The sequence below is a fragment of the Vibrio sp. 9-16B-A1 genome (assembly GCF_056726165.1).
In genome coordinates this window covers 57,672-115,342 of record NZ_JBSDZD010000007.1, presented here as the reverse complement: position 1 = coordinate 115,342, position 57,671 = coordinate 57,672, and the positions used below count along the sequence as shown (strand labels likewise).

The following is a 57,671-nucleotide window of genomic DNA, read 5'->3' as shown; positions in this document are numbered from 1 at the left end:
CGAACGTGACAGCTGGCCAACGACCATTGCCGACAATATATGGCAGCTGATCACCAGTGACAAGCACAGCTGTAATGCTACGTTGCCTGCTCACCGCGACTGCCCGCTGCAAAAAGCGCGCAACCAGATTGAAAAAAGTGATGTGATTATTGCCAACCACAGCCTGGTGATGTCCGATGCCGAGCTGGGCGGCGGTATTATCCTGCCGGAGCCAGAAAACAGCATCTATATCTTTGACGAAGCGCACCACCTGCCGCTGGTTGCCCGTGACCACGCTTCGGCCTCTGCCAGCCTGAAAGGTGCAGCGGCCTGGCTTGAGGCACTCAACCAGTCCACTACAAAGCTGGCAAACCTTGCCGATGAAAAGCGCGTCCAGCGCTTCAGAAATGAGCTTCAGGATGCCATCCAGATGCTGGTACCTGGCCTTGGCCAGCTGGCTAAACAGTTTGACCCGGCCGCATTCAAAGAAGGCGTGTATCGTTTTGAGCACGGTGAGCTGCCGGAATGGCTGAGTAACGAATCTGCCGAACTAAAGAGCGCCAGCAGTAAAGGCGCTCAGGCGATCGCCAAAATTGCAGACCTGATCAGTGAAAGGATAAAAGAGGGGCAAATCGCCGCCCGACTGGCAGAGCCCGCGCTCGCGGAAGCAGGCTTTTTCATCCAACGCTTTGAGAACCTCGCCAAAGTATGGGAGCTGATGGCCCAGCCAAATCGTGACAAAGGTGCCCCGCTCGCCCGTTGGATCGCCACCAACCCGGACCGCGAGGGCGACTTTATTGTTTCCGTCTCGCCGCTTGAAGTCGGCTGGCAGCTCGACCAGCAGCTGTGGAGCCGCTGCTGCGGCGCCGTTATGGTTTCAGCGACTATGCGCGCCCTCAACTCATTCAGCTTTTTCTGTCGTCAGGTCGGCCTGAGTGACAGACCTGAAGACGGTGTTAAGTTCCTGGCTCTGGCATCGCCATTCGACTACGCCGGTCAGGCCGAACTCTATGTTCCAAGACTGCAGTACGAACCGACCGCCAAACCTTTTACCGGCGAGCTGGCCAAAACACTGCCTTCATTAATAAAAGAGGGCAAAGCCAACCTGGTGCTGTTTGCTTCATACTGGCAAATGCGCGAAGTGGCCGAACAACTGACAGGTACTGCGGCCAAATCTGGCTGGAACCTGCAGCTTCAGGGTGAGACTTCGCGCACAGAAATCCTAAAAAAACATAAATCCCTGTGTAAAAAAGGCGACACCAGTGTGCTTTTTGGAACCGGCAGCTTTTCTGAAGGACTCGATTTGCCGGGCAATCTGCTGGAGAACCTGGTGATCACCAAAATTCCGTTTGCAGTGCCGACTTCACCGGTAGAAGAAGCGCATGCTGAGTATGTGGAAAGCCGGGGTGGTAATCCTTTTATGCAGATCACCGTGCCCGAAGCGAGCAAAAAGCTGATACAGTCTGTCGGACGGTTGCTGCGTAAAGAAGAGGATTCTGGTAGAGTCGTGCTCTTAGACCGTCGGATTATCACCAAACGTTATGGGAAGGCGCTGCTCGATGCCCTGCCTCCTTTCAAACGCAACATCGAATATTAAAAGAATATGGAATTTATCGAACCGGCCATGCTGATTGTTCTGGCACTGGTCGCTTTTGCTGCCGGATTTATTGACGCGGTTGCCGGTGGCGGCGGGATGCTGACCGTCCCTGCACTGCTCTCCCTTGGCCTGCCTCCTCATATTGCTCTAGGCACCAATAAACTGGCCGCGACGTTCGCCTCTTCAACGGCGGCCTTTACCTACTATAAAAAGCGCCTGTTTCAGCCTGCCTTCTGGTACCGCTGTTTCTTTGCCACTCTGACGGGGGCGATTCTGGGTACCCTGGCGGTCGATGCCATCAGCACCGACTGGCTGGAAAAAGTCCTGCCTCTGGTGATCCTGCTGGCTGCGGTTTATACCCTGTTCAACAAGGCACCTGCAGACCAGGGGCATGAGATCGAAACCGACTGCCCACGCTTTCCTAAAAAACAGTGGCTGCAGGGCCTGAGCCTGGGTTTTTATGATGGTGTAGCCGGCCCCGGCACCGGCGCATTCTGGACCGTCAGCAGCATGGTGCTTTACCGGGTGAACATCCTGCTGGCCTCCGGTCTTGCCAAAGCGATGAACTTCACCAGTAACCTGACCTCACTGGTTACCTTTGCCATACTGGGACATATTAACTGGGTACTTGGCCTGACCATGGGGGTATGCCTGATGGCTGGCGCTTTTGTTGGTGCTCACTCTGCAATCAGATTTGGTGCCAAATTTATCCGTCCGGTGTTTGTCACAGTGGTGATGATCCTGGCCGTCAAACTGGCGTATGATGCCTGGATAGTGAACCTATGAAATCTCTTTCAAGCGTATCTTCCAAACTCGAGCAACTGGCGCACCAGGCCGCCCAGCTTGACCGGCAGCGCGGGGAGCACCACCAGCCTCTGTTTGATGAGCGGCTGTTTCATTGCCGGGCAAGACTGTTGGTTCCCTGCGTAGAAGAAGCCAAAGCTACCCTGAGCTCTATAGAACGTGAGCAGCAAAGCGGCAGACTGACCGCTCCCCGGGCAGAGCACCTGACGTCACTGCTGCTGGCCCAGCTCGAAGCGCTGTCACGCGAGCTTTCAACGGCCAAAATCAGAAAGAATGAGATTAAGCACAGCAGTCACTTTCGCAAGCCGATTAATCAGCTCTATCAGGAACTGGCTCAGCACAATGAATGGGAAAGACGACTGAGAGAGTTGGTGCACGAAAAACAGGTGGCGCTCGATAATGCCCCACCACACATGAAAGCCCAGGCGCAACAGGCTTTGCTGGCGACGGAACAGCGCCTCAGCCGATGCCAGCAGGCAAGAACAAAAATTGAAAACCAGATCCACTACCGGGAAAGAAATCAATGAGCAACGACCAGTCTCCTTTAGACCAGGCACCAGAAGATGTAAAACTGGCGGTAGACCTCATCTACCTGCTGGAGAGCAATGAGATTGACCCAAAAGTCGCATTGAGCGCCCTGAAAATAGTCGAAGCCGATCTCCGGCGCAAACTGCCAGAGGCCAACTAGTCCGAACCCGCCTCCGGCTTTTGGAAAAACAGCGTCAGCTCTGCTACCTCCACACCAAACTTGGTGATGGAAGTACGGTTAAACAGGTGGCGCTCATCCACCCGGTAAAGCCAGTCGTCAAAATGCACTTTAGTGGTGCCATCGCCATACGGCAGTTCAAAATCATAGCGCCAGCGAAGTGCGTTCCCCTGCTCCTCTCCTTCGGCTATCCCGATGATATCTTCCGCCCGTCCGCTGTAACGGTTGTTTCCTGAACGGGTGATCACCCACACCCGGCGCGTCTTCTCGCCGTCGTCAAATACAAAATCTTCTTCCAGAGTGAGCACGTTCCCCTCAATCCGCCCATTGAGCGCAACCTCAAAACGGCGCTGAAGCTGACCACTGCGGTCCTGGATCATGCCCCAGGCCATAGTTTCGCCGGTAAAATACCCGAACAAATCAAATTCTGGATCCGTCTGACGGTAATCACTGATATCGGCAGAGCACCCAATCACCAGGCTTGCCACCAGCAGAGTAAAGTAACGTATCACCGACTCAGCCCTAACAGTTGCGCCCGGTGCGCCGGATACTCAGTAGACGGTGAGAGCCAGATGGAAATAAACGCATCATTCATCTTCTCATCACTGATCACCCCGATCACCTGCGAGCGGTCATCATTGCCATAGTAGATAAACTGACCAGTCAGGCCATCGGTCACATACACCAGGCTCTCGCCTTTCTGCACATCCGGATAAATTGCTGCCAGCTTCTCTGTCCAGGCGTCCTGCTGCTCTTTGCTGTATCCCAGGTGAGCCCACTGATCTTTGGTCGCTTCAAGCAGCTTCTGTTTGGGGATGTCACGAAGGTAACGAATAGAAAGTGCCATCGGATGGGGCGTTACATCATTCGACTGCAGATAATCGCCATCAGGCGTTCTGAGTTCGGACTGGTAAATATCAAAAAACAGCCAGCTGAGAACGGAAGTGCCCACAGTCGGCCAGCCATTCCAGTTCTGGTTATCCTGAGAACTTGGTGTCGATGCCATCGCCTGTGTTGCCAGCAGCAAACCTGCCAGTATTCCGGTCACTTTCATCTTCATCATCATTGCCCCCGCTGATTTTTCAGGATTGAAGTCACACCTGATGACAGCAAGAACCATTCCAGCGCGAGAACCATCATGGTAATTTGCACGCCCCATGGCCACTCCACCGCCTGCAGACGAAAACCGGCAAAGTAGCTGACAGGCCCGCCAACTGTCGCAGCAGCGATGATAAGCGAGGATGAAAAACGACCCAGCCAGTCGCGCACTGAAAACAGATACCAGACAAACGCGACCCAGAGCATGGCAAGCCACAGCGGCAGATGCGAAGTTGGGAACGCCAGAATACCGGCCCACTGATTAAGCGAGTCCATCGCGATCCCCGCCACCAGAACCAGCAACAGGGGTTTAACCGGGAGGGAGAACTTCCTCCAGGTCAGTACAAGTGTGGCACTGAGCAACAGACAAAGCCCCCACAGAGTCGCCTCACGCCCAATGACCGCCAGCAACCAGAGCCCCTGAAACCAAAGGGATACAAGAAGGATATTCATACGCCCCCCGGCTTTTCAAACGTGAGCTGGACAGTGCTGATGGTCTTGGCCTGAAAGCCGCCTTCACAGTAACTCAGGTAATAACGCCACATGCGGCAGAAGCGTTCGTCATAACCCAGACTGTGGACTCTCTCAGCGGCCAGATTAAACCGCTTATGCCAGATGGCTAAAGTTTGGGCATAATCTTGCCCCATGTCATGTAAGTCCCTCAAAACTAAGTCTGTATGACAGGTCGCGTGCTTAAGCAGTTGGGTGACAGATGGCAAAAAGCCGCCGGGGAAGATGTACTTCTGAATAAAATCGACCCCTTTACTGTATCTGTCGTAACGCTGATCGGTAATGGTGATCGCCTGAATCGCCATTTTTCCGCCAGGTTTGAGCAGTGACTGGCACTTGGTCAGATACGAAGTGAGGTACTCCTTGCCCACAGCCTCAATCATCTCTATCGACACCAGTTTGTCGAACTGGCCCAGCAGATCCCGGTAGTCTTCTTTGAGCAGGGTAACGCGATCTGTCAGACCAAGCTGTTCCAGCTTCTTCGAAACATAAGCGTGCTGCTCAGTAGAAATAGTGGTCGTGGTCACCCGACAGCCGTACTCAGTGGCCATATAGATCGCCATGGCGCCCCAGCCTGTTCCAATCTCCACTACGTGGTCGTCTGAACTGATCTCCAGCTCCTGACAAAGACGATCCATTTTGTTGAGCTGAGCCTTTTCGAGACCGTCATGTTCAGAAGTAAACAAGGCCGATGAGTAGAGCATGCGCTTATCCAGAAACGTCTCATAAAGATCGTTTCCGAGATCATAGTGGGCGGCTATGTTCTTTTTCGCCTGACTCCGGCTGTTACGGTTTCGCCAGTGACCGGCCAGGGTAACTGTCGAGCTCAGCCAGCCGATTTTGCTTTCCAGCTTATCCAGCACATCCAGATTGGCCGCCATCAGCCGGGTCAGCGCGGTTAAATCATGGCTGTCCCAATGCCCGTCTATATAGGCTTCTGCCGCACCAATACTGCCGCCTTTGAGTACCCGCAGATAGACGGAAGGAGAATGAAGCTCCACGACTGCTGTCAGGCTGTCGTCTTTATCACCAAAGCTGTAGCTTGCGCCAAAGTCTTCCACCAGAACCAGATGTCCTTTGCTCAGCTGAGTCAGCACCTTCAATACTGCGCTGCGGGCCAGCCTCTCTGCTGTACTGAAACGGCCGGTAATGGTTAACGAATCACTGTTTAACATGCGATTGCTCCTTGTCCGATGGATGTGAATAAAAAGGCGCGCCTTTGAGCCACAGCTTCAGTGCATGCCAGTAGATCCCCCACAGGATCTTTGCCGCAACCAGCGGGGTTTTAAAAAAGTAGCGAACCAGACTCCAGCGACTGAGTGGCACTGCCTTCATCGAAAGCCCGGCTGTAAACTCTTTTTGCTCCCGGCAGACATCCAGCCTGAGGGACAGCGATTCTCCGGGCTCCCTGAGATGCCATTTGTACTGCTGATCCAGTGGATTGAACGGCGAAACGTGAAACGCTTTTGAGTGCGCCCAGTTCTTCCCGTTCTCCCCCGGCTCTGCAGCTACTGCGTAATAGTGACGCTCATTCCAGGGGGTATTGCTTACCTCAGCGAGCAGCCAGCTGAACCGGCCCTGATCGTCATAGAGGTAGTAAAAGTTCACCGGGCTGAAATAAAAGCCAAAGTAGCGCAGCTGGCAAAGCGCCTTTACTTTGCCCTGCGGCCTTTCGCCGGTCAGCTCGAATACTTTGTCCTGCACTGCATGCTTCAGCGAACCGCTGCCCAGATAATCACTGCGCTTGAAGCGCGCCCAGTGCCAGAAACGGCGGCCAAAGCCCCATACACTGCGTTCCATCTCATCCAGTTCGTCGAGATCTATCAGCGGCATAAACAGCTGATACTCCAGGTAATGCCAGACCGGCGAGATCCTCTGATGGATCACCTTACCGTCCATCATGCAACTGTTCATGCTGCCCCCCTGTGGCTGGTCACCGGCAACGCACTGATCCCGCTCACCACGTCAAGTGCACTGCGTACGCCATCTTCGTGAAAACCGTTGTACCAATAAGCGCCGCAAAACCAGAGGCGGTCAACGCCATTGATACTCCCGCGCTGCTGCTGCGCGGTGACCGTATCGCGGGTAAATACCGGATGGTGGTAACAAAACTCCCGCAGAATCTTGCTATCCTCTATCTGTTCACGGCTGTTGAGGCTGACACAAAATGTATGCTCACCCTGAATATGCTGCAGAATGTTCATGTTATAGGTCAGGGTTGGCTTAATGGTGTCGTTGCCAGGCTGCGCGCCCAGGTAGTAATTCCAGGAAGCCCACGCCGCCCTGTTTTTCGGCAGCATTGATGTATCTGTGTGCAGGATCACCTCATTGGCCTGATACTCCAGCTTGCTCAGAACCCTTCTTTCCTGCTCCGCCGGACTGCTTATCATCGCCAGCGCCTGGTCGCTGTGGCAGGCAAGGATCACCTGATCAAACAGTTCACTGTCGACGGCCGTTTTCACCCTCACCCCATCCGGGCAACGTTCAACCGACTCAACCGGGCTGTTTAAGCGTATCCTGTCATGGAAATAGCGGGTCAGAGCCGGAATATAGGCGCCTGAACCGCCATTAATCACATACCACTGAGGGCGGTTCGCCACATCAAGCAGGCCATGGTTAAGGAAGAAACGCAGGAAGAAGCCCAGTGGAAAGGCGCGCATATCCGCAATGGTCGAAGACCAGATAGCCGCGCCCATAGGCAGTATGTAGTTCTGACAGAACTCATCGCTGAAACCATTTTGGTTCAGGAACTCACCAAGCGTCTGGTGAGTGGTATCACCCGAAGCGGCAGTGGCTTTGGCCATGCGGTTAAATCGCAGAATTTCCCAGATAAAGTGATAGAAACCCGGGTTCACAAGATTACGCTTTTGAGCAAACAGGGTGGAAAGTGAATGGCCGTTATATTCAAGGCCACTTGCATCGTTACGGACACTGAAGCTCATTTCTGTTTTCCGGCCTGAAATTCCAATCTCTTCCATCAGGGCGATGAACTCCGGGTAGGTGCGGTCGTTGTAAACGATAAATCCGGTGTCTACCTGGTAGTCTTCGCCATCCAGTGAGACATCCACTGTCGCAGTGTGGCCGCCAACGTAGTCGTTCGCTTCATAGACAGTGATATCATGCTCGCGGCTCAGGTGATAGCCACAGGTCAGTCCGGAAATCCCGGTGCCAATAATTGCGATTTTCATATCCTTACTCCCTGATAAGCTTTGAACACAACCGCTGTTGCCAGCCGGCCGGTAATAACGCGATAAAACGAATAACCGAAGTGAACAGCCGCGGGAAATAGATACTCCGCTTCCCCGCCTGAACACCTTTACGAATCGCCTCTGACGCCTGCTCAACGCTGACCATTTGTGGCATGGCAAAATCGTTTCTGGCCGTCAGCGGCGTTTCAACAAAACCCGGGTACACCACAGTGACCGCGATCCCGGCAGGCTCCAGCTGAAGGGCCATGGATTTGGCCAGGTAGCTGACAGCCGCTTTCGACGCACCATAAGCCTCTGCTCGTGGCAACGGCAGCTCTCCGGCAATGGAGCTGACGATTACGATGCGATCCCCGGCGTTAAGCCGTGGCTGCGCCGCTTCAATGCAATGACACAGGCCCTGAAAATTGGTTGCTGACACCCGATGCATCAATGCAGAGTCAATCTGACCTTTCTCTATGTACTCACAGTCTCCTGCGTTAAAAATCCAGATGTCAGGGCTGAGCTCCAGACCGGCCAATGCTTCTTTGCAGGCTTCAAGATCCGTAATATCGAAACGGCATGAATGGGTACCATACTGAGATCTGAGACCTTCAAGCCTGACTTCATTCCTGCCACAGGCTACGACTTCCCAGCCCTGCATCGCATAGTCCACGGCCAGCTGTCTGCCTATTCCGGATGTGGCACCGGTTATCAGCACGCACGGTTTGTTACTCATTGTCCCAGCCCCGCTTTGATTCGTTTAATAAGGCTGCCAAGCAACGGCAACTGCTCGTAAAGCATTTCACCGAGATCAAAGTAGTCACGGTGATAAACCACTTTATCTTCAAGAATGCGGATATGAGTACAACCGGAAACCGTGACCATTTCGCCGCGATTGAGTTTTGGGTGGACAAGGTGCATCTGCCAGGTCAGAAATCCGCTGTCGCCGCTTTGCTGGGTTTCGGTGATCACAAAGCGGCAGCTCTTCACGTTACGGTAAAGCTGCTCGAAATAGGCAAGCAGCATTTCTCGGCCACACAGCTGGTGCGCAGGGTCTGAGAACACCACTTTTGGGTGGTAGATCTTCTCCAGAGTGCCCAGAGTTTCCGGGCTTAGCTGCTGATAAAAGTCGGCAACCTGTTCAATGTCCATCGCGAAACCTTGTACAAAATTATTTGCTGTACAGTTAATCTAGATCAAGTCTTGTGGTTGTACAAATATTTTTTTGTATAACCATAGAGAGTGTAATGAGATTGGTTATCGGGAAATGAGAGACGAGAGACGAGAGACGAGAAAGAGAAGAAAATAACTTGCCGAAAGAAAAAAGGCCTGACTCCAAAAGGGCCAGGCCGTTGTGATTCAGATTCTTCGGTTATGCGTCACGCAGTGCCTGGATACGTTTTTCCAGCGGCGGGTGAGTCATCAGCAGTTCGGTCATGGTACGGTGACCATTGATACCAAAGGCCATCATAGAACCTTCCAGCTGAGGTTCGTGGCTGACTTTCAGGCGCTCAAGCGCGGCAATCATCTTATGTTTGCCCACCAGCTGAGCGGCACCGGCATCAGCGTAGTATTCACGGCGACGGCTGTACCATTTGGTAATAAAGCTCGCCAGAATACCAAACACCAGCTCCAGCACCATAGACACAGCAAAATACACCATCATGCTGCTGCCCTGGCCCTCTTCATCGTCATTGCTGGCCACGATGTTGGCGATAAAGCGAGACAGGAAGATAACAAAGGTGTTCACCACACCCTGAAGCAGGGTCATGGTCACCATGTCACCGTTAGCGATATGGCTGACTTCGTGCGCCAGTACCGCTTCTGCTTCATCACGGGTCATGTTATGCAGAAGACCGGTAGATACAGCAACCAGCGAGTCATCACGCTTGGCGCCGGTTGCAAATGCGTTGATATCCGGCGCATCATAAATCGCTACGGTTGGCATACCAATGCCCACCTGCTCAGACTGACGACGTACGGTTTCCACCAGCCAGTGTTCAGTTTCATTGCGCGGGCTGTCAATAACCTGACCACCCACTGAGCGCAGTGCCATGCCTTTCGACATCATTAGTGAGATAAAGGCACCACCAAAACCAAACAGACCCGCCATCACGATCAGGCCATTCAGGCTGCCCGGTTGCAGGCCGGTAAAGGCATATACAAGGTTAAGTACTATGCCAAGCACCACCATAACGGCCAGGTTGGTTGCGATAAACAGCATTGCACGCTTCATTTACATTCTCCAGAGTAAGGAATTTGGATTATACATCGGGGCTTATACTCTGCCCCTGTGCCGCTTAGCGGCCGACTATTACTTGTTATATATAGTCTAAGATTTTGAAAACAAGGTTAAGCGGCAAATTGCAACATTTTGTTTTTGTTGTTGTACCCGCTCCCGGTCAGAAGCAGCTGAGCAAACACGCATAAACCCATCCATGGGGCTTCACCGCGCCTTCCCTGGCGCGAAGAGTTTGCTCAACTGCTTCTGACCGGTACTAATGACACAGGTTTAGCCATGGCACAAAGCTTAAACTGGTTATTAGACCTTAGTCGAATTGCATCCCCTGTAACACAGGGTTAATGTGCGCTATGTAACGGATGGAATACCGAACGGAGTGAAGATGATGACGGATGATACTAACTACCGTATGGCAATTGATATGCTGTGCTGCCACCTGGGGCTGACAGAAGATGAAGCCAAAGAGCAGCTTGGTTTGGCGGGCAGCGGGATCCCGGGAGAGAGATTTACAGAAACTCAGACCGCGCTGATGGGGCTGAGCCAGGAGCAGTAAAAGAAAAGGGCTGATTCAATCAGCCCTTTTTAATCAGCGAATATCCTTCAGTGGCGAAATATCCATATACTTGCCGATATCCTTTTTCTTCACACTTGGTACATACGGGATCATACCCAGCTTAGGCGCCGGAATGTTCTCTTCCAGTGTTTCGATGATCTCTGCATAGTGCTCGGTGCCCGGGTTAATGCGGTTGGCCACCCAGCCCACCAGATTAAGACCATCGTTTTTGATCGCCTGTGCAGTCAAAATCGCGTGACTCAGACAGCCAAGCTTGATCCCCACAACCAGTACTACCGGCAGGTTCTCTTTTTTAACCCAGGTCGCCAGTTGGTCGTTGTCCGTAACCGGTACATACCAGCCACCGGCGCCTTCAACCAGTACTACATCGGCGTCTTTCTTATGCTGTGCCAGCTTGTCGCTCAGCACATCGTAGTCGATCTCCACGCCATCGTGCTTCGCTGCGATATGCGGAGACGTAGGCAGAGACAACGCATAAGGGTTTACGTCATCGTATTCAATATCCAGTGTTGCCGCAGCCTGCAGGTGCAGTGCGTCTGAGTTCCGGTATCCCTGCTCAGTCAGTTTGCTTCCCGCGGCAACCGGCTTGTAACCGATTGTGGAATAGCCCTGGGCAGCAATCGCTTGCAAGATCGCTTTGGATGCGACGGTTTTCCCCACTTCGGTGTCCGTACCGGCAATAAAAAATGCATCAATCATGCTGTAATCACTCCAAAACAAACTTGGTAAGTTGCAGGTAATAGACCCTGATGGTTTTCATATTTCTGATATTCCCGCTCTACACCTGATAATGCGCTTCTGGTCATCATGCCGCCGGAGCGGCCGGCAACGTGATTTGCACCAATACCTTTCAGGTCGCGCATCAGCGCCAGTGCAGAGGGGTACCATACGGTCATAGCAGCAAAGTCTATGTGATGACTACGGGCGCCAGATTGCGCTAACGCAAGTTTTACCTGCTTTGGGCTGATAAACTCATTCACATGTTGATGCGAATCAATTTTATTCCAGGCATTCTTTAACTCTATCAGTGAGCCATCGAGCAGGGTTGAAAAGAAAACCTGACCTCCGGCCCTGCATACCCGGCGCATTTCACGCAGGGGTACTGACAGGTCGTCACACCACTGAAGTGCCAGACTTGTAACCACCAAATCAAACTCTCCGGTGACAAATGGCAGTTGCTCGGCATCAGCCACAACATACTCAGCGACATGATCTGCGCAGCGTTTTTGGCACTCGGCCAGCATCTCAGGCGAAAGATCCGCAGCAGTCACTGCCGCGCCCCGCTCTGCCAGCGCAAGTGTGACATAACCGGTGCCGCACCCAAGGTCGAGTACTTTCAGCCCGTTCAGAGACTCAGGAAGACCTGCCAAAAGCCTGTCAGCGACCTGACGCTGAAACTCTGCATGCCGGTCATAACTGGCTGCCGCCCGGCCAAAAGCCATCGCCACTGCCTGCTTGCTGTCGCTCTGCCACTGTAGATGAGCTAACTCTGACAACATGTCACTCTCTCCATGATTTGAGTTAAATCTTCTGCCAGCGCCCCTATCTGGCTTTCTGTGTGACTGGCCGTAAGGGTGATCCTGAGCCTGGCCGTACCCGCCGGTACCGTTGGAGGCCGGATAGCACTGACCCAGTGGCCTTTTTCACGAAGCTGCTGCGCAACACTCACCGCCACCTCACTCTCTCCGATTACAAAAGGTTTAATCGGAGTATCTGTCCTGACGTAACCCGGGCAACCTGAAAGGCTGTGATGATAAACCTGCTGCAACTCGTCCAGCCTGTCACGCCGCCACTGCTCACTTCTCAGCATCCTGGCTGCGGTTGTCAGGGCATGGGCCTGTGAAGGAGGAATTGCCGTGGAATAAACATGATGGCGGGCAAACTGTACCAGGTAATCAGAAAGATGGTGACTGCACAGAACCGCTGCGCCAGAAAGCCCAAAAGCCTTACCAAAAGTCACGACCAGCAGTTCTGGTTTGATGTTCGCCCGGGCGCAACTTCCTTTTCCCTCTGGTCCTGTCACACCCACGCCATGGGCATCGTCCACCATCATCAGCGTTCCCTTGCTGTCGCAAACCTCACGCAACTGCTCAAGTGGTGCCCGATCTCCGTCCATGCTGAACACCCCTTCGGTCACCAGCAGAGACGGCAGTTCCGTTTCCAGCAGCTTCGCTGCATGTTCGACGTCGTTATGGCGAAAACGCTTCATCTGCGCCGGAGACAAACTGCCCGCCTCCATAAGCGAGGCATGATTGAGCCGGTCCTGGACCAGCAGGTCACCTTTCTCTGCCAGGGTAAACAGCACCGCCTGATTTGCGGAAAACCCAGAACCGAACAATACCGCCGAGTCAAAGTTCAGCCAGTCACACAGCTCATCGCACAGTGCCTGGTGAGCCGGGCTGTAGCCGGTCACCAGGGGTGATGCAGCACTCCCGGCACCATACAGGTCGATGCCCTGCTGCCAGCTTTGGCCCAGCTCCGGAGCGGTGGCCAGTCCCAGATAATCATTACCGGAGAAGTTGCAGTATTCGCGGCTCTGATGAGAAAAGCGTACCTGGTTTGAACCACTTAACGGCATGAGACTGCGCTTCAGTCCGTTTTCCTGTCTGGCTTTCAGTCTGTTGACTATTCGCTGGTTAAACGCTGGCATCGTAAAACAGGTCGTCTTTTCCTGGTCTGGCTGCTACGCGTTCAACCACCTGCTCTAGCAGTTCATTTTCCTGGATTTGGTCTGGTTTCTGCGCCACCTGCTCACTGTTGATCCCGAGCTTGTCAAACAACTGCATGTCGCTGTCTTCATCCGGGTTTGGTGTGGTCAGCAGCTTGCAGCCGTAGAAAATGGAATTTGCACCGGCCATAAAACAAAGCGCCTGCATCTGCTCATTCATGTTTTCCCGCCCGGCAGACAGACGTACTGCCGACTGCGGCATCATAATCCGCGCTGCTGCGATAAGGCGAATGAAGTCAAATGGCTCGACCTCTTCTGCTTCTTCCAGCGGGGTACCTTTTACTTTAACCAGCATATTTATTGGCACACTCTCAGGATGAACCGGCAGGTTCGCCAGCTCTGCCAGCAGCCCGGCCCGGTCAGAGACTTTTTCACCCATTCCGATAATGCCACCCGAGCAGATCTTCATCCCGGCATCACGAACATGAGACAGCGTATCGAGGCGATCCTGATATGTGCGGGTCGTGATGATATTGCTGTAGTACTCAGGAGAGGTATCCAGATTGTGGTTGTAATAATCAAGTCCGGCCTGAGCCAGTTCACCGGCCTGCTCAGGAGTCAGCATCCCCAGCGTCATACAGGTTTCCAGCCCCATAGACTTCACCCCCTGAATCATCTCTTTCAGGTACGGCATATCACGCTCTTTGGGATTCTTCCACGCAGCGCCCATACAAAAACGGGTTGAGCCGGCATTTTTGGCTTTCTGAGCGGCATCGAGTACCCGCTCCACTTCCATCAGGCGTTCTTTGTCCACGTCAGTACGATAGTGCGCACTCTGCGGACAGTACTTACAGTCTTCGGGGCAGGCGCCGGTTTTGATCGATAGCAGGGTGCTGACCTGAACCTGATTTGACTGATGATGAGCGCGGTGAACCTGCTGGGCTTCAAAAAGCAGATCCATAAATGGTTTATCCAGCAGAGCCTGTACCTGCTGCACTGTCCAGTTGTGACGTACTTCCACGGGTGGTTCCTTTATCTTTGTTTCGACATTGTTTTTTGTCATTGCTGCTTGGCTAGTCTACGTAGCCGCGATAAACTGTCAACACAAAAACAAAGCCAGAGTTTACGCTTGGTTGATTTTTAACCTTTTAATTTGGAATTTTTCGGAATGGATCTGAATTTCGACCGCCAGCATATCTGGCACCCCTACACGTCTGTACTCACTCCCCTGACCTGCTATCCGGTCACTTCCGCTAAAGGTGTGATGCTGGAGCTTGAAGACGGAGCAGAGCTGATTGACGGTATGTCATCATGGTGGTCTGCCATCCACGGCTATAATCATCCGGTGCTCAATGAGGCCGCTAAAGCTCAGCTGGATAAGATGTCTCACGTGATGTTCGGCGGTATAACTCACCAGCCAGCGATAGATGTCTGTAAGCGCCTGCTTACCCTGGCACCCGACAACCTGAAACAGGTATTTCTGGCCGACTCCGGCTCAGTCGCAGTTGAAGTCAGCCTGAAGATGGCGCTGCAATACTGGCATGCCAAAGGAGAGCGACGTCCTAAATTCCTCACCCTCCGCCACGGCTACCACGGCGATACTTTTGCCGCCATGTCGGTGACTGACCCGGATAACTCCATGCACAGCCTCTACAAAGGCTTTCTGCCGGAGCATATTTTTGCCGATTCCCCGGCCTGCGGATATTTCGATGAGTGGGATCCGGCCGATATCAGCGATTTCCGCGAGAAAGTTGAAAAACATCATAAGGACATTGCTGCTGTTATTCTGGAGCCAATCGTCCAGGGTGCCGGAGGGATGCGCATCTATCACCCACAGTTCCTGCGCGAAGTGCGCTCGCTGTGCGACGAACACGGCTTACTTCTGATCCTGGATGAAATCGCCACCGGCTTTGGCCGCACCGGTAAGCTCTTTGCCTGTGAGCACGCAGATATCCAGCCCGATATTCTTTGTTTGGGTAAAGCCCTGACCGGCGGGTATATGACCCTGTCCGCCACCCTGACCAGCAAAACGGTGGCAGAAACCATCTGCAGTGGTGAAGCCGGTTGCTTCATGCACGGCCCAACCTTTATGGGCAACCCACTGGCCTGCGCCACCGCCAGTGCAAGCCTGGCGCTGATTGAACAGGGTGGCTGGAAAGCCCAGACCGGGGCCATTGAAGCGCAGTTTGCAAAGCTTCTTCCTCCCCTGGCAGAACATCCTCGGGTTAAAGAGGTTCGCTGGCTGGGCGCGATAGGCGTAGTGGAAACCCACCAGCCGGTAAACATGGAAGCGATCCAGAAACACTTTGTCGACAGTGGCGTCTGGATCCGTCCGTTTGGCAGGCTGATTTATGTGATGCCACCTTATATCAGTAAGCCAGAGCATATTAAGGCGCTGGTTAAAGCCATCACGACGGTAATGGAAAAAGACAGCTGTTTCAGCACTTAAGGCATAAAAAAACCGACGCAATCGCGTCGGTTTTCTCATTGAGCCGGTAATTAACCGATATGGGTTTGACCACCCATGTATTTCTGCAGTGCCGTTGGGATACGGATGCGGCCGTCGGCTTCCTGGTTGTTTTCCATGATAGCAACCATGGTACGACCAACTGCCAGGCCAGAACCGTTCAGGGTGTGTAGCAGCTCAGGCTTCTTCTCGCCTTTACGACGGAAGCGAGCCTGCATGCGGCGCGCCTGGAAGTCCCACATGTTTGAGCACGATGAGATCTCACGGTAAGTGTTTTGAGCAGGAACCCAAACTTCCAGGTCGTAAGTCTTACGTGCGCCGAAGCCCATGTCACCGGTACACAACAGAACTTTACGGTATGGCAGTTCCAGGATCTGAAGCACTTTCTCAGCGTGTGCAGTCAGCTCTTCCAGAGCATCCATCGAATCTTCCGGACGGGTGATCTGTACCAGCTCAACTTTATCAAACTGGTGCATACGGATAAGACCACGGGTGTCACGGCCGTAAGAACCGGCTTCAGAACGGAAACAAGGTGTATGAGCCGTCATCTTCAGTGGCAGATCTGCCTCTTCAGTGATGGTGTCACGAACCATGTTGGTTACCGGTACTTCTGCAGTCGGGATCAGAGACAGTTTACGTGGCTCTTCATCGTTTACTTTTTCAGTCAGTGGCTCAGTGTGGAACAGATCTTTACCAAATTTTGGCAGCTGACCGGTACCGAACAGGCTGTCAGAGTTCACCAGGTACGGCATGTACATTTCTGTGTAGCCGTGCTCTTCAGTGTGCAGGTCCAGCATGAACTGAGCCAGTGCACGGTGAAGACGGGCAAACTGACCTTTCATCACGATGAAACGTGCGCCGGTGATCTTAGTTGCGCTTGCAAAGTCCAGACCGTCACCCAGCTCACCCAGGTCAACGTGGTCTTTCACTTCAAAATCGTAAGACGCAGGTTCGCCCCAGCGTGAGATCTCAAGGTTGTCGTCTTCGTCTTTACCTTCCGGAACTTCGTCCGCTGGCAGGTTTGGAATAGACAGGGTGATCTCTTCCAGCTTAGCCTGAACCTCGTTCAGCTCAACTTTCTTAGCTTCCAGCTCTGCGCCCAGGTTTGCGATCTGTGCTTTGATCTCTTCAGCGCCTTCTTTGTCGCCGGCCGCCATTTTCTGGCCGATCAGCTTGGAACTGGAGTTACGCGTGGATTGTAAATTTTCAACTTCTACCTGAATGGACTTGCGTTGTTCTTCAAGTTGACGAATGGTCTCAACGTCGAGGGTAAAGCCGCGACGCGCCAGTTTTGCAGCTGTTTCATCCAGCTCTGTGCGAAGTAATTTAGAATCCAGCATTGCTAATCCTATGCCTTATTTTAGTTTGTGAAAGCGGCAGCGTCCGCGCCGCTCGGAGAAAAGGTGTTACCAAGTAAGGTTATCCAAAAAGCACTAGTTTTCATAGCGCTTTCGGGGGCTTTTTGCGTTCAAATTGGCCAGATAATCTAACTTCTCGCCAATTTTGGTCTCCAAACCGCGGTTTGTTGGAAAATAGTAACGGGTTTGTGCCATTTCGGGAGGGAAATAGACCTCTCCCGCCGCATACGCGCCTGGTTCATCGTGGGCGTAACGGTACTCCTGACCGTAACCGAGATCTTTCATCAGCGAAGTCGGCGCGTTACGCAGGTGTACCGGTACTTCGTATTCCGGGTGATTGTGCGCATCAGAGAGCGCCTGCTTCCAGGCGGTGTACACGGCATTGCTCTTTGGCGCGCAGGCAAGATAGACAATCGCCTGGGCAATAGCGCGTTCACCTTCTGCCGGGCCAACCCGGGTAAAGCAGTCCCAGGCAGACAGCGCTACCTGCATCGCTCTGGGGTCCGCATTGCCGACATCTTCTGAAGCGATAGCCAACAGACGGCGGGCAATATAGAGCGGGTCACAGCCTGCTGCGATCATCCTCGCCGCCCAGTAGAGCGCCGCATCCGGATCTGAGCCGCGGATAGATTTGTGCACCGCGGAAATCAGGTCATACCAAATATCGCCTTTTTTATCGAAACGGCTGACTTTCTCGCCCGCTACTTCGGCAAGCAGCGCCAGGGAAATCTGTTTTTCCCCCTCATCACTCTCCTGCGCCATATCAAACAGCAGCTCCAGGTAGTTGAGTGACATGCGTGCATCGCCATTGACCAGCTCAGACAGCCGCTCCAGCACCCCTTCTTCGAAATGAGCACTCTGGTTACCCAGCCCCCGCTCGCTGTCTTCCAGCGCCTGAGTGAGCACCGTCATAATGTCCTGCTGATTAAGCGAGGTCAGCTTGTACACCCGTGCCCGGGAAAGCAGCGCGTTGTTGAGTTCGAATGACGGGTTTTCGGTAGTCGCACCGATAAACGTCACTGTGCCATCTTCAATGTGTGGCAGAAAAGCATCCTGCTGGCTTTTGTTGAAGCGATGTACCTCATCAACAAACAATATGGTCCGGCGACCCGCCAGCTTATTCTCGCGCGCTTTATCGATAGCCGCGCGGATATCTTTCACCCCGGATGTGACGGCCGATACCCGCTCAACTTCCGCATTCGCGTAGTTAGCTGCGACTTCCGCAAGTGTGGTTTTGCCCGTACCCGGTGGCCCCCACAGGATCATCGAATGGATCTGACCGGCTTCCAGAGCGCGGCGCAGGGGCTTACCCTCGCCCAGAATATGCTGCTGACCGATATACTGCTGAACCGTCTGCGGCCGCATTCTGGCCGCAAGAGGACGGAAATCTTCGTCTGACGCGAAGTCGAGGGTATAGTTGCTCACGGAATCAGTCCTGGTTGCGCTCGTCGTTCACTTCAGTCCCGGCCGGAACCACAAAGGTGAACCGCTTGTCTGCTGGTTTACCCGCTTCCAGATCGCTGAACACGAAGCGGCTCGCCTGACCATCCTGTTCGATCACCGCAAAGCCTTTCACCACGCCTTTGGCGTCGATATCGACTTTGAACGTACCCTGAGTAGCAGACTGGCTGACCGGAGTCAGGGTAAAGGAGTCTTTTTCCTGAGCCACATTGTAGTGCTCCCAGTCACTTGCTTTGTTGCGGGTCAACAGTACAAACGGCGTTTGCTCGGTAGCCGCTGCCTGATCATAAATACTGACCTGCTCGATAAACGGGTCGTAGTACCACAGCGACTGGCCATCAGATACCAGCAGCGTCTCTTCCGGCATTACGGTCTGCCAGCGAAAACGGTTCGGGCGCGAGATCTCTACTTTGCCATTCGCCTGCTGGATCACGTCACCTTCAGGAGAGGTAACGGTCTGGGCAAATTCGGCGCTGAAACCGGCGTTCAGTGACAAACGCTGATTCAGCTCTTCTTTTGCGCCGGCCCATACAGTGCTGCTCACCAGAGCCAGTGCGGTAATCCAATATTTCATCTGTTCTCTCGATATTCAGTTTTTCAGTTTGGACAACCAAAATGGCCTTGTTATCCAAACGCTGTTCTTATCCGGTTACTCTTTAACCGGAGGCGGAGCGAGTACTTCGCGGTTGCCGTTGTGGCCCGGCGCACTGACAATACCCTGCGCTTCCAGTTGCTCAACAATCCTCGCAGCCCGGTTGTAACCTATTTTAAATCTGCGCTGCACGCCTGATACTGAGCCACGGCGGCTTTCTACAACGTGTGCGACCACCTGATCAAACAGGGGATCCACATCCTCGTCTCCTTCGGCACTCTCGCCTGGCAGCAGAGCCTCTGGCCCCTGGTCGCCGTTGGTGATCTCATCGATATATACCGGCTTGCCACGCGCTTTCCAGTCATTCACAACAGCATGCACATCATCATCTGAAGCAAACGCGCCGTGAACGCGGGTAGTATGGCTTGAGCCCGGTGGCAGGTAGAGCATATCACCCATACCCAGCAGCGATTCTGCGCCGCCCTGGTCCAGGATGGTACGCGAGTCCGTCTTGGTCGATACGGTAAATGCCACCCGGGTCGGGATGTTCGCTTTGATTAGACCGGTAATAACGTCTACTGACGGACGCTGGGTCGCCAGGATAAGGTGAATACCGGCGGCACGCGCTTTCTGGGCAAGTCGGGCGATCAGCTCTTCAACTTTTTTACCCACCACCATCATAAGATCGGCAAACTCATCGACGATCACCACAATGTACGGCAGTTTTTCCAGCAGCGGTGCCGTCTCATCCATACTGTCGCCTGGCTGCCATAACGGATCGTGAATAGGATGACCTGCGTCTGCGGCCATCTTAAGCTTCTCGTTGTAGCCTTTGATATTACGCACGCCCAGAGCAGACATCAGTTTATAGCGTCGTTCCATCTCACCCACACACCAGCGCAGTGCGTTGGAGGCGTCTTTCATATCGGTCACAACTTCAGACAACAGGTGAGGAATGCCTTCATACACCGACAGTTCGAGCATTTTCGGGTCGATCATGATAAATCGCACGTCTTCCGGCGTGGATTTATACAGCATACTGAGGATCATTACGTTCACCCCGACCGATTTACCCGAACCTGTGGTACCGGCTACCAGCACGTGTGGCATCTTGGCCAAATCGGCCACCACGGCTTCTCCGGCAATGTCCTGACCAAGCACCACCGTCGTCGGCGATTTCGCCTCTATGAACTGAGGGCTGCTGACCACGTCAGACAAAAATACCGTCTGACGACTCATATTCGGCAACTCAAGCCCTACATAAGGCTTACCTGGGATCACTTCAACCACGCGCACCGCCATCGCAGAGAGCGAACGGGCCAGGTCCATGGAGAGGCCGGAAATACGGCTGACTTTTACGCCTGGTGCAAGGTCGAGCTCGAAACGGGTGATCACCGGCCCAGGGAAGATATCTACCACTTGGGCTTTGATCTTATAATCCGCCAGCTTGGATTCCACCAGCCGGGCGATCTCTTCCAGAGCCTGGCGGTCAATCAGGTTCTCACGCTTTTCAGGGTGATACAGCAGCTCCAGCGTCGGCATAGGGCTGGTTGGCTTAGGCAAATTAGGTTCGCTCTGTACCAGGAACGGGTTCTGACTGGCGGCGGCGTTTTTCTGCGCCTGAGAAACAATCTCCTGAAATGCGGCCACATCCGGGTCTTCCTGCGAATCCGCTTCTGCCTCCTGCTGAGGTGTCGCAGGCTGCTCTTCACGAGCCTCTTCCGGTTGTATTGGCTCAGGCTGACTTTCAGGTTCGGCCATCGTGACCTGCTCTGGCACCTGTTCCGTTGTTTCAACCACTGGAGGCGCTGCAAATGCCGGCTCTTCCGGCTCAAGCTCTGCATCTACCGCGGCCATGTCAATGTGAGGGGCGGCCTTATCAGCTTCGTCGATTTCCACATCAAAAGAGGCTGTCACCGGCACCTGCTCAGCGTAATCGTCTGCCTGTTGCGCGGCTTCTGTCAGCTCTTCTATTGTCGCACCAAGCTGGCGGGTGCGCTCTGGTTGTGGCTCTTCATTCCACACCGGTGCAATATACTCCGGCTCCTGAACCGCTTCCGTCTCTGCAACCAATGATGGTGCCGGTTCCGCTTCAGGCGCAGGTTCACTGCCAGCCGGGAAGTGAATATTGTAGTGGGATGGCTCTGCCTGTGTTTCTGCCTGCAATACCGGCTCGTCTGATATCGCATCTGCCACAGCGACCGGCATATCTTCTGCCTGCAGCATAGGCTCAGGCCCAAGCTGAGGTTCCAGTTGCTCTTTCCCATTACCGCGGATCTTATTCGCCGCCCACGCAGAACCTTTCAGGGCACTTTCTCCCAGCCACTCAACAATCGCCAGCCAAGAGATACCTGTCAGCAGGGTAAAACCTGCTCCCCACAGGAAAAGCAGCACCAGGGTGGTACCAAGCAGATTAAACGTTGGCAGGGAAAGGCTGGTCAGCACATCGCCGATCACGCCACCGGAAGAGAAATACCATATATCATCGAAGTTAATATCGGCCAGGCCACAGCTGCTGAGCAGCAGCACGAAAAAGCCCAGCAAACGGGTGCCCCACAACATGTAGTCCACCCTTTCATACTGGCCGCGTTTACGAAACAGTACCCAGTTGGCAGTAACAAGGGCAACCGGCACAACATAAGCGATAACGCCAAACACAAAAAACAGGCTGTCAGCCACCCTGGCACCAAAATAACCACCAAGGTTGTTCACTTCTGTCCCCCAGGCGGTCTGGGACCAGGACGGATCGGCCGGATCAAAAGAAAGCAGTGCGACGGTGATCAGTATGCTAATCAGGAACCCTACTATAAAACAGCAGTCTCTCAGGCGCTGAAAGCCGTTAAGACGCGCAGGTGCTTCCTCTTCATGAGTCTTGATTATGGTCTCAACCTGTTGTTTGTTCTGCTTGAACATCATTTCTCTGTACTGTTGCGTATGAAAGCATTTACGGGCATCTGCTGACAGTGTAACCGAATCTGTTACCGGGGAATGTCAGTTTTATTCCAGATACTTATGCAGATGGGACTTATCCGGATTACAGCCGGAGCCCGAAACGTATCGAGCGGCCAAAGCCGCCCGATAGTTGAGTGTAACGCTATCTAAAACAGAAATCCTGAGAATTATCCCGTATGCGGGACTCGTTGCTCAAGATTAACGCGTTTTGATAACCAGTTGGTTGGTTTGCTTAACTTCTTCCATCACCACGTAAGTACGGGTGTCATTAACCCCAGGAAGACGCAGCAGCGTATCACCCAGCAGTTTACGGTACGCACTCATGTCCGATACGCGGGTCTTCAACAGGTAGTCGAAATCACCGGAAACCAGATGACACTCCTGAATATCGTCCAGCTTCTGAACAGCATGGTTAAACTGTTCAAACACATCCGGCGCACCACGATTAAGCGTGATTTCAACAAAGACCAGCAGCGATGCATCCAGATACTGTGGATTAAGCAACGCGGTATAGCCGGTAATGTAACCCTGACGCTCCAGACGACGTACACGCTCCAGACACGGCGTTGGAGAGAGGCCTACACGTTTTGAGAGCTCTACGTTCGAAATACGACCGTCTTTTTGCAGCTCGTTAAGAATATTGCGATCAATTCGATCTAGTTCCTTGGACGGTTTTTTATAGTTATCCACCATGTTTTATTCCACCTTATTACTTCCTTGCAAACATATATACTACATTTTCTTAATATTCAGTATCAAAATCTTCACTCACCCCTCTATACTGGTTGTTAATTCGAGAGAATTACCCTACACATAGATAATACAACCAAAATAACACGAGGAGTCAGGATGATAATTGGCGTCCCTAAGGAAATCAAAAACCACGAATACCGCGTGGGTATGATCCCATCCAACGTGAGAGAACTTATCTCACATGGTCACCAGGTCATTGTCGAGACCCAGGCCGGTTCAGGCATAGGTTTTAGCGACGAAGACTACATTGCCGCAGGCGCATCCATTCTTCCCACTGCTGCTGACGTTTTCGCCCAAGCAGAAATGATTGTCAAGGTAAAAGAACCTCAGACTGTCGAGCGTGCCATGCTCCGTGAAGGGCAAATATTGTTCACATATCTGCACCTTGCACCAGATTTTCCACAAACAGATGAGCTGATCAAGAGCAAAGCCGTCTGTATTGCCTATGAGACTGTAACAGATAATAAGGGTCATCTGCCACTTTTAGCACCAATGTCTGAAGTTGCAGGCCGAATGTCGATTCAGGCTGGTGCCCAAACTCTTGAAAAATCCCATGGTGGACGCGGCCTCTTGCTCGGTGGCGTTCCTGGCGTAGAGCCAGCTAAAGTGGTCGTCATTGGCGGCGGCGTGGTAGGCTCCAATGCCGCGCGTATGGCAGTAGGCCTGCGGGCAGACGTAACCATTCTTGATCGCAATATCAACACTTTACGTGAACTTGATGAAGAGTTCCAGGGCCGGGCCAAAGTCGTCTACTCCACCGCTGATGCACTGGAAAGACATATACTGGAAGCCGACCTGGTGATTGGCGCAGTACTCATTCCTGGCGCCGCAGCACCAAAACTGGTGACCAAAGAGCACATTAAACGTATGAAACCTGGCGCCGCGGTGGTTGACGTGGCTATCGATCAGGGTGGCTGCTTTGAGACCTCTCACGCGACTACACACGCCGAGCCAACTTATATTGTCGATGACGTAGTTCATTACTGTGTGGCCAATATGCCGGGCGCAGTTGCCCGCACTTCCACCTTTGCGCTGAACAACGCAACCCTGCCATACATTATTAAACTGGCGAACAAGGGCTACCGTGAAGCGCTGCTGGAAGATAACGGCTTCCTTGAAGGACTGAACGTGATCCACGGCAAGGTGACCTGTAAAGAAGTCGCTGAAGCCTTTGGTCTGGAGTATGTTGAGCCGGAAACTGCAATCGCCATGTTCAACTGATCCGTTCAGATTGTCAGAGCCCGCGACTTACGCGGGCTTTTTTTTCGCCTGAATCAGCAAATTGCGAGGCGTATCAAAATAGTCACAAAATGTACGCACACTGACCTCATAACCCTGCTCTCTCAAAAAGAGCGCGCGGTCCAGTATCAGCCATAATTCCAGTGGGCGCTGAAACAGCTGCTGCGCCAGACTCAGCCTCTCCATTTCAATAAAGCGCTTTTCGCCGTATTCCAGCCAAAAGGCAAAATCCATCCCGACGAGCTCAAAGCCCTTTTTCTCCGCAGCCCAGCCACAGAAATATTCAAATCCTTTATCCAGTTCCGACTTTTTAATACTCGGTACACTCCGATACTCACTGCACTGCTGACGCAGAAAACCATCAAGGCCCAGCCGGTACTGCATCTCAAGCTGACGGTGACGCTTCACCCGCTCGCCGCCGGTGACCGTCGCCTGAAGCGGGATCCGAAGCTCGGCTCTGGTCAGACTCAGTTCACTCCCCTTTGCGGCTGATGACATCGGCTGATAAAGCTCATCTGCAGTAAGGTGATAACAGCAGGGCGCGACGGAAAGCGCACGGGTACCTGCACTGGCAGCAAAACGAAGTAAATTGGTATGCAGATCGCCACAGGCGTGCAGGGCCACCGCGTGCTGTTCGGGCTCAAGGCGTGCACCCGCAGCGGGAGATAACGCATCCCCCTGAACAAAGTGCATCTTCAATCCCTGCACATCCGCCTCTGCCTGACCTTTGTCACACAGAGCCTGCTGCCACTCAAAACTGACAACCGGTACCTCTGAGCTGCGGGCCAGAATCTGACCCAAAAAGCCTTTCCCACTGCACCACTCCAGCCATTCAGCACTGGCGTCATGCGCCACGCAGGCCGAGCCCATCGCCAGGATCTGGTTCAGTTTTCTGCCAGGGATGCCACTGTCTGCCCCTTTGGGCAAATGAACCGGCTCGCTGCTATCAGCCTCCGGCGTGAAAACACTCAGTAAAGGAGCCAGTACCGGCTCGGCCTCAACCGCTTCCCGGGTAAGCAGCTCCGGCGTGGACTTATACTCTTCAATCTGAGCCAGGCTAAGCTGTTCAAGCCAGGCAGTCAGGCCCGACCAGGCGTCTTTCCAGGGAAATCCCGCACTCAGGCTCGCCTGAAACGGTTCAAAACGCCATAAAGACTGGTGCTGGCACAGCAGCGTATTAATGTGATGAAATTCTGTTTGCATGACTCCCCCTGAGGTGGGGAGATTGTAGGAGGATTTGGCGGGTATTCAAGCACTATATGAGCTCCCCGGCCCCTGAAGAGCCGGGAAAACCATAAATTACCGAACCGGCAGGTCGATGTCGCGAAACATCTCTTCAATTTCTGCGTTATTTTTCAGTGAAATCGCCTGTTCAACAACCGGACGGGTCAGGTGCGGCGCGAAACGCTCAACAAAATCGTACATGTACGAACGCAGGAACGTCCCCTTTCTGAAACCAATACTGGTGGTACTGGCACCAAAGATATGGCTGGCATCAATCGCCACCAGATCCGCATCATTCTCTTTATCCACCGCCATGCTGGCGATAACGCCAACACCGATCCCAAGCCGGACATAAGTCTTAATCACGTCGGCATCGGTTGCAGTAAAGACAATCCGCGGGCTGAGCCCGGCGGAAGCAAACGCAGTATCCAGCTCAGAGCGGCCGGTAAAGCCAAACACATAAGTCACCAGAGGGTAACTTGCCAGGTCGTGAATGCTGATGCGCTCTTTCTGCGCCAGCGGGTGACCTTTTGGCACCACAATCGAACGATTCCAGTGGTAGCAGGGCAGCATGATGGCATCCTGATACAGGTGAAGTGCTTCAGTCGCGATGGCAAAATCAGCCGTGCCTTTGGCAACCGCCTCGGACATCTGAGTCGGCGTCCCCTGATGCATGTGCAGCGAGACTTTTGGATAACGCTCGGTAAACCCTTTGATCACATCCGGCAGGGCATATCTGGCCTGGGTATGTGTAGTAGATATATTCAGGGTACCCATTTCCGGATGAGTATGCTCCCCTGCCACTGCCTTAATACTCTCCGTACGGGCCAGGATCTCCCGGGAGATGCGAACAATCTCTTCTCCGGCCTGAGTCACCTGAGTCAGATGCTTGCCACTGCGCTCAAAAATCTGAATTCCAAGCTCGTCTTCCAGAAGACGAACCTGCTTACTGATCCCGGGCTGGGAAGTAAACAGACTCTCTGCTGTCGCAGAAACGTTGAGATTATGGTTTACGACTTCGACAATATACTTTAACTGCTGGAGCTTCATCGTAAGTTCCGTATTCCTTTACACTATCGACATATAAGTAATAGTTATAACGCCTGTTCTGCAAAAAAGACAGAAAAAAGTCGCTGCGCTCCCCTATTCATATAGGCATCAGCTATAGTATTAGGAAGAGTTTTGTTACCAAACGCGCACTTTTTCAGTTCAGTGCTGTGTTTCCATTAAAAAAATCAATTATTGCGTTAGTATGGTAATTTCAGAAATCAGTGATGGCGTATCGCCTTCAATGGTGTATCCTCACAGGTTAGCATTTTAAACGGATTACAGATGTAACTTTATGAATATTGGTTTAATAATCGCCCTGGTTGCGGTTTTACTGGCTCTGATCATTGGCTACAACGTTATGCTCCAATATCGTATGAAAGTCGAGACCGCCAAGCGCCACGAAACCGGCCGATACGTTGCAATTATTGATGCAACCGAAGATCTTATCGGTAATGCTCATCACCTTCCGTACAGCAAAGAGTTACTGCTGTGCCTGAACACCCGTATTCTCGATGCGCTTAAATCGATGGCTGAGCTCGACCCAAAAAATCAGCAACTCAGGTCCCGGCTGACAAATATGGAAGCCCAAATCGACCAGCTGCGAAACAACTTTTCCGGTTCTGAAACCACTCCTTTTAAAAACCCAAGCAGCGACAAGCAGGCCATCATCATGCTCAAACTGGTTAAGCGTCTGCGCGAAACCATTCGCAGTGAGCACAATAAAGGCCGTTTTGATACTCAAAGCTATGTGGCTGAAAATGCCCGTCTGGAACAGATCCAGATCCGGATCAATATCGAGAATGTGATCAAGCGTGCCAATGATTCAGTGATCCGTGGCCAGACCGGTACCGCCCGTCAGCTGCTTAAGAAAGGTATTGATGCACTGGCAAGTAAAAACGACAGCTACTCCAATCAGGCACGGGATAAACTAAGTCAAATGCTGTCTGATCTTGAGCAACAACGTCAAAGCAAAGATGCCGAAACCATGCAGCAAATGGAAGAAAAAGAGCGCAACGACGATATGGAAGCGCTGTTTGGTAACAAGAAAAAATGGTAAGAGCTTTCACCTCATACACTAAGGTCGCCTCCGGCGGCCTTTTTTATTACCATGAGCACACAACACTATAATCACATGCTCAACGACACATATTATGATTTCTCTGACACCATACCAGGATCTGTTGGAACCGATTAACCAGTTCCTCCACTGCCCAACTCCCGAAGCCTGGATTGAAGAAGCCAAAAAACCGGAAAACCTGCCGGTTATCCTGATTGACCACCTCCTGTGTGAGCTCAAAGCCGGTCAGTCCGCCATGTATCTGATCCGCAAATACGCCGTAGATAAAGACAGCGCCGGTAACCTGCTGCAATGGTTCAAACCTTATGAGGACTTCGCCTACCGCAATACCGGCGATCTCCAGTCCCTGAAAGGCAAAAGCCAGATCTCCAAAGCCATCGTCGCCAAAAGTGACTCGCCTTACAGCCAGGAGCTGATCGACAAGATGGTTCTGCTGATCAAAGAAGAGCTGCACCACTTTTATCAGGTGCTGGAGATCATGACAAAACGGGGCATTTCCTACGAAAACGTACCTGCCGGGCGTTATGCAAAAGGCCTGCTCGCCAACATGCGTACCTATGAGCCTGAAGCGCTTATCGACAAGCTAATCATCGGTGGTTACATCGAGGCCCGCTCCTGCGAACGCTTCGCGCGCCTGGCGCCACACATGGATGAAGACATCGCTAAGTTCTACATCTCCCTGCTGCGCTCAGAAGCGCGTCACTATCAGGATTACCTGACCCTGGCAGAGCAGATTGCCGGAAAAGATATCAGTGAGCGTGTGAAAGAGCTGGGGCTGATAGAGGCAGAGCTAATAAGTTCACCGGACGACGATTTTAAGTTTCATAGTGGAGTCCCGGCAATTTAGTTCACCAGCCAATAAAAAAACCCGCCAGTGCATGGCGGGTTTAGGTTAGCTCTGATGCAGTTTAGTGAGTAAGCAGGTCAAGACGCAGCTTGTCCAGCGTATTATATACCGGCATGTTCTCCAGAGATTTAGCCTGATATACATAGCGCTTCAGCAGTTCAGCTTTTTTCTCCGCGTCCTGGTAATCAGCAAGTTCGATTTCTTCCAGTACGACCGTTGTCAGGTCTGCCCCTTCAGCTTCGGCTTTCAGTAGCGCTTCCAGCTCCTGCTTAATACCCAGCATCTTCCATGCGTAGGTGTTTTCCGGAGTCGCGTAGTAACTCGCGCCATTAGAGCGAACAAACGTTCTCACTTCACTCGTAAATGGTTTCTCACTGCGCATCGTAACTGTGCGTGCAAACACCTCATCGCGTTGATCTACCATGTGACCCGCACTGTGCAACACCATAGTATTCAGGATGGCTTCGTTAACAGATAACTGGGCAAAACGTGGCAAACCAAAGTACTGGCGATATGAGTAACTGCCGTAGTAAGGCATCTTTTCAATCTTATCTTCCCAGCTCACCATCGTATAATTACCGTTCGCAGCATAGTAAGTGCCATCTTGCTTACGGAATGACATGTAATAGTTTTCAGTACCAAGAAGCAGTGTATCTAACACTATCTTCTTCATGTCATACGGCGTAGCTCCAATTACCTGAGGCAAATCCAAAAGAGCCATAGTAGAACGACTGGTAGAGCGTCTGTCACCAACCCGTTCAACCAATGCTGCCGTTGCACTCAGACGGTCAACCCAGTGCCCCATGTAATCAATATAGTTGGAGTAGTTATTAACCGGTGCAGGCCGTGGAGCCTGGCCGCTATTCAGGTAACGTCCAATTTCACCATTTACTGTCAGTCCATTCTTCTTCAACGATGTTACAACGCCCGGATCGAAACAACTCTCAGGCACATGACCAATCGGGAAGTTATCACGATAATCGAACTCATCGATAATAGCTGCCAGCTTCTGGTAACTGTACGCGCCACCCGCATCAACCAGTTCACAGGTATGATCTGGTGTAAACATGATATCAACCAGTTTGTCCCGTGCGGCATCCACTGCCTTTGGAGAACCACAGTACAGCTCATAGATTATGTCATCCGCTTTCTTGCTCTCATCACTACAGTATGGGTCTACCTCCGAAATAAAGATACGGAAACCATCATCCTGAAATGCCGGAGACATATACTGTCTCCAGCGGTCAAAGTCATGGATGCTGTTACGCCAGTCCATAAAGCTCTTCACCCTGCGATTTACATAACCGGCGATGCTGCTCTCGCTAAAGTCATCAGACATGCCCCTGACAGTACGGCTGTAATACAGGTCATCATAGCGTTCTTGTTTAAATGCCATGATTTCACCACGGTTTCGTCCCTCATCATGACGATTACAGTCTTCATTCAGCGATACATTACCATCGGTACAGTACTGGAATGATCTCAGCGTTTCACTGAGTTCTGCACTCGCAGCTGTTTTCAGCTTCTCTTCAAGCGCGTTCACAACGCCGTTATACAGCAAGTCACTTGGTTTGGTGTATGGGTCCAGAACCTGCTGACGGAGCTCAACATCATAAGCAGCAACGTTTTGTACCCCTTTTGATTCTGCAGTTCCGTCTACTGTAGCGACTTTGACACTGGACTCAACCTCCCGCTTATAACCAAAACGCAGTGCAGCAAGATCGTATGGCCCAAAGACAGGAAGCGCATTCAGGACAGAAGGGTTGTAATCCATAATAGATGAATAACCCGGAACCACTTTCAGACCGTGCTCAGCTAACTCTGAGGCCTGGAAATAGTTATGCTCATCATTACTGCCTTTAAAGTTATGACGAAGGCCAAAGTTGTGCCCTAACTCGTGGACCAGTGTCTTCGCATAGTGAACACCAGCCAGGAACAGTCCAAGCTTCTCCTGCTGAGCTTCAGTAAGGTCATCCCAGCTCTTCAGGTAGCCTCTCTGGTCGACTTTACCGTCAATCCACCATTGCGCATCACGGTAGTTAAACTGCATACCTCCGATTTGCTCAGGCAAGGTTTTCAGTGTGGCACCCGCGCGCAGTGCTGTAACCGGGAACATATTGTTCTCCTGCCACAATCTTTGCTCAAGCTCCTGGAGTGCCGCCATTGTTTGTACAGTAAGCTCACTTCCTTCCTGTAGTGAGAGCTCCTCCGTATAGGCCTTCAGCACATCCTCATAGCTTTCAAATTCCATGGGAGTATTGACTAAACGCTCCAGATCCATTGATTCTGCTTCAGAAGAAACATCCACGTTAGAAGTATCAATCTCCTCGCCCAGACTGCTCCTGAACGCTACCGGTGCAGCCACAGCCAGAGAAGCGGATGATTCCTTGGCAGTTGCCTCCGCAGGAAGATCAACCCTGTGCTTGTTGTAATCCAGCGCAATACGGTCCCAAACCCAGTAGGAAATAGAACGCAGTACACCGGAATACTGGTTGACATGAGCATGCACTATCTCACCGGTTAACGGGTTTACAGCAGAAGGACCATAACCGGCCAGGCCGTTCTCTAACGGTTCATCAATAAGGTTGATAACATTGTAACGCAGGTCACCTGACTGTTTGCCTGACGGTTCTTCAAGACGAATGACAGGTACACCTACTTTTGCCAGCTGTGGATTAATACGGTTAATCACGTCATGAGTGATCTGTTTAAAAAACCGGGTGTCGTCATCCAGATTAAAACTGTCTGACAAGTGGTAAACCAGTTCACTCTTGTAAGGGTTAAAGCGATGCAGGTACTCAAACTTCTGATCATACTGACCATCCACATAGGAAGGGTCCGGGCGACCACGCTCATTCGCAAAGAAACCGAAAGTATCTTCATCACCTTTCAGGTACACCACTGGCTCATATTCGGATGATTTTGAACGAACAAGATCAAGTGGCACCAAAGAGTAGAAATTGGATACAGTAAAGGTCAGTTTACTCATATCAAAGTCACTTTGTACCAGTGCGTTCACCATACAACGCCAGCTGTTGGTTACCTGAAACTCCTGTTCAAGCTCAAAGTTAACCACGCCATCTCCAGTTACCTCGTATCCTTTCCAGCCAGTAGCAGGGTCTGTGGCGAGGCGGGGAGAGCTCGATTTTGCGATACAGCCATCTGAATAGGTGAACAGGTCGTTCCATGAGCGCTCATGAACTTCAACGTCTGCGAAGTCAGGAACAAAATATCTCCGTTGTTCCCAGGACACCTCATTGTTGTCAACTTCCTCCTCCTTGTTGGTACAGTCCCCGTAAGAATCTTCCTTACACTGATAATCAACAAAATCACCCGGAATAGTAAGAACAGGTCGCGCGCTGTCAGGATCGTCGATCCAGCGGGCCAGCTTTTCCTGATCAATTTCATCCTGACTGATCACGTCGGGACTTAGCATGGTAACTTTCAAACCACCTGCGTCTGAGTTCTCAAATCCTCCTTCAAACGACAGTGTGACCAGTTTTTCCTGCCCCTGGAAAAAAGGCGCCATCGACACTGCATATTTAGGGGCGCGCGCCGTAGAAGGCATATACAGATATACCTGATCAGTTTTAATGCTGGCTTTCGCAATCATCTGTTTGGGTTTAGAGACAGAGTCGTAGGCCTGATCATCAGCTCCACAACCTGCCAGCAACGACGTGACCGCCACTGCTAAAGTCGTTTTTCTCAAAAACATACTCATTCCTTGTTGTGCTTTGGTACTTCCTAAAATGAAAAAGTGATCTGTGCGGTATAGGTAGCAAGGTCAGGATCGAAAAGATCGATGTTCCCGAGGGTGCCCCGCTCCGCGTCAGAATAAAATCCAGCTGTTGAGCTACTCAGTGATGCTGACCAGTTATCGTTGAACCGGTAGCTGGCATAGGCTGAGCCTGCATAATTAAACGAGCTGCGCCGGGTCCCCTGATAACTGATGGAGTTACCCCCAAGTGCCGAAAGGCCGAATGTGAAATCATTCCACTGGTAACTGGCGGCAAGCGACAGCGAGTACACCCATTCAGTCAGTGACTTTCCTCCGGCCGTCTTGTAGCGGTGAAAGTTTTTTCTCAGTCGTGGAGAAACCGTGAAATTCACATCCCAGGCTTTGATTCTGTACGGAACGGCAACCCGCAGTGAGGTAATCAGCTCATCTTTACGCGAGGTTTCAGATGTTGGAATGGTCAGTTGTGTATTGAGACTGAAAGCAGACCCGCCCTCAAGCTGATACCAGTTTGAATAGTTCCAGCCAGCGACCGTATCCAGAGCATAAGTACCTACTTCGTCTTCAAGGGCACGATAGCCACCACTTCGAATGTAGACCGAGTGTTGTTCTTCGACCTTGTAGCCGAGATCTCCATGCCAGGAAAATGAACGTACCGAGCGGTGATCGTCTTTATGATAAATATTGGTGTCATACGCCAACCCAAGAGAACCAAAAACGGGCGAAACGGGTTCACTGCTTTCATCAGCGTAGATATCAGGAGTAATACCGATCGCTACAGCAGCGGTCAGCAAAGGAACAGGTGATAGTTTTATCATTGCGGCTTTCCATGTTGCATTAACGCAAACCAGTCCTTTGGCTGCGCATAGTTAGCCTGTGTTGGTGAGCACAACGCTCAGGGTCACAGACATCTGACATGGAGAATATTTAACCACCTGGTTTCATTTATTACACTTTTGTTAAGGTAGGCTGCGAGGTAATTCAAATTCTATAAAATCACTTTTCATTCAGAATTATGAATAAATATTTCCTCTGGACAATAAAATTTCACAAACTAAACAGGAAAGCCTGTACCAGCATGCTAGTACAGATCTCTTCTTGCATAATTACCCATATAAATGGAATAAAAGTGAATTGCAGAAAAATGCGACTGACAACAAAGCCCACCGGAGTGGGCTTTATATAGAATTAACTGAGCTGAAAAACTTAGATGAGGGTTGTATTAATCGCGTTCAGCACTGCAGCCGGGTCCACCGCCTGGGTGATAGGGCGGCCAATTACCAGGTAATCAGAGCCCGCTTTAACTGCTTCTACCGGGGTCATGATGCGTTTCTGGTCACCAACTGCAGCACCTGCCGGACGGATACCTGGAGTAACCAGCTTAAAGCTCTCGCCCAGTTCGGTTTTCAGCATGCCCGCTTCCTGAGCAGAACATACCACACCGTCAAGGCCTGAGTTTTTAGTCAGGTTTGCCAGACGCAACACCTGTTGTTGTGGTGCGATATCCAGACCGATACCGGCAAGGTCAGACTGCTCCATACTGGTCAGAACGGTAACACCGATCAGAAGCGGGCGGTCACTGCCGTATGGCTCCAGGATTTCACGTGAAGCGGTCATCATTCGCTCACCGCCACTGGCGTGAACGTTTACCATCCATACGCCCAGCTCAGCGGCAGCGCGTACTGCTTTTGAACAGGTGTTAGGAATGTCATGGAATTTCAGGTCTAAGAACACGCTGAATCCGCGCTTATGCAGCTCACGGACAAACTCGGGACCAAATAAAGTAAACATCTCTTTGCCGACTTTCAGGCGGCAGCTTGCAGGGTCAATGCGGTCAACAAAGGCCAGTGCATCAGCCTGGTTGTCGTAATCCAGTGCTACGATGACTTTCTGGTCGTTCATGTTCTCTCCTAACGTAAGTACAAGTAATTATTCCCCATCCAAACCACGGATAGGTTTAATTGTGCCCCACCCTTTACACGAAGGGCAGTGCCAATAAAGTGAATGCGTTGAGAAGCCGCATTTACGGCAGCGGTGGTGCGGCTTTGTCTTAAGCTGTTCACCTACCATTGCCTGCAGTGTGGTCAGGCTCTCTTTTGCGCGGCCCTCTTCCGCTTCCGCCAGATGGTAATCCATCAGACGATAGAAGCCTTTCATTGTCGGGTTCTTGATCAACTGCCGGGTCAAAAGCGACTGCGCCGCAGGGACGCCATCATGCTGCGCAACCAGCTGTGCCAGCATCAGTTCAGCCGATACACCGGCCTTCTTCTGAATGCATTTTTGCAGGAAGGAAAGCAGTTCATCTTCCCTGCCAAGATGGTAATAACAGTCCGCCAGGGTTGGCAAAACCTGACCTACAAAATCGATGTCCTGTTCCAGTACCTGCTCCATATAACGGGCAGTAGACGCGTAGTCCTCGTCAGCCAGATGGATCTTGCCGAGAGCGATACTGGCCCGTACACACCTGGGATCTTCCGCCAGCGCTTTTCTGAGAAGCTGAACCGATTTCTTCACATTACCGTCAGCCTGCTCGATCATCGCCAGCTCACAGTAGTAGTGGGCGATATCACGACGAATACGTTTCTTGCCATTTTTGGCCAGCGGGAGCGCGTACTCGATCGCTTTAGACCATTCCCGGGTCTGCTGATAAATCACCACCAGCTGACTCAGGGCAGCTTCACGGTGATCCGGCTCATCAAGCAGTTGCATAAAGATACGCTCAGCACGATCAAGCAGACCGGAGACCATGAAGTCTTTAGCCAACTGCTGCAGGGCAATGTTTTTTTGCTCTATGGTCAGGCCTGAACGGGAAATCAGGTTCTGGTGAATGCGGATAGCGCGATCGACTTCACCCCGGGACCGGAAAAGGTTACCGAGGGCAAGGTGGGTGTCAATGGTGTCATTGTCGACCTGAAGCAGTTCGATAAAGTGATCGACTGCCTTGTCTGACTGATCAGACAGCAGCAGGTTCAGACCCGTGACGTATTGACGGGAAATCTGGTTTGATTGTACCTGCTTGTCTATGCTTGCACTGCGGTGACCCATGTACCATCCATAGGCCGCCGCGACAGGAAGCAGCAGGAAGAGCAGTTCCAGCATTCGCTATCTTTGAATTAACTCTCTTTCCTAGCTGTTACCAGCTCTTGTTTCTTCACCTGCTTGTTCAGGCGGCGAATAGTCATTTTGTACTTAAGATGAATGCTTCCAAACGCCAGTGCCGACAGAACAGCACCAGTGGCAAACACGATACCAAGCAGGATAGACAGGTGGAAGTCCCCTTTTGCCACCAGGTAGTTAAAGGTAACAACCTGCTGGTTCTGGGCACCGAGAGCGAGAGTGATCAGCACCAGTGCAATCACTGCGATTATTTTTATAATTTTCATAACTCACAACTCCAAGGACGAGTTTCACGACTCCTGATTATGCAGGAAATTGCGTTGTCAGACCATGCTAATCAGGAGATTTTGGCCATAAAAAAGCGGCATACGCTGGGCATGCCGCTTTTTTATAATCCAACAGACGGAAGATTAACCGTAAATATTCACGCGCTCGCGCAACTCTTTGCCTGGTTTAAAATGAGGAACGTATTTACCTTCCAGTTCCACTTTTTCACCAGTCTTAGGGTTACGGCCCATTCTTGGCTCACGGTAGTGCAGTGAGAAACTACCGAAACCACGGATCTCAATGCGGTCACCGCTTTCAAGTGTCGTCGCCATGTGCTCAAGGATATCTTTCACCGCATCTTCCACTTCTTTTGCTGAAAGATGAGTGAGTTGCGCACAGAGTCTTTCAATCAGTTCAGACTTAGTCATAGTTCCTCTCTTTACCTAGTTTTCTCACCAATTATAGACAGGAATATCAATTCCAACAATTACTTGCTAACTATTATAGGATAAAAATTACACTTATGGAGGCCCAGAAACAAGGAAATGCCCCGCAGAGTGAAAATGCGGACAAAAAAAAGGAGCCTTACGGCTCCTTTTTCTGTAAAGACAGAGGATTACTCGCCTTTAGCAGCTTTGAATGCGTCAGCCATAGCGTTACCGAACGAAGCATCATCTTGCTTGTTCAGAGAAGCCATTGCTTCCTGCTCTTCAGCTTCATCTTTAGCTTTAACAGACAGGTTGATTACGCGGTTCTTACGGTCAACACCGGTGAACTTAGCTTCAATGCTGTCGCCAACGCTCAGGATCAGAGAAGCGTCTTCTACGCGGTCACGAGAAACTTCAGAAGCGCGGATGTAACCTTCTACGCCTTCTTCCAGCTCGATAGTTGCACCTTTAGCGTCTACTGCAGTTACAGTACCGTTAACCAGAGTGCCTTTCTTGTTGTCAGCAACGTAGTTGTTGAACGGGTCGCTTTCCATTTGCTTAACGCCCAGAGAAATACGCTCACGCTCAGCGTCAACTGCCAGAACAACAGCAGAGATTTCGTCGCCTTTCTTGTACTCACGTACTGCTTCTTCACCTGGTACGTTCCAAGAGATGTCAGACAGGTGTACAAGACCGTCGATGCCGCCTTCAAGACCGATGAAGATACCGAAGTCAGTGATAGACTTGATCTTACCAGTTACTTTGTCGCCTTTAGCTTGTGCTTCAGCGAAAGACTGCCATGGGTTAGCTTTACACTGTTTCAGACCCAGAGAAATACGACGACGCTCTTCGTCGATCTCAAGAACCATAACCTCAACTTCGTCGCCAACATTAACAACTTTAGATGGGTGGATGTTCTTGTTAGTCCAGTCCATTTCAGAAACGTGTACCAGACCTTCAACGCCTTCTTCGATTTCAACGAAGCAGCCGTAGTCAGTCAGGTTAGTAACGCGACCAGTCAGCTTGTGACCTTCTGGGTAACGCTTAGCGATTGCTACCCATGGATCTTCACCCAGCTGCTTCAGACCCAGAGATACGCGGGTACGCTCACGGTCGAACTTAAGAACTTTAACGTTGATTTCGTCGCCAACGTTCACGATCTCAGATGGGTGCTTAACGCGTTTCCAAGCCATGTCAGTGATGTGCAGAAGACCGTCAACACCACCCAGGTCTACGAACGCACCGTAGTCAGTCAGGTTCTTAACGATACCTTTAACTTCAGTACCTTCCTGCAGAGTTTCCAGCAGCTCATCACGCTCAACACTGTTTTCAGACTCGATAACAGCACGACGAGAAACAACAACGTTGTTGCGCTTCTGGTCCAGCTTGATTACTTTGAACTCCAGCTCTTTGTTTTCCAGGTGAGCAGTGTCACGGATAGGACGTACGTCAACCAGAGAACCTGGCAGGAATGCACGGATACCGTTCAGTTCTACAGTGAAGCCGCCTTTAACTTTACCGTTGATAACACCAACAACAGTTTCAGCTTCTTCGTATGCTTTTTCAAGAACGATCCAAGCTTCGTGACGCTTCGCTTTCTCACGAGAAAGTTGAGTCTCACCGAAACCATCTTCAACAGCGTCAAGAGCTACGTCTACTTCAGAACCAACTTCAACTTCAAGTTCGCCAGCAGCGTTCTTGAACTGTTCAGCAGGGATAGCAGACTCAGACTTAAGACCAGCGTCAACCAGTACAAAGCCGTTTTCGATAGCAACTACAGTACCTTTAACGATAGTACCTTGTTGGAATTCAGTCTCGTTCAGAAACTCTTCAAAGAGTTGAGCAAAAGATTCAGTCATTATTTAATCTTCAATAAATTAAACGTCCACGGGCATCCTACCGCGTGGGGTTGATAAAATTGCCAGTCATCATCCTTGCGACCGACACTCCGACTGCCCCGGGTTAGCGTGACAGTTTAGATTCGATATATTTCATCGCCTGCTCTACCACTTCATCAATAGAAAGTTCAGTAGAATCAAGCTTTAGCGCATCATCAGCAGGACGCAACGGAGCCACCGGCCGGTTACGGTCACGGTAGTCACGATCCTGTATCTCGCGCAAAAGGTCATCAAATTTAACATCATGACCTTTCTCTTGCAACTGATTATAACGCCGGTTGGCTCTTTCTTCCGCACTCGCGTCAAGAAAGATTTTTGCTACGGCAGACGGAAATACCACAGTGCCCAGGTCACGGCCATCAGCTACCAGCCCGGGTTCAGTTGCAAACGAACGCTGACGGCGCAGCAGCGCCTCACGAACGCGTGGCAGAGCAGCAATTTTAGATGCCGCTTCACCGGTGGTTTCCTTACGTAACTCTTTTGAAACGTCTTCGCCTTCCAGAATCACTTTCACCAGGTCGCCTTCGGCGATGAACTGCACGTCCAGATGGGTTGCGATAGGAACCAGGGCATCTTCTGAGCTGGTATCCACACCGTGGTGGATCGCCGCCAGCGCCAGTACCCGGTAAATCGCGCCCGAATCGAGCAGGTGAAAGCCTAATTTTTCCGCCAATAACATACACAAAGTGCCTTTACCGGCACCGCTTGGTCCATCAACAGTAATAACTGGTGGTTGAAAGGACATGAGTTTCTCCATAGTTATTTATGAGCAAGCGTTTTGGGTGCCTGGCACCAGGGCTTACTTTTTTCGGGCGGCATTATACCCAAAATTGGCGGTGACTCTAAGCAAAAAATGGCCGGATGTTCTTCACATCCGGCCACTCCTGAGTCCGCGTGAGATCAGACGATCGGACGCTGGCCGCGTGTAATCCATTTCATCACAAACTGGTCTGCCGCCTGCGAGGCCACCCCGGCCAGTTTGTCTGCCAGCTTCTTCTTCTGAACATAATGGACAGACAGTACCGTCTTCTCTTTACACGCCTGAAGCACCAGGTCATCTGAAGTCACGATGTCATCCACCAGGCCAAGGTCGCGCGCCTGTGTGCCAAACCAGTGTTCACCGGTAGCCACCTTGTCCAGCTCCAGAGCCGGGCGACGCTCGCGAATAAAGTCTTTAAACAGGGTATGGGTCTCTTCCAGCTCTTCCTTAAACTTGTCACGGGCCTTGTCGGTGTTTTCACCAAACATGGTCAGGGTACGTTTGTACTCACCAGCGGTCAGTTGCTCAAACTCAATATCGTGCTTTCTCAGCAGCTTGTTGAAGTTAGGCAACTGAGCAATGACGCCAATCGAGCCTACGATAGCAAACGGCGCCGAAACAATTTTATCTGCCACACATGCCATCATGTAACCACCACTGGCAGCAACCTTATCGACCGCAACAGTCAGTTTAATACCGGCCGCTTTAAGGCGGTCAAGCTGAGAAGCCGCCAGACCGTAGCCATGAACCATGCCACCGCCGGATTCCAGACGCAGCAGAACTTCGTCCCCTTCCTGAGCGACCGAAATAATCGCGCTGATCTCTTCCCGTAATGACGTGACTTCTTTGGCATCAATACTGCCGTGAAAATCAAGCACAAACAGGTGTGGGTCGCGCTTCGCTTCCAGCCTGCCCTCTTTGGCAGACTGCTTGATCTCTTTCTCTTTCGACTTGTGCTTTTCCTTGTCGGCCTTCTTGTCCGCCTTATGACGTGCTTTCAGGTAAACCTCTTCAAGCATGTGATTCTCAAGATGCTCCACCTGGTCACGGTGATTATCCGACAGGTTAGTAATTTCCAGTTCACCTTTTGGTCCGCCATGTTTACCACCCACCGCTTTGGCTACCACGATAAGTGCCACAATCGCCGCCAGCAGTGTGACGATCTTGGCTAAAAACAATCCATAATCTAATAAAAATTCCAATGCTTTATCCCCGTAAGAACGAATTGGTGTATTGTAACCGTGTTACAAAATCAATTAAACCAAAGGAAAGGTCGCCGTGGAGTATTCATTTGCAACTAACTGTCTCAAAGGCAAAGTCATTCTGGTTACCGGAGCGGGTGACGGAATAGGTAAACAGGCCGCGCTCAGCTACGCAGAACATGGAGCCACCGTTATTCTGCTGGGCAGAACAGTCTCCAAACTTGAGCAAACCTACGACGAGATAGAAACCGCCGGCGGCCCGCAACCGGCCATTATTCCACTGGATATGCTGGGTGCCAGCAAACAGAACTATCTGGATATGGCCGAAACCATTGAAGGCCAGTTTGGCCGCCTTGATGGTGTGCTGCACAATGCTGGCCTGCTGGGTGTGATCAGCCCGTTTGAGCAGATTGATGAAGAGAGTTTTGATCAGGTCATGCAGGTCAACGTCAAAGCGCAGATGATGATGACGCAGGCCCTGCTGCCGCTGCTGAAGAAATCTGCTGACTCACGCCTGGTGTTCACCTCCTCTACCGTTGGCCACATTGGCCGCGCGTTCTGGGGAAGCTACGCTATTTCGAAATTTGCCACTGAAGGCATGATGCAGGTGCTGGCAGACGAGCTCGAAGACTCACCGGTTCGGGTAAACGCGATTAATCCGGGTGGCACACGCACCAAAATGCGCGCCCAGGCCTTCCCTGCTGAAGATGCAGAACTACTGAAAACACCGCTGGATATCATGCCGCTATACATTTACCTGATGGCACCAGAAGGGAAAGTGGTACACGGCCAATGCATTGATGCCCAGCCAAAACGCTGAGCCATACCATAAACACAAAAGGAGCCAGACGGCTCCTTTTTTAATTTCTTAATAACTCATTGATAATTAACCACCAAGCACTTCCCGCAGTCGGTCCTGGGTGGTTTTCACCAGCAGATCCGGCTGGAACTTGGAGATAAACGCGTTACAGCCCACTTTCTTCACCATGGCTTCGTTAAAGCTGCCACTGAGCGAGGTGTTTAAGGTTACAAATAGTTCACTCATTCGCGGGTCGCTGCGCACTTCATGAGTCAGTTTATAACCGTCCATCTCCGGCATTTCAGCATCGGTGATCATCATCAGCAGCTCTTTGGCTACGTCCTTGCCTTCATCACACCAGCGTTTGAGCATGTTTAATGCTTCCAGGCCGTCACTGGCTTCAATAAACTCAATACCCAACTGGGACAGAGTGCCGACCACCTGAGAACGGGCGGTCGATGAGTCATCCACCACCAGGATCTTACGGCCCACCATCTCACCAACCAGGTTCTCATCCAGAATACCGTCTGAAATAGAGGTATCGTAATCGACGATTTCTGCCAGCACTTTTTCCACATCAATGATTTCCACGATGCGCTTCTGGTCATTCTCGGTAATTTGAGTGATTGCCGTCAGGTAGTTGGCGCGGCCTGCAGTTTTTGGCGGCGGCTGGATCTCAGTCCAGGCGGTGTTCACGATATGACGTACCTGTCCTACCAGGAATCCCTGGGTAGTTCGGTTATATTCGGTAATGATCAGGTTAGTTTCTTCATTCATATCCATCGGACGGAAACCAATGGCAGCCCTGAGATCGATAATGGGTACCGGTTCGCCCCGGAGAGAGGCAACACCCGTGATATTATGATGTGAACCCGGCATTTTTGTCAGTGGTGGCACTTTAAGCACCTCTTTCACTTTAAAAACGTTCACTGCAAAAATCTGGGAACTGTTGAGCTGGAACAATAACAACTCAAGGCGGTTCTCACCTACCAGGTTGGTTCGTTGGTCAACAGTGCTTAATACTCCGGACATAGTGCTTCTCACCGATTTTTATACTAATTACAGCGTACAGCATTCACCCGCGTTGCGCCATTGGTTAGCCGTGACAAAGCACCGATAATGATTAATTTCTTAACCTTCAATCACTTTCATCAACAGTTCACCATCGTACATCGCCTGTTTGATTAATGCCGCTCCCGGCATAGTCGCCTGATTATAGAAACGACTCTCTGCTAATTGTAGATCCTGATGATAAACCGGCAATGTTTGCCTTTCGATACAGCTTTGAATAGCCGGAAACAAAATGTTTTTGGCTTCGTTGATCACGCCACCAATCAGTACTTTTTGAGGGTTAAACAGGTTGATGACAATTGATACTGCCTTTCCCAGATAATCCGCCAGCTTTTCGATCTCTTCAATGGCCAGAGCATCGCCTTCATTCGCTGCCGCGCAGATGCTTTCGACCGTTATATCGTCTGCCGGAACAGTAGTCTGGTCACCGACTGCAATCCGCTCCGCAACTTTATCGCGCAGTGCTTTAGAGCTGGCCACCGTCTCAAGACAGCCGATATTGCCGCAATGACAGGCTTTACCATTTGGGTCCACCTGGATATGACCGAGCTCACCAATATTACCGTGTCTGCCCTGCAGCACATGACCATCGAGAATAATACCGGCACCCAGACCATGGTGAATGGAAACCAGTACCGAGTTCTCAGTGTCCTGAGAGTTACCAAACAACTTCTCAGCCAGCGCCCAGGCACGGGTATCATTGGCGATAAAGACCGGCAGACCGGTGGCTCGATAAATTTCCGGCCCCAGCGCCAGTTTGTTCACGTTGTAATGAGGCATCTGCAGCACTACCCCGCTTTGCGAATCTACCAGGCCTGGCAGAGTCAAAGCGATACTGGTTACCCGGTCAAGAATGTCACTGTAGGACTGGAAAAACTCTTCGATTTCATGAAGCAGCCGCGCCAGAACATCATCCTGTTCAATCTCTTCAATATCGATCTTGGTTTCTACCAGCACGGTGCCACCCAGTTCATGAAGGGCAATAGTCAGATAGCCCCGGCCAAGACGCATAGACAAAAACTGCCAGCCTTCGTTATCGGTCTGAAGACCTACGGCAGGACGGCCACGGCTGGTCGCTTCCTGTACCGTGGTTTCGTGGATCAGGTGGGCATCGATCAATTCGCGGGTGATTTTGGTAATACTGGCCGGAGCCAGCTCACTGGCTTTGGAAAGGTCAATCCTGGATATGGGGCCTTTGGTATCAATCAGCTTATATACACGGCCCGCGTTGACCTGCTTTATATGATCAATATGGCCTGGTTGAGCCATGTACATAGAAAACTCCGACAAGTAAAAAATGAAAGCCCTGCGTAATATAATTAAAAGAATCAAGAGAGGCAGGAACTGTTAATAAGTTAATTTTTTTACTTTGCGAACTAATTGTGAAGCACCTTGGACAAACCTCGTGACCAGCGTCACGGATAAAACACAAATTGGCACGAAGATGAAAAAATCCCCTCTGTTTGAGGGTGGTCAGAGTAATCGTTACAGTGTTATTTTATGAACAAAAAAAACAATAACGTCTAAACTCGATAATAAAAAGCAGCCCAATACGGGCTGTGCTCAACGCTGGAGATCACCATGTCAAAACGTCTGAGACGAACCAAAATCGTCGCTACTTTAGGCCCCGCCACAGATAGCCCTGAAATCCTCGAAAAAATCATTCTCGCCGGTACAAATGTTGTCCGGATGAACTTCTCACACGGCGAGCCACAGGACCATATTAACCGTACAGAGCAGGTCCGCGCCATTGCAGCCAGACACGGCATTCATGTCGCCATCCTGGGGGACCTGCAGGGGCCAAAGATCCGCGTATCCACATTTAAAGACGGCAAGGTCATGCTGGGTGTGGGTGACAGCTTTACCCTCGATGCAGAGCTTGGCAAAGGCGAGGGCCATCAGCAAGCCGTAGGCCTGGATTATCCGGAGCTTGCCAAAGATGTGTTCGCGGGCGATACCCTTCTGCTCGATGACGGCCGGGTTCAGCTTGAAGTAATCTCCGTAGAAGGCAGCAAGGTCCATACCCGGGTACTGGTCGGTGGCCCGCTTTCCAACAACAAAGGGATCAACAAGAAAGGTGGCGGCCTTTCTGCCGCAGCCCTGACAGATAAGGACAAAAAGGACATCCTGACCGCGGCCAAACTCAAAGTGGATTACCTGGCTGTCTCGTTCCCGCGTAATGGCGATGATATGCGTTATGCCCGCCGGCTTGCGACGGATGCAGGCCTTAATACCCGCCTGGTCGCCAAAGTAGAACGCGCCGAAACGGTCGCCGACAGTGAAAGTATGGACGACATCATTACGGCTTCTGACGCCGTGATGGTCGCCCGGGGCGATCTTGGGGTTGAAATCGGGGATCCGGAGTTGATCGGGGTTCAGAAAGAGCTGATCCGCCGCGCCCGAAGCCTGAACAAAACCGTTATCACTGCGACCCAGATGATGGAGTCAATGATCATCAACCCACTCCCTACCCGAGCTGAAGTAATGGATGTAGCCAACGCAGTACTTGACGGTACGGATGCTGTCATGTTGTCCGGTGAAACTGCAGTCGGTAACCACCCGGTTAAGACCGTAACCTCCATGGCTGAAGTGTGCGTAGGTGCTGAGAAAATGCCCAGCATTAATGTTTCAAGTCACCGGGTGAACCGCCAGTTTACCAGCTCTGAAGAAGCGATCGCCATGGCGACCATGTATTCGGCCAATCACCTTGAAGGCGTTACCGGAATGATCACCCTGACCGAGTCCGGTCGTACACCGCTGATCATGTCGAGGCTCAGCTCCGGCCTGCCTATCTTTGCCCTGTCACGTAATGAAGCAACCCTGAACCGCTGTGCGCTGTACCGGGGAGTCACGCCTGTCTTCTTCAGCCGTGAAGCTGATTCGGGCCTGCCAACCGCTCTGGAAGCGGTAAAAACCCTTAAGCAAAAAGGCCTGCTGGACAAGGGCGATAAAATCATTATCACCCAGGGTGATGTCATGGACGTGGTTGGTTCGACCAACTGTATGCGGATCATTGACGTGCAGTAAGCGCTGAAGTGAAATCTGGCTAACCGGAGCGGGATAAGTGTCCCGCTCCTGCATTTTTAAACGCCTGAATAAAGTTCTCCCCCGCTTTATAACCAAGCTCATAATCACTGAGAAGCTGCTCTTCTTTGCTCATAAGAGGCGATGACTTCATCTGCGCGTCAGGTGCGATCTGCACCACAAAGCAATCATCCGGCGGGTGATGCAAAAACTCGCGGGTCAGAGTGTAAGTCTGGTAGTGGATCATCAGCATGTCTGCAAGGCCGGAGTCAAAACGCTCACCCAGGATATGACTGAGACGATAAACGTCATCCGCACCAAACAGCCACCGGCCACCGTTCAGTGCTTTAATCGCGTGCTGATGGGGATGCTCCGGCTGAGACTTATCAAACTGCTCTTTAAGAAAGCCGCTCCAGTCCTGCTTCCAGCCAGCGATCTGCTTATCCCACTGCGACTGTATGGTTGCGAGCGAGTTCTGAAACCAGCCTGGATGAACGTGCGCCTCCGTACCGGGTGCTACGCCTTCCGGAAGAGGCTGATCCAGATTTTCTGTCCGGATCACCACTATCAGGCGGGCCTCGCGACGCCAGGCTTCCTGGGCGGGAACAGAGGCGGAGATCCCTCCATCATGATAACTTGTTCCCCCGATCTCAACCGCCTTGTCATACAGACGGGGAATCGCGCAGGTCGCGGTTAACACCTCTTTCCAGTCAGGACCAAAGATCGGCAGATAACGGTCCTGAAGGTGGGCTGTTTCCGTTACCGTCGCAACTGCTTCCCGGTCGCCAAGTACGCTCTCACCCATATCGAGATCGAGTTTGTACGGATAGTGACAGATCTTTTCCATCGCCCAGTCCAGCCCAAGTGGCTGGCGTTTACGGATATAACTGTAAAGATGGAAAAACTCGCGGCGGGTCGTCAGTTCAAGTAAAAAGGCTTTGCTCAGGCCGGGCTGACGACACAGATAAGCAGCCAGGTTCATCGCGCCAGCAGACGTGCCGTAAAACGCATCGAAAGGATCAAAGTTAGAGAATAAAAAAGCATCCAGGACACCGGCGGTAAATATCCCCTTCTGGCCGCCTCCCTGTGCGACCAAAGCGATATTTCCGCCCAGATACTTAGTAAAACGCGTGTCGTCCAGCTGAGCGGCGTGTTCGTTAACAACCCCGGCATTCCGCATACGCTGAAACGGTGTTATGCAGTCGCGATCGCAATGACACCAAACGCAATCATGACACCAAACGCAACCGCCACGATACCCAGAGCCAGTTTCAGATCATATTCCATAGCAACCTCCTGTTAGTTAACAAATAAATAACAGCTCCGTGAGTGCTGTTCAAGCAATGTCCCGAGCGGAATAACCATAGTGTAGCCAGGGTCACAAATGTTACTCCCGGTAACACTGCTGCCATCTTATTAACAATATAAACAGTATAACGCTTCATTCCGGAACAGGTGCAGAATGCTGTGCGACAAATAGACTCAGCCCGCCCTGATTATCAGGCCGATTTCAGATTCGTCAGCAGCACCCACTTATTTATTAATTTAGTGTGATCTGCTGCCCATTTCGTCGGTTGAGTAACATTTATTCACTTTCGTGACATTTCATCAGCAGATCTGCAAACAGAAACCATCAGTTAACATTTTATCATCCTGCCCGTTAACGCTTTTCAACCAGATACATCTATTGCTTTAACTTTTTATAGCCGGTAGTCTTCGGCTTATGCGCAGCGGATTATTCCGCTTTTCGCAAACACACATCATAAAAATCAGAATATATAACCAGTTTTTACCTTTCAGGTTAGTACAAATTACTACCAACAAAGAGTTGCACCGTGCATTACTCTCTGTTTATGGACAGTTTGAGTCTCAGATACAGGTAAAGCTTCATATCAGGAAAGTTTGTAAAGGAGCAATTTATGAAGCGAGAACAATGGGGATCCCGGGCGGGGTTCATTTTAGCCGCTGTTGGCTCAGCCATCGGGCTGGGTAACATCTGGCGTTTCCCTTATATGGCATACGAGAACGGTGGCGGGGCATTCTTTATTCCTTACCTTTTTGCCATGCTCACCGCAGGTATCCCATTTATGATCCTTGAGTTCAGCATGGGTCAGAAATACCGTGGCTCGGCGCCCAAAACCCTGGGAAAAATCCACCCTAAATTTGAGTGGCTGGGCTGGTTCCAGGTTGGTGTAGCGGCTGTTATCGCCGTTTACTACGTGGCAGTAATTGGCTGGGCTATCTCCTACTTTGGCATGTCGTTTAACCAAAGTTGGGGCACTGACACCAACGCCTTCTTCTTCAGTGAATACCTGCAACTGGGCGGTGACAACTCACCAACCGCACTTGGCAGCATTCAATGGAAGATTGCGCTGGCGATGCTAATCGCCTGGGGCATCACTTACGCCGCTATCGTCGGCGGTGTAAAAGCCGGAATCGAGCGCGCATCAAAAATCATGATGCCGGTTCTGTTTGTGATGGTACTGCTGCTGATCGGCCGGATGCTGTTCCTGCCAGGCGCACTGGACGGCCTGAACTACCTGTTTGCACCGGACTTCAGCAAGCTGGGTGATGTAAAAGTCTGGGCGGCGGCGTATGGTCAGATCTTCTTTACCCTGAGTATCGGCTTTGCCATCATGCTGGCCTACTCCAGTTACCTGCCTGAAAAGTCAGACATCACCAACAACGCGTTTATGACGGTACTGATCAACTGTGGTTTCTCTATCCTGGCCGGTATCATGATCTTCGCGGTTCTGGGCTACATGGCTCAGGAGCAGGGTAAAGCCCTGACTGACGTCGTCTCTGCCGGTGTTGGTCTTGCGTTTGTAACCCTGCCAGCGGCAATTAACCTGCTGCCTGCACCGTACATCCTTGGCCCTCTGTTCTTCTTCGCCCTTGTAGTGGCTGGTCTGAGCTCTCATATCTCAATCATGGAAGCGGTCACCTCTGCGATTATCGACAAACTGAAGTGGAGCCGTAAGAAAGCCGCCAATGTGGTGATCGGTACCGGTGTGGTTGTTTCAATGGCATTTGCGACCAACGGCGGCCTGCTGCTGCTGGATCTGGTAGACCACTTCGCCAACAACGTAGGCATCATGGCCGGCGGTTTTGTTGAGATTGCCCTGATGGCATGGCTGCTGAACAAGGTGCCTGAAGTACGCGTTTACGTAAACGGCCAGTCTGACTTCAGCATCGGCAGCTGGTTTGAAGTATGTCTGCGCTTTGTAACCCCGGTTATGCTGGCGGTAATCCTGGCCACCAAACTTCAGGCTCTGTTTACCGACGGCTACGGCGGCTACAACCTGACTCCAGGCTGGATGCTGATCGCTGGTCTGTTCGCTTTCTCTCTGCTTATCAACGCAACCACCCGTAAGGAGGTACTGGCATGACAACAGGTGCAATCATCATGATGGTCCTGGGACTGGGGATCACCTGGGGTGGCGCAGCAATCTGCATTAAGCGCGCGATGAATAAATAGTATTCAACACTCTGAAATGACAAACGCCGGCTGAAATGCCGGCGTTTTTTTTTTAAGGCTCTGGGGTCTGGGCTCTGGGCTCTGGGCTCTGGGCTCTGGATGATATTTCTCGTTCCCACGCTCCGCGTGGTAATGCATATCTGACTTAACATCAACTACGGTTTTGGGTTTAACCTCCCGTATGTATTCTCACGGAGACCGTGGGAACAAGCAGAAGCCCCTCGTCCCACGAACCACGTACCGCGCAACCATCAAATTCAGAAGCTATAACGCACACCCAGTGCCGCATCGAGTTCCAGCTTACTGTTACCAATGAAGTTCCACGCCGGGCTCAGCTGAGCATAGCCGTTCCAGCCCTTCCCGATATCCAGATCAAGTCCTACCGGTACACGAACACCGCCATTATCTCGCCAGCCGATCCAGCCACCAGCGCCGATGTACCAGTCAAGGTTTGGCTGTGATTCAAACTTGTTCCTGTGGAACAGATAATCTACAGCAACACCATCGTTACCGATGGCGAAGTTATAAGTGTCCTGATACTGACCAACAAAGCTAAAGCCCTGGTCCACACCAAAACCCAATTTGAAGTCTTTTGCTGCATTACCTTCTGCTGCGGCAAAACCTGACACCAGTGCCAGGGAAAGAAGTGCATATTTGCGCATATATGTTGTCTCTGCGTATAAGTTTTTTAATGGGCAGAGTTTTCTCAAATATGCCGTAGGCTGTAAACACGCCGCAGGTCAGGTGTTTGTCAGAAAGCAAAAAAGAAGGCCGAAGCCTTCTTTTTTTGAGGGGAAGTTAAGCTGAAGCGGAATTAACCGTGGTTACGAATCCACTCATCCATTTCAGTTTTCAGGTTGTCAGACTTAGTACCGAAGATTGCCTGAACACCACCTGATACAACTACTACGCCAGCTGCGCCAAGTTGCTTCAGTTTGTCCTGGTTAACAGTCTCAGTGTCTGCAACAGATACACGCAGACGGGTGATACAAGCGTCCAGACCAGTGATGTTCTCTTTACCACCGAATGCTGCAACCAGTTCACCTGCCAGAGCAGTACCAGTCAGAGCTTCTTCATCTTCTTCAGACTCGTCTTCGCGACCTGGAGTTTTCAGGTCCATAGCACGGATTACGAAAGTAAATACTACGTAGTACAGTACTGCGTAAGCAACACCCAGACCTACCAGCAGCAGCATGTTTTCTGCACGTGGAGACTGAACAACAAAGTCGATGAAACCGTTAGAGAAGGTATGACCGTGTACAACACCCAGAGAGTTAGTCAGTACGAACGCCAGACCAGCCAGTACAGCGTGGATTGCGTACAGTACAGGAGCAACGAACAGGAATGCGAACTCGATTGGTTCGGTAATACCAGTCAGGAATGAAGTCAGAGCTGCTGACGCCATGATACCCATTACTTTAGCGCGGTTTTCAGGCTTAGCTGCGTGAGCAATTGCAAATGCAGCAGCAGGCAGACCGAACATCTTGAACAGGTAACCACCAGCCAGCTGACCGAAACCGTTACCAGCTGCACGAGATGCGTCATCCGCAGTCAGGAAACAGGTCATGATGCCGTTTACAGTTTCGCCGTTCGCGTTCACACAGGTACCTGCTTCGTAGAAGAATGGTACGTTCCAGATGTGGTGCAGACCGAATGGGATCAGAGAACGCTCAACGATACCGTAGATACCGAATGCAGTTACAGGATCTTTGTGTGCTGCCCACTCAGAGAATGTCGCGATAGCAGAACCAACTGGTGGCCAGATTACCGACAGGATTACACCCAGTGCGATTGCAAGGAAACCAGTGATGATTGGCACAGCACGCTTACCAGCGAAGAAGCCAAGGTACTCAGGCAACTGAATTTTGTAGAAACGGTTGAATGCCCAGGCAGCTACACCACCGACCATAATACCACCCAGAACACCGGTATCGATTTTATCGACGCCCATGACGGAAGCCATTACGCTCAGAGTCGCAACAGTAATACCGTAGCCTACGATAGCAGACAGACCTGATACACCGTCGTTGTGAGTAAAGCCAAGTGCTACACCTACTGCGAACAGCAGTGGCATTTGACCGAATACAGAACCACCGGCTTGTTCCATCAGGTGGGATACCACCTCTGGAAGCCAGCTAAAGTTGGCAGCACCAACACCAAGCAGAATACCTGCAACAGGAAGTACTGATACTGGCAGCATCAGCGCTTTACCTACCTTTTGCAGATTACCAAATAGGTTTTTCATAAATATGCTCCTGAAGATTATTAGTATTTCTTACAAACTGACGGCACACCCCCGTAGCCTTGATTACTGCCCCATCAGTGAATGTTTCACTTAAACAGTGTAGTAAACGTGTCAGATTGCAAAGGAATTAATTCCTGAAAAGAATTATATTTTCCGCCTCAAAATATATCGTGATTTAACTCACCATTCCTAGCGGATGGTGAAAATTAGTTTCAAAATACTAACTGGATCACAATCAGGATCTATTGCTGAAATGCTTTACATACGCGTATCTATATGTTTATCAAGTATTTTATTCACAAAGCGAAATATTTCGCCTGTAATCAATTACGCACCCAATGTTATTTCACGTAACAAAATTACAAGACGTTGCAATTGGCTCATTTTTGTCCAACAAATACGGTAAACATGAGGAATAATTAACCAACAAATAAAAAAAGAGCGCTTTCGCACTCTTTTTTGGTTCCGGTTCACTTTTTATCGCAAAAAAAGATCGGTGAAATTTTGGGTAGTCTGAGAGGCCACTTCACCCAGGCTGACCCCTTTTAGCTGTGCAATATATTGCGCAACTTCGACCACATAAGCAGGCTGATTTTCCTTTCCGCGGTGTGGAACCGGTGCCAGATAAGGGGCGTCGGTTTCAATCAACAGCCGGTCAAGCGGCAACGCTTTAACGACCTCTTTGAGCTCGGTAGCTGCGCGGAAGGTGACGATACCCGAAACAGAAATATAGAAACCCAGCTCCATCGCCGCTTTGGCAAAGGCCAGATCTTCAGTAAAGCAGTGAATCACCCCGCGACACTTTTCAGCGCCGGCATTACGCAGGATCGCAAGCGTATCTTCGCGGGCGTTGCGGGTATGGATGATGAGTGGTTTGTTCACTTCCACCGCCATGTCAGCCTGCTGCTCAAAACAGCTGCGCTGAAGCTCTGCAGTCTCAGGCTTATAGTGGTAATCCAGACCGGTCTCACCCACTGCGACGACTTTATCTTCCTGCAGATAAGCACGCATTCGTTGCGGGTCGAACGGGCTTTCCACATCCAGCGGATGCACACCACAGGACGCGTAGACATTATCAAACGGCGCAATCATCGCCATCATCTTCGGGAACGAGTCCAGTGTTACTCCTACAGACAGCAGGCTTTCTACCTTCGCCTGACGCGCTTTCTCTACTACATCTTCAATTCCCTGATGTAAATCCTGGTAATCCAGCTTGTCCAGGTGGCAATGGGAATCAACAAACATTTCTCTTACCATGTAATTTCAGTAACCAGTCAAACACCAACAGTTCCTGGTTGAGTCCAGGAAACTGTTTCAGCTGACCAATCAGCTGATTGAGTTCAACGCACATTTTGTACGTGCTGTCATAACTGAGCAGCGCAGCAAGGCCATTGGCTGAAGATACCGCACCGAAGTGGGCTTTTTGTACCTGCAGCAGCAGATGGCTCAGCCAATACAGCCTTTCGGTAGTCTCTTCTTTCAATACGCCCCAAATGACGCCCGGATCGGCAGCCGGGGCAGTCAGAAACTGTTCCAGCTTCTGCTCCAGGGCGCGATAATCTTTCTCCGCTCCCTGCTGACAGAAGGCCAGTACGCTAAGTGGCGCACCATGGCACAGGGTCATCACCGCATCATCAACCGGTTTATCCAGCTGACCTGCCAGCCAGTTACGGGTAACATCTGCAGCTGGGGCCGCCAGGTGCCAGCTCTGACAGCGGCTGACAATAGTAGGCAGCAGCGCGGCCTTGTTAGCAGTCACCAGCAAAAACACACAGTTTGCAGCCGGCTCTTCCAGGGTTTTCAGCAACGCATTTGCCGCAGCCTCATTCATTGCTTCTGCTGGCTCAATCATCAACAGTCGCTTACCGCCCATCTGGGATGATTCCTGAGCCCAGCGATTGCACTGGCGAATCTGATCAACGGTAATGTTTTTACCAGCTTTCTCCGGGCTGACACGGTGAATATCCGGGTGAGCTCCGGTTTTGGCCAGCTCACACTGATGGCAAAATCCACACGCTTCTCCATCAGCTGAGCCACACACCAGGCTTTGGGCAAAATAGTCCACCAGGCTTTCAAGGCCCAGCCCTGCCCTGCCAGAAAGCAGCAGAGCGCCGGTCAGGCGGTCATTGGCGAGCAGCGCTTTCCACTGCCCGGCAAGGGTTGTCAGCCATGGGTATTCCGGCGTCATATCAGCAGCCCTGCTTTGCCAGCCAGTCAGACAGTGCACTGCGAATATCTGCAGAAACCTGTTCAATCGGCTGGGACGCGTCAATCACGATGGCATCAGGATCCTGAGCCGTCAGCTCAAGATAACGCGCGCGGCTGCGCTCAAAAAAGCTGATGTCCATCTTCTCGATCCGGTCCAGCTCACCACGGCCACGGGCACGTTCGAGGCCAATGCGCGGGTCAATGTCCAGATACAGGGTTAAATCCGGCTTAAACTCACCCAGTGCCAGCTCTTTCAGCGAAGCCATGGTTTTAGCCGGGATCTGACGACCACCGCCCTGGTATGCCTGAGACGACAGATCATGACGGTCACCCACGACCCAGCTTCCGGAAGCAAGCGCGGGTTTGATTACCGTCTCGACCAGTTGCACGCGTGAAGCGTACATCAGCATCAACTCAGAAATATCCTGCAGCTCTTCACCGGCATGCTCTTCTTTTACCAGCGCACGCATCTTCTCACCCAACACGGTGCCGCCCGGCTCACGGGTCTGACGGATATTGTCAATCCCGTGCTCTTTCATGACTGCGAGAATGTTGTCGATAGCACTGCTCTTGCCCGCGCCTTCGAGTCCTTCAATGACGATAAATTTTGCCTGGTTCATCGGTTACTTCTTAATACTTTGAGATATTCACGGACCGCGCGGTTATGCTCGGTCAGCGATTTGGAAAACACATGACCGCCGTGACCACTGGCTACAAAATAGAGATAGCGGCTCTCTTCGGGATTCACGGCAGCTTCAATCGACGCTTTACCCGCCATAGCGATAGGCGTAGGCGGCAACCCGCGGATTACGTAAGTGTTATATGGCGTAGGGGTACGCAGATCTTTTTTACGGATATTGCCCTGATATTTATCCCCCATCCCGTAGATCACGGTCGGGTCTGTCTGCAGGCGCATGCCGCGGTTCAGCCGGTTAACAAATACTGATGCCACCCGCTCGCGCTCGCTGTCAATCGCGGTCTCTTTTTCGATGATGGAGGCCAGGATAAGGGCTTCATAAGGATTATTCAGCGGCAGTTTTGCCTGACGCCCCTGCCACGCAGCTTCAAGCTCGGCTTTGAGCTTACGGTTAGCGCGCTTTAAGATCTCAAGCTCACTGGTACCGGCCGTATAGTGATAGGTTTCCGCCAAAAACAGGCCTTCAAGCTTCTCCTGCTCAATGCCCAGTCTGGCTGCAATTTCGGCTTCACTCAACTCTGTCGTGTCATGCGCGATATGCTCTGTCTGAGCGAACTGTTCACGCCACTCAGAAAAACGGCTGCCTTCAACAAAGGTAATCGCAAACTGATGTTCTTTACCCTGCCCCAGCCAGCTCAACGCTTCAGCCAGCGTCTTGTCAGGGCTGAGCATAAAGGTACCGGCTTTCACATTCACCAGCTCAGGGTGCAGCTTAGGTACCAGGCGAACAAATGGCGTTGGTTTTATCCAGCCCGCCTTTTCAAACTTGGCCAGTAGTCCGGCGAAGCTTGTGCCTGGCTCAACGGTGATCAGCGAGTCACTTTCCATCGTAAGCGGCTGGCTGGCGTACTGATCCACCTGATTTTTGATATATACAGCTCCGCCCAGCGCAACCAGCGCAAGCAAAGCCACCACAAATACTGCTTTCTTTAACACGAACTAATCTTCTCCTGAATCTGACGCGTTACCGGTCCAATTTGATACTCTGTTTCCCCGGCGCGGGTAACAGGAACCACTTCCATCAAAGCGTTAGTCATCCATACTTCACTCGCCGCGTACAGGCTCGCAAGCCCGGTGCTCTGCTCACGCCATGGCATGCCAAGCTCATCAAGCGCGGCCAGTACCTGACGGCGCATAACGCCATTCACACCGGCTCTGCTGAGCTCTGGTGTGAGCACTACACCATTCTGGTCCACCCAGAACAGGTTAGCAGCGCTGGCTTCTGTGACATTACCATCAAGATCCAGTACCACCGCATCCTGCCAGCCACGTTGCTCGATCTCTGCTTTGATCAGCACCTGCTCCAGCCGGTTGTTGTGTTTGTGCCCGGCAAGCAGGGGCTGATGCCCGATCCGGATGCTGCTGATGCCCAGTTCGATGCCACTGGCCTGAAACTCACGGTACGCCAGCGGGTAGTCAAAGCTGCTCACCGTCACCACCGCCTCACCGCTGCCAGAAGTGCCATAGCCACGACTGCCTGAGCCACGGCTGATATGCAGTTTCACTCCGCTGAGCGGTGCGCACTGCGCGACCTGTTCGACCTGGCTTCGCAGCAGTTCCGGGTCAGGCATTGGGATCTGAAGCGCATGCAGGCAGGCTGTCAGCCTCTCCAGATGCCGCTCCCAAAGCTGTGGGACGCCACTTCGGACCAAAATCGTAGTAAAACAGCCGTCACCGTACTGAAAGCTGCGATTTGACAGCGGGATCGACCCGCCGGCCATTCCGTTGACTAAAAACATAAAGCCCCTGAAAGTGAAAAAGCGGCTTAATGCTATGCATTAAGCCGCTTGTTTACAAGACTATGATGCCATTAAATCTTCTTAAACAGAAGCGAACCGTTGGTTCCGCCGAAGCCGAAAGAGTTACAAATTGCGTACTCCATTTCGACTTTACGTGCTTCGTGTGGCACCAGGTCGAAGCCTTCAGTGCCTTCGTCCGGGTTATCAAGGTTGATAGTCGGCGGTACAATCTGGTCTACCAGACTCATCGCGGTGATGATGGCTTCTACAGAGCCGGCAGCACCCAGCAGGTGACCGGTCATTGACTTGGTAGAAGATACCAGCGCTTTTTTAACGCCTTCTTCACCCAGAGCGCGGCGAATGCCTTTCAGCTCGGCAATATCACCAGCAGGTGTTGAAGTGCCGTGAGCGTTCACGTAACCAATCTGCTCACCGGTTACACCCGCATCACGCATTGCTGCTTCCATCGCAAGTGCACCACCTGAACCGTCTTCACTCGGAGACGTCATGTGGTAAGCATCACCGCTCATACCAAAGCCTACGAGCTCACAGTAGATTTTCGCACCGCGTGCTTTCGCGTGCTCATACTCTTCCAGAACCATCATGCCAGCGCCATCGCCCAGAACAAAACCGTCACGGTCTTTGTCCCATGGACGTGAAGCACCCTGTGGGTTCTCGTTGTTCGCAGACAGTGCTTTCGCCGCAGCAAAGCCGCCAATACCCAGAGGGGTCGACGCTTTTTCAGCACCACCGGCAACCATAGCATCTGCATCACCGTAAGCGATCATACGTGCCGCGTGACCGATGTTGTGCAGACCTGTAGTACAGGCAGTTGAGATCGCGATGTTCGGGCCACGCAGACCTTTCATGATAGACAGGTGACCTGCGATCATGTTTACGATGGTCGATGGTACGAAGAAAGGACTGATTTTACGCGGGCCTTTGGTGTACAGCGCTGTATGGCCTGCTTCGATAAGACCCAGACCGCCGATACCAGAACCGATAGCCACACCAACACGTGGGCCGTTTTCTTCGGTAATGCTCAGACCTGAGTCATCAAGGGCCTGAATACCTGCAGCGATACCGTACTGGATGAACAGGTCCATTTTACGGGCATCTTTTTTAGACATGTACTCTTCGCAGTTAAAGTCTTTAACCATACCTGCAAAACGAGTCGCGAATTCTGAAGCATCAAAGTGTTCGATATTTGAGATACCGCTTTGGCCTGCCAGCAGCGCTTTCCACGATGATTCAACTGTGTTGCCGACAGGAGACAACATCCCCATGCCAGTGACTACTACACGACGCTTGGACACGATTTATTCTCCGGAATTGAAGTGAGTATTAGAAAGGAGTTAGACAATAAAAACTCAGGCGGTCAAGATGACCGCCTGGAAGTGCAAATTACTGAGCGCTGTTCACGTAGTCAATTGCAGCTTGAACTGTAGTGATTTTCTCAGCTTCTTCATCAGGAATCTCAGTGTCGAATTCCTCTTCCAGAGCCATAACCAGCTCTACAGTGTCAAGAGAATCTGCACCCAGATCGTCAACGAAAGAAGCTTCGTTCTTAACTTCTGCTTCGTCTACACCCAGCTGTTCAACAATGATTTTCTTTACGCGTTCTTCGATGTTGCTCATTTTTCTTTTCCTTTACAGATTTCGCCTAATGCGATGTTTTCCGTAGTTTATTGAAACTTTTAAAAGTTGCAAGAGTGTCCTTGCTGGTCAAACCACAATTTGCGCGATTTTAACCGAAATTCGGTACAATTTTGACCTAAATCATGCACAAAAGATAATGCACAATTTACACCATGTACATACCGCCATTCACATGAAGTGTCTCACCTGTGATGTATGCCGCTTCTGGTGACGCAAGAAATGCAACAGCTGCTGCGATCTCGCGTGGATCTCCCAAACGACCTGCCGGTACCTGAGACAGTGTAGCAGCACGTTGCTCATCATTCAGTGCTTTTGTCATGTCGGTTTCAATGAAACCAGGAGCAACGGTGTTCACCGTTACGCCACGTGACGCCACTTCACGCGCCATCGACTTGGTAAAGCCAATCACACCAGCTTTAGCTGCCGCGTAGTTGGTCTGGCCTGCGTTACCCATAGTACCAACAACAGAACCTACGTTGATGATACGGCCACAGCGCTTCTTCATCATACCACGCAGAACCGCTTTAGACAGGCGGAAAATAGATGTCAGGTTGGTATCCATGATATCAGTCCACTCATCGTCTTTCATACGCATCAGCAGGTTATCACGGGTAATACCAGCGTTATTGATCAGAATATCCAGTGCACCGAACTCATCGTTGATGGTTTTCAGTACTGACTCGATAGAAGCAGGATCGGTCACGTTCAGCGCAAGACCTCTACCGTTCTCGCCAAGATACTCGCTGATCGCTGCTGCGCCATTTTCGCTGGTCGCAGTACCGATAACAGTCGCGCCACGCGCAACCAGGGTTTCAGCGATTGCACGGCCGATACCACGGCTTGCGCCGGTTACCAGGGCAATTTTGCCTTCCAGATTCATCATTTTTGAGTTTCCTTTATTACTTAGCAGCTTCCAGAGACGCTGCGTCATTTACTGCGGCTGCGCTAAGTGCTTT

57 protein-coding genes (2 of these 57 cut by a window edge) are annotated in these 57,671 nt (G+C 51.4%); 13 read left to right on the top strand and 44 right to left on the bottom strand.

Annotated features, from left to right (window positions below; translation table 11 throughout):
- The 4 genes in view from dinG to rsmS are tightly spaced (at most 6 nt apart) and all read left to right on the top strand, a layout consistent with a single transcriptional unit that may run on beyond the window.
- On the top strand, nt 1–1,576 hold the 3' portion of the coding sequence (gene dinG, locus ACVB80_RS13050) for an ATP-dependent DNA helicase DinG (protein ID WP_481081723.1). Its footprint begins 503 nt before the window's first position; the window shows 1,576 of its 2,079 coding nt (coding positions 504–2,079); its start codon lies off the left edge, out of view; its stop codon occupies nt 1,574–1,576.
- A gap of 6 nt (nt 1,577–1,582) precedes the next feature.
- Entirely contained in the window at nt 1,583–2,362 is a 780-nt protein-coding gene (locus ACVB80_RS13045; RefSeq protein ID WP_481081722.1) for a sulfite exporter TauE/SafE family protein, read from the top strand.
- Nucleotides 2,359–2,907 (top strand): primosomal replication protein, encoded by a 549-nt coding sequence (locus tag ACVB80_RS13040; protein ID WP_481081721.1) that lies wholly within the window; start codon nt 2,359–2,361, stop codon nt 2,905–2,907. Before ACVB80_RS13045 ends, ACVB80_RS13040 begins: the two co-directional genes overlap by 4 nt.
- The gene (rsmS, locus tag ACVB80_RS13035) at nt 2,904–3,068 is read left to right on the top strand and encodes a pleiotropic regulatory protein RsmS (protein ID WP_481081720.1); all 165 of its coding nucleotides are present in this window, start codon (nt 2,904–2,906) and stop codon (nt 3,066–3,068) included. The genes ACVB80_RS13040 and rsmS overlap by 4 nt, the downstream gene beginning before the upstream one ends.
- Here the strand turns inward: rsmS and ACVB80_RS13030 are convergent.
- From ACVB80_RS13030 to htpX, 9 genes are all read right to left on the bottom strand, one after another.
- Nucleotides 3,065–3,598 carry a DUF3833 domain-containing protein gene (locus ACVB80_RS13030; RefSeq protein WP_481081719.1) on the bottom strand — a complete coding sequence of 178 codons (534 nt, stop codon included), beginning with the start codon at nt 3,596–3,598 and terminating at the stop codon, nt 3,065–3,067. The genes rsmS and ACVB80_RS13030 overlap by 4 nt on opposite strands.
- Nucleotides 3,595–4,149 (bottom strand): chalcone isomerase family protein, encoded by a 555-nt coding sequence (locus ACVB80_RS13025; protein ID WP_481081718.1) that lies wholly within the window; start codon nt 4,147–4,149, stop codon nt 3,595–3,597. The genes ACVB80_RS13030 and ACVB80_RS13025 overlap by 4 nt, the downstream gene beginning before the upstream one ends.
- Entirely contained in the window at nt 4,149–4,637 is a 489-nt protein-coding gene (locus tag ACVB80_RS13020) for a DUF2878 domain-containing protein (RefSeq protein WP_481081717.1), read from the bottom strand. The genes ACVB80_RS13025 and ACVB80_RS13020 overlap by 1 nt, the downstream gene beginning before the upstream one ends.
- Nucleotides 4,634–5,869, bottom strand: coding sequence for a class I SAM-dependent methyltransferase (locus tag ACVB80_RS13015; RefSeq protein WP_481081716.1), 1,236 nt, complete (start codon nt 5,867–5,869; stop codon nt 4,634–4,636). The genes ACVB80_RS13020 and ACVB80_RS13015 overlap by 4 nt, the downstream gene beginning before the upstream one ends.
- Nucleotides 5,856–6,608 (bottom strand): DUF1365 domain-containing protein, encoded by a 753-nt coding sequence (locus tag ACVB80_RS13010; protein ID WP_481081715.1) that lies wholly within the window; start codon nt 6,606–6,608, stop codon nt 5,856–5,858. The genes ACVB80_RS13015 and ACVB80_RS13010 overlap by 14 nt, the downstream gene beginning before the upstream one ends.
- A complete protein-coding gene (locus ACVB80_RS13005; protein WP_481081714.1) occupies nt 6,605–7,882 on the bottom strand; it encodes an NAD(P)/FAD-dependent oxidoreductase in 1,278 nt (425 codons plus the stop codon). The genes ACVB80_RS13010 and ACVB80_RS13005 overlap by 4 nt, the downstream gene beginning before the upstream one ends.
- A 4-nt stretch (nt 7,883–7,886) precedes the next feature.
- Entirely contained in the window at nt 7,887–8,618 is a 732-nt protein-coding gene (locus ACVB80_RS13000) for an SDR family NAD(P)-dependent oxidoreductase (protein ID WP_481081713.1), read from the bottom strand.
- Complete coding sequence (locus tag ACVB80_RS12995) at nt 8,615–9,034, bottom strand: nuclear transport factor 2 family protein (RefSeq protein ID WP_481081712.1); 420 nt, start codon at nt 9,032–9,034, stop codon at nt 8,615–8,617. The genes ACVB80_RS13000 and ACVB80_RS12995 overlap by 4 nt, the downstream gene beginning before the upstream one ends.
- Nucleotides 9,035–9,254: 220 nt before the next feature.
- Nucleotides 9,255–10,118, bottom strand: coding sequence for a protease HtpX (gene htpX / locus ACVB80_RS12990; RefSeq protein ID WP_481081711.1), 864 nt, complete (start codon nt 10,116–10,118; stop codon nt 9,255–9,257).
- Nucleotides 10,119–10,506: 388 nt separating this feature from the next.
- Here htpX and ACVB80_RS12985 point away from each other — a divergent pair, with 388 nt between their 5' ends.
- Entirely contained in the window at nt 10,507–10,677 is a 171-nt protein-coding gene (locus ACVB80_RS12985) for a hypothetical protein (RefSeq protein WP_481081862.1), read from the top strand.
- Between the two features lie 33 nt (nt 10,678–10,710).
- Here ACVB80_RS12985 and bioD read toward each other — a convergent pair whose 3' ends face one another.
- The 4 genes from bioD to bioB are packed head-to-tail and all read right to left on the bottom strand — an operon-like array spanning nt 10,711 to nt 14,387.
- On the bottom strand, nt 10,711–11,397 hold the full coding sequence (gene bioD / locus ACVB80_RS12980) for a dethiobiotin synthase (protein ID WP_481081710.1): 687 nt from the start codon (nt 11,395–11,397) through the stop codon (nt 10,711–10,713).
- Nucleotides 11,394–12,197 (bottom strand): malonyl-ACP O-methyltransferase BioC, encoded by an 804-nt coding sequence (gene bioC / locus ACVB80_RS12975; protein ID WP_481081709.1) that lies wholly within the window; start codon nt 12,195–12,197, stop codon nt 11,394–11,396. Before bioC ends, bioD begins: the two co-directional genes overlap by 4 nt.
- Nucleotides 12,182–13,348: an 8-amino-7-oxononanoate synthase gene (gene bioF / locus ACVB80_RS12970; protein ID WP_481081708.1), complete on the bottom strand. Its 1,167-nt coding sequence runs from the start codon at nt 13,346–13,348 to the stop codon at nt 12,182–12,184. Before bioF ends, bioC begins: the two co-directional genes overlap by 16 nt.
- The gene (bioB, locus tag ACVB80_RS12965; RefSeq protein WP_481081707.1) at nt 13,335–14,387 is read right to left on the bottom strand and encodes a biotin synthase BioB; all 1,053 of its coding nucleotides are present in this window, start codon (nt 14,385–14,387) and stop codon (nt 13,335–13,337) included. Before bioB ends, bioF begins: the two co-directional genes overlap by 14 nt.
- Before the next feature lie 147 nt (nt 14,388–14,534).
- Between bioB and bioA the strand changes: the two genes are divergently transcribed.
- Complete coding sequence (bioA, locus tag ACVB80_RS12960; protein ID WP_481081706.1) at nt 14,535–15,815, top strand: adenosylmethionine--8-amino-7-oxononanoate transaminase; 1,281 nt, start codon at nt 14,535–14,537, stop codon at nt 15,813–15,815.
- A gap of 50 nt (nt 15,816–15,865) precedes the next feature.
- Here bioA and serS read toward each other — a convergent pair whose 3' ends face one another.
- From serS to lrp, 5 genes are all read right to left on the bottom strand, one after another.
- Nucleotides 15,866–17,173 (bottom strand): serine--tRNA ligase, encoded by a 1,308-nt coding sequence (gene serS, locus ACVB80_RS12955; RefSeq protein ID WP_481081705.1) that lies wholly within the window; start codon nt 17,171–17,173, stop codon nt 15,866–15,868.
- Between the two features lie 93 nt (nt 17,174–17,266).
- The gene (locus ACVB80_RS12950) at nt 17,267–18,616 is read right to left on the bottom strand and encodes a replication-associated recombination protein A (protein ID WP_481081704.1); all 1,350 of its coding nucleotides are present in this window, start codon (nt 18,614–18,616) and stop codon (nt 17,267–17,269) included.
- A gap of 4 nt (nt 18,617–18,620) precedes the next feature.
- On the bottom strand, nt 18,621–19,226 hold the full coding sequence (lolA, locus tag ACVB80_RS12945) for an outer membrane lipoprotein periplasmic chaperone LolA (RefSeq protein ID WP_481081703.1): 606 nt from the start codon (nt 19,224–19,226) through the stop codon (nt 18,621–18,623).
- Between the two features lie 75 nt (nt 19,227–19,301).
- The gene (locus ACVB80_RS12940) at nt 19,302–22,157 is read right to left on the bottom strand and encodes a DNA translocase FtsK 4TM domain-containing protein (RefSeq protein WP_481081702.1); all 2,856 of its coding nucleotides are present in this window, start codon (nt 22,155–22,157) and stop codon (nt 19,302–19,304) included.
- A gap of 237 nt (nt 22,158–22,394) precedes the next feature.
- Nucleotides 22,395–22,889, bottom strand: coding sequence for a leucine-responsive transcriptional regulator Lrp (gene lrp / locus ACVB80_RS12935; protein ID WP_004406045.1), 495 nt, complete (start codon nt 22,887–22,889; stop codon nt 22,395–22,397).
- Between the two features lie 156 nt (nt 22,890–23,045).
- Here lrp and ald point away from each other — a divergent pair, with 156 nt between their 5' ends.
- A complete protein-coding gene (ald, locus tag ACVB80_RS12930) occupies nt 23,046–24,170 on the top strand; it encodes an alanine dehydrogenase (RefSeq protein ID WP_481081701.1) in 1,125 nt (374 codons plus the stop codon).
- Nucleotides 24,171–24,197: 27 nt separating this feature from the next.
- On the opposite strand, the gene ACVB80_RS12925 is transcribed toward ald, so the two are convergent.
- Nucleotides 24,198–25,391, bottom strand: coding sequence for a methyltransferase (locus ACVB80_RS12925; protein ID WP_481081700.1), 1,194 nt, complete (start codon nt 25,389–25,391; stop codon nt 24,198–24,200).
- Nucleotides 25,392–25,487: 96 nt separating this feature from the next.
- Nucleotides 25,488–26,462, bottom strand: a complete 975-nt coding sequence (cysB, locus tag ACVB80_RS12920) for an HTH-type transcriptional regulator CysB (protein ID WP_481081699.1) — start codon at nt 26,460–26,462, stop codon at nt 25,488–25,490.
- Nucleotides 26,463–26,754: 292 nt separating this feature from the next.
- Between cysB and ACVB80_RS12915 the strand changes: the two genes are divergently transcribed.
- Both ACVB80_RS12915 and miaE read left to right on the top strand, forming a co-directional pair.
- Entirely contained in the window at nt 26,755–27,519 is a 765-nt protein-coding gene (locus ACVB80_RS12915; protein WP_481081698.1) for a DNA repair protein, read from the top strand.
- A 94-nt stretch (nt 27,520–27,613) separates the two neighbouring features.
- Complete coding sequence (gene miaE / locus ACVB80_RS12910; protein WP_481081697.1) at nt 27,614–28,387, top strand: tRNA isopentenyl-2-thiomethyl-A-37 hydroxylase MiaE; 774 nt, start codon at nt 27,614–27,616, stop codon at nt 28,385–28,387.
- A 61-nt stretch (nt 28,388–28,448) separates the two neighbouring features.
- Here the strand turns inward: miaE and ACVB80_RS12905 are convergent, their stop codons facing one another.
- From ACVB80_RS12905 to sohB, 9 genes are all read right to left on the bottom strand, one after another.
- Nucleotides 28,449–32,102 (bottom strand): zinc-dependent metalloprotease, encoded by a 3,654-nt coding sequence (locus ACVB80_RS12905; RefSeq protein WP_481081696.1) that lies wholly within the window; start codon nt 32,100–32,102, stop codon nt 28,449–28,451.
- 29 nt (nt 32,103–32,131) lie between these two features.
- Complete coding sequence (locus tag ACVB80_RS12900) at nt 32,132–32,941, bottom strand: hypothetical protein (protein ID WP_481081695.1); 810 nt, start codon at nt 32,939–32,941, stop codon at nt 32,132–32,134.
- 388 nt (nt 32,942–33,329) lie between these two features.
- On the bottom strand, nt 33,330–34,025 hold the full coding sequence (gene pyrF, locus ACVB80_RS12895; RefSeq protein ID WP_481081694.1) for an orotidine-5'-phosphate decarboxylase: 696 nt from the start codon (nt 34,023–34,025) through the stop codon (nt 33,330–33,332).
- A 27-nt stretch (nt 34,026–34,052) separates the two neighbouring features.
- Nucleotides 34,053–35,222 (bottom strand): lipopolysaccharide assembly protein LapB, encoded by a 1,170-nt coding sequence (gene lapB, locus ACVB80_RS12890; protein WP_481081693.1) that lies wholly within the window; start codon nt 35,220–35,222, stop codon nt 34,053–34,055.
- A gap of 14 nt (nt 35,223–35,236) precedes the next feature.
- Complete coding sequence (locus ACVB80_RS12885; protein WP_481081692.1) at nt 35,237–35,506, bottom strand: LapA family protein; 270 nt, start codon at nt 35,504–35,506, stop codon at nt 35,237–35,239.
- 144 nt (nt 35,507–35,650) lie between these two features.
- Nucleotides 35,651–35,935, bottom strand: a complete 285-nt coding sequence (ihfB, locus tag ACVB80_RS12880) for an integration host factor subunit beta (protein WP_481081691.1) — start codon at nt 35,933–35,935, stop codon at nt 35,651–35,653.
- Between the two features lie 188 nt (nt 35,936–36,123).
- Entirely contained in the window at nt 36,124–37,794 is a 1,671-nt protein-coding gene (rpsA, locus tag ACVB80_RS12875; RefSeq protein WP_481081690.1) for a 30S ribosomal protein S1, read from the bottom strand.
- 103 nt (nt 37,795–37,897) lie between these two features.
- The gene (gene cmk, locus ACVB80_RS12870) at nt 37,898–38,578 is read right to left on the bottom strand and encodes a (d)CMP kinase (protein ID WP_481081689.1); all 681 of its coding nucleotides are present in this window, start codon (nt 38,576–38,578) and stop codon (nt 37,898–37,900) included.
- Nucleotides 38,579–38,733: 155 nt separating this feature from the next.
- Nucleotides 38,734–39,795: a protease SohB gene (sohB, locus tag ACVB80_RS12865; RefSeq protein WP_481081688.1), complete on the bottom strand. Its 1,062-nt coding sequence runs from the start codon at nt 39,793–39,795 to the stop codon at nt 38,734–38,736.
- A 76-nt stretch (nt 39,796–39,871) separates the two neighbouring features.
- On the opposite strand from sohB, the gene ACVB80_RS12860 reads away from it, so the two are divergent.
- Complete coding sequence (locus ACVB80_RS12860; protein WP_481081687.1) at nt 39,872–40,615, top strand: YciK family oxidoreductase; 744 nt, start codon at nt 39,872–39,874, stop codon at nt 40,613–40,615.
- 66 nt (nt 40,616–40,681) lie between these two features.
- Here the strand turns inward: ACVB80_RS12860 and ACVB80_RS12855 are convergent, their stop codons facing one another.
- Both ACVB80_RS12855 and mlc read right to left on the bottom strand, forming a co-directional pair.
- On the bottom strand, nt 40,682–41,626 hold the full coding sequence (locus ACVB80_RS12855; protein WP_481081686.1) for a chemotaxis protein CheV: 945 nt from the start codon (nt 41,624–41,626) through the stop codon (nt 40,682–40,684).
- A 99-nt stretch (nt 41,627–41,725) separates the two neighbouring features.
- Nucleotides 41,726–42,940, bottom strand: a complete 1,215-nt coding sequence (mlc, locus tag ACVB80_RS12850) for a sugar metabolism global transcriptional regulator Mlc (RefSeq protein WP_481081685.1) — start codon at nt 42,938–42,940, stop codon at nt 41,726–41,728.
- A 306-nt stretch (nt 42,941–43,246) separates the two neighbouring features.
- Between mlc and pyk the strand changes: the two genes are divergently transcribed.
- On the top strand, nt 43,247–44,692 hold the full coding sequence (gene pyk, locus ACVB80_RS12845) for a pyruvate kinase (RefSeq protein ID WP_481081684.1): 1,446 nt from the start codon (nt 43,247–43,249) through the stop codon (nt 44,690–44,692).
- 19 nt (nt 44,693–44,711) lie between these two features.
- On the opposite strand, the gene ACVB80_RS12840 is transcribed toward pyk, so the two are convergent.
- Nucleotides 44,712–45,869 carry a patatin-like phospholipase family protein gene (locus ACVB80_RS12840; protein WP_481081683.1) on the bottom strand — a complete coding sequence of 386 codons (1,158 nt, stop codon included), beginning with the start codon at nt 45,867–45,869 and terminating at the stop codon, nt 44,712–44,714.
- A gap of 14 nt (nt 45,870–45,883) precedes the next feature.
- Nucleotides 45,884–45,976, bottom strand: a complete 93-nt coding sequence (gene cydH, locus ACVB80_RS12835; protein WP_481081682.1) for a cytochrome bd-I oxidase subunit CydH — start codon at nt 45,974–45,976, stop codon at nt 45,884–45,886.
- Nucleotides 45,977–46,608: 632 nt separating this feature from the next.
- Here cydH and ACVB80_RS12830 point away from each other — a divergent pair.
- The gene (locus ACVB80_RS12830; protein WP_481081681.1) at nt 46,609–48,078 is read left to right on the top strand and encodes a sodium-dependent transporter; all 1,470 of its coding nucleotides are present in this window, start codon (nt 46,609–46,611) and stop codon (nt 48,076–48,078) included.
- Entirely contained in the window at nt 48,075–48,167 is a 93-nt protein-coding gene (locus tag ACVB80_RS12825) for a MetS family NSS transporter small subunit (protein ID WP_481081680.1), read from the top strand. Before ACVB80_RS12830 ends, ACVB80_RS12825 begins: the two co-directional genes overlap by 4 nt.
- A gap of 257 nt (nt 48,168–48,424) precedes the next feature.
- Here ACVB80_RS12825 and ACVB80_RS12820 read toward each other — a convergent pair whose 3' ends face one another.
- From ACVB80_RS12820 to fabD, 11 genes are all read right to left on the bottom strand, one after another.
- Complete coding sequence (locus ACVB80_RS12820) at nt 48,425–48,829, bottom strand: hypothetical protein (protein WP_481081679.1); 405 nt, start codon at nt 48,827–48,829, stop codon at nt 48,425–48,427.
- A 152-nt stretch (nt 48,830–48,981) separates the two neighbouring features.
- Nucleotides 48,982–50,412 (bottom strand): PTS glucose transporter subunit IIBC, encoded by a 1,431-nt coding sequence (gene ptsG, locus ACVB80_RS12815; protein ID WP_481081678.1) that lies wholly within the window; start codon nt 50,410–50,412, stop codon nt 48,982–48,984.
- 477 nt (nt 50,413–50,889) lie between these two features.
- Nucleotides 50,890–51,657 carry a TatD family hydrolase gene (locus ACVB80_RS12810; protein ID WP_481081677.1) on the bottom strand — a complete coding sequence of 256 codons (768 nt, stop codon included), beginning with the start codon at nt 51,655–51,657 and terminating at the stop codon, nt 50,890–50,892.
- A complete protein-coding gene (gene holB, locus ACVB80_RS12805) occupies nt 51,647–52,600 on the bottom strand; it encodes a DNA polymerase III subunit delta' (protein ID WP_481081676.1) in 954 nt (317 codons plus the stop codon). The genes ACVB80_RS12810 and holB overlap by 11 nt, the downstream gene beginning before the upstream one ends.
- Nucleotide 52,601: 1 nt before the next feature.
- A complete protein-coding gene (tmk, locus tag ACVB80_RS12800) occupies nt 52,602–53,240 on the bottom strand; it encodes a dTMP kinase (RefSeq protein ID WP_481081675.1) in 639 nt (212 codons plus the stop codon).
- Entirely contained in the window at nt 53,237–54,253 is a 1,017-nt protein-coding gene (mltG, locus tag ACVB80_RS12795) for an endolytic transglycosylase MltG (protein WP_481081674.1), read from the bottom strand. Before mltG ends, tmk begins: the two co-directional genes overlap by 4 nt.
- Complete coding sequence (gene pabC, locus ACVB80_RS12790) at nt 54,247–55,056, bottom strand: aminodeoxychorismate lyase (protein ID WP_481081673.1); 810 nt, start codon at nt 55,054–55,056, stop codon at nt 54,247–54,249. The genes mltG and pabC overlap by 7 nt, the downstream gene beginning before the upstream one ends.
- Before the next feature lie 71 nt (nt 55,057–55,127).
- Entirely contained in the window at nt 55,128–56,372 is a 1,245-nt protein-coding gene (gene fabF / locus ACVB80_RS12785) for a beta-ketoacyl-ACP synthase II (RefSeq protein WP_481081672.1), read from the bottom strand.
- A gap of 88 nt (nt 56,373–56,460) precedes the next feature.
- The gene (gene acpP / locus ACVB80_RS12780) at nt 56,461–56,694 is read right to left on the bottom strand and encodes an acyl carrier protein (protein ID WP_004406112.1); all 234 of its coding nucleotides are present in this window, start codon (nt 56,692–56,694) and stop codon (nt 56,461–56,463) included.
- A 166-nt stretch (nt 56,695–56,860) separates the two neighbouring features.
- Nucleotides 56,861–57,595, bottom strand: a complete 735-nt coding sequence (fabG, locus tag ACVB80_RS12775) for a 3-oxoacyl-ACP reductase FabG (protein ID WP_481081854.1) — start codon at nt 57,593–57,595, stop codon at nt 56,861–56,863.
- A gap of 19 nt (nt 57,596–57,614) precedes the next feature.
- Nucleotides 57,615–57,671, bottom strand: the 3' end of a protein-coding gene (fabD, locus tag ACVB80_RS12770; RefSeq protein ID WP_481081671.1) for an ACP S-malonyltransferase. It continues 867 nt past the right edge of the window; the window shows 57 of its 924 coding nt (coding positions 868–924); the start codon falls outside the window, past its right edge; the stop codon is at nt 57,615–57,617.

Bases quoted from the DNA above. Each gene is read 5' to 3' on its own strand.
- tmk (WP_481081675.1), bottom strand. From the start codon at position 53,240: ATGAACCAGGCAAAATTTATCGTCATTGAAGGACTCGAAGGCGCGGGC.
- ACVB80_RS13015 (WP_481081716.1), bottom strand. From the start codon at position 5,869: ATGTTAAACAGTGATTCGTTAACCATTACCGGCCGTTTCAGTACAGCA.
- ACVB80_RS13040 (WP_481081721.1), top strand. From the start codon at position 2,359: ATGAAATCTCTTTCAAGCGTATCTTCCAAACTCGAGCAACTGGCGCAC.
- acpP (WP_004406112.1), bottom strand. From the start codon at position 56,694: ATGAGCAACATCGAAGAACGCGTAAAGAAAATCATTGTTGAACAGCTG.
- bioC (WP_481081709.1), bottom strand. From the start codon at position 12,197: ATGTTGTCAGAGTTAGCTCATCTACAGTGGCAGAGCGACAGCAAGCAG.
- ACVB80_RS12855 (WP_481081686.1), bottom strand. From the start codon at position 41,626: ATGTCCGGAGTATTAAGCACTGTTGACCAACGAACCAACCTGGTAGGT.
- ACVB80_RS13010 (WP_481081715.1), bottom strand. From the start codon at position 6,608: ATGAACAGTTGCATGATGGACGGTAAGGTGATCCATCAGAGGATCTCG.
- ACVB80_RS12830 (WP_481081681.1), top strand. From the start codon at position 46,609: ATGAAGCGAGAACAATGGGGATCCCGGGCGGGGTTCATTTTAGCCGCT.
- miaE (WP_481081697.1), top strand. From the start codon at position 27,614: ATGATTTCTCTGACACCATACCAGGATCTGTTGGAACCGATTAACCAG.
- rsmS (WP_481081720.1), top strand. From the start codon at position 2,904: ATGAGCAACGACCAGTCTCCTTTAGACCAGGCACCAGAAGATGTAAAA.
- ACVB80_RS12940 (WP_481081702.1), bottom strand. From the start codon at position 22,157: ATGTTCAAGCAGAACAAACAACAGGTTGAGACCATAATCAAGACTCAT.
- ACVB80_RS12825 (WP_481081680.1), top strand. From the start codon at position 48,075: ATGACAACAGGTGCAATCATCATGATGGTCCTGGGACTGGGGATCACC.
- ptsG (WP_481081678.1), bottom strand. From the start codon at position 50,412: ATGAAAAACCTATTTGGTAATCTGCAAAAGGTAGGTAAAGCGCTGATG.
- lapB (WP_481081693.1), bottom strand. From the start codon at position 35,222: ATGCTGGAACTGCTCTTCCTGCTGCTTCCTGTCGCGGCGGCCTATGGA.
- bioF (WP_481081708.1), bottom strand. From the start codon at position 13,348: ATGCCAGCGTTTAACCAGCGAATAGTCAACAGACTGAAAGCCAGACAG.
- ACVB80_RS12840 (WP_481081683.1), bottom strand. From the start codon at position 45,869: ATGCGGAATGCCGGGGTTGTTAACGAACACGCCGCTCAGCTGGACGAC.
- ihfB (WP_481081691.1), bottom strand. From the start codon at position 35,935: ATGACTAAGTCTGAACTGATTGAAAGACTCTGTGCGCAACTCACTCAT.
- ACVB80_RS12820 (WP_481081679.1), bottom strand. From the start codon at position 48,829: ATGCGCAAATATGCACTTCTTTCCCTGGCACTGGTGTCAGGTTTTGCC.
- ACVB80_RS12985 (WP_481081862.1), top strand. From the start codon at position 10,507: ATGATGACGGATGATACTAACTACCGTATGGCAATTGATATGCTGTGC.
- ACVB80_RS12925 (WP_481081700.1), bottom strand. From the start codon at position 25,391: ATGCAAACAGAATTTCATCACATTAATACGCTGCTGTGCCAGCACCAG.
- ACVB80_RS13045 (WP_481081722.1), top strand. From the start codon at position 1,583: ATGGAATTTATCGAACCGGCCATGCTGATTGTTCTGGCACTGGTCGCT.
- rpsA (WP_481081690.1), bottom strand. From the start codon at position 37,794: ATGACTGAATCTTTTGCTCAACTCTTTGAAGAGTTTCTGAACGAGACT.
- ACVB80_RS13005 (WP_481081714.1), bottom strand. From the start codon at position 7,882: ATGAAAATCGCAATTATTGGCACCGGGATTTCCGGACTGACCTGTGGC.
- ACVB80_RS12905 (WP_481081696.1), bottom strand. From the start codon at position 32,102: ATGTTTTTGAGAAAAACGACTTTAGCAGTGGCGGTCACGTCGTTGCTG.
- bioD (WP_481081710.1), bottom strand. From the start codon at position 11,397: ATGATTGATGCATTTTTTATTGCCGGTACGGACACCGAAGTGGGGAAA.
- htpX (WP_481081711.1), bottom strand. From the start codon at position 10,118: ATGAAGCGTGCAATGCTGTTTATCGCAACCAACCTGGCCGTTATGGTG.
- ACVB80_RS12995 (WP_481081712.1), bottom strand. From the start codon at position 9,034: ATGGACATTGAACAGGTTGCCGACTTTTATCAGCAGCTAAGCCCGGAA.
- cysB (WP_481081699.1), bottom strand. From the start codon at position 26,462: ATGAAGCTCCAGCAGTTAAAGTATATTGTCGAAGTCGTAAACCATAAT.
- pyk (WP_481081684.1), top strand. From the start codon at position 43,247: ATGTCAAAACGTCTGAGACGAACCAAAATCGTCGCTACTTTAGGCCCC.
- holB (WP_481081676.1), bottom strand. From the start codon at position 52,600: ATGACGCCGGAATACCCATGGCTGACAACCCTTGCCGGGCAGTGGAAA.
- lolA (WP_481081703.1), bottom strand. From the start codon at position 19,226: ATGAAATATTGGATTACCGCACTGGCTCTGGTGAGCAGCACTGTATGG.
- serS (WP_481081705.1), bottom strand. From the start codon at position 17,173: ATGCTGGATTCTAAATTACTTCGCACAGAGCTGGATGAAACAGCTGCA.
- ACVB80_RS12900 (WP_481081695.1), bottom strand. From the start codon at position 32,941: ATGATAAAACTATCACCTGTTCCTTTGCTGACCGCTGCTGTAGCGATC.
- mlc (WP_481081685.1), bottom strand. From the start codon at position 42,940: ATGTACATGGCTCAACCAGGCCATATTGATCATATAAAGCAGGTCAAC.
- ACVB80_RS13000 (WP_481081713.1), bottom strand. From the start codon at position 8,618: ATGAGTAACAAACCGTGCGTGCTGATAACCGGTGCCACATCCGGAATA.
- ACVB80_RS12885 (WP_481081692.1), bottom strand. From the start codon at position 35,506: ATGAAAATTATAAAAATAATCGCAGTGATTGCACTGGTGCTGATCACT.
- ACVB80_RS13020 (WP_481081717.1), bottom strand. From the start codon at position 4,637: ATGAATATCCTTCTTGTATCCCTTTGGTTTCAGGGGCTCTGGTTGCTG.
- pyrF (WP_481081694.1), bottom strand. From the start codon at position 34,025: ATGAACGACCAGAAAGTCATCGTAGCACTGGATTACGACAACCAGGCT.
- fabG (WP_481081854.1), bottom strand. From the start codon at position 57,595: ATGAATCTGGAAGGCAAAATTGCCCTGGTAACCGGCGCAAGCCGTGGT.
- bioA (WP_481081706.1), top strand. From the start codon at position 14,535: ATGGATCTGAATTTCGACCGCCAGCATATCTGGCACCCCTACACGTCT.
- lrp (WP_004406045.1), bottom strand. From the start codon at position 22,889: ATGGTGGATAACTATAAAAAACCGTCCAAGGAACTAGATCGAATTGAT.
- ACVB80_RS12915 (WP_481081698.1), top strand. From the start codon at position 26,755: ATGAATATTGGTTTAATAATCGCCCTGGTTGCGGTTTTACTGGCTCTG.
- pabC (WP_481081673.1), bottom strand. From the start codon at position 55,056: ATGTTTTTAGTCAACGGAATGGCCGGCGGGTCGATCCCGCTGTCAAAT.
- ald (WP_481081701.1), top strand. From the start codon at position 23,046: ATGATAATTGGCGTCCCTAAGGAAATCAAAAACCACGAATACCGCGTG.
- cmk (WP_481081689.1), bottom strand. From the start codon at position 38,578: ATGTCCTTTCAACCACCAGTTATTACTGTTGATGGACCAAGCGGTGCC.
- ACVB80_RS13025 (WP_481081718.1), bottom strand. From the start codon at position 4,149: ATGATGAAGATGAAAGTGACCGGAATACTGGCAGGTTTGCTGCTGGCA.
- ACVB80_RS12810 (WP_481081677.1), bottom strand. From the start codon at position 51,657: ATGTTTGTTGATTCCCATTGCCACCTGGACAAGCTGGATTACCAGGAT.
- cydH (WP_481081682.1), bottom strand. From the start codon at position 45,976: ATGGAATATGATCTGAAACTGGCTCTGGGTATCGTGGCGGTTGCGTTT.